Source organism: Tessaracoccus sp. ZS01 (genome assembly GCF_022342445.1).
Taxonomy (GTDB): domain Bacteria; phylum Actinomycetota; class Actinomycetes; order Propionibacteriales; family Propionibacteriaceae; genus Arachnia.
Genome location: NZ_PQFE01000011.1, coordinates 1 through 57,671, shown reverse-complemented (window position 1 = coordinate 57,671; position 57,671 = coordinate 1). Strand labels below are relative to the sequence as shown.

The window sequence follows — 57,671 nt, the reverse complement described above, 5'->3', positions numbered from 1 at the left end:
CCCGAGGGCTTGAGTTGGTGGAGCGAGCCGACCCCCAAGCCGCTTGGACCACCTCAGGCCCGTTGACCCCAGCCCCGGAATCTGTGATGGAGGATCTTCCCGCCACATACGCAGATAAATGCCAGTTGACATACGACGAGGTACAGCCCCGCACATCGTGCATCTACGGCGACACCGATTCAGATCACCGCGTGCTCCTCTTGGGCGACTCCAAGGCCAACCAGTGGTTCAGCCCATTCGAGGCGATCGCAGAGCGGGAAGGGTGGCGGCTGGAGGTCCACACCAAGTCCGCCTGCTCCATCGAAACCGGCGTGGTGTCGCTGGACGGGAAGCCCTACCAGGCATGCCGCGACTGGAGCATGAAGGTGTTGGAGGACATCGAGGCCAATCCTCCAGCATTGGTGATCTATTCGCAGGGTCGAGGGATCCCGGCTGTGGAGTCCCAGCGCCTTTCGTCCCAACTGGCCCGAGTAACGGCAGCGGGGAGCCGCCTGGTCATCGTCGATGACTCGATGACTTCCACACTCGACAATGGGCAGCGGCCGGACGTCTGCCTCCAACTCAACAGCGACGACTACTCAGCGTGCATGTTCAAGCGCGGGCCAGGGGGCGCTTCCGCCGTTCTTGAGGCGGTGGCGAAGGACCTCCGGGCGTCCTTCCTCCCTGCGATGGACTGGGTGTGCCCACGAGGAGTTGACCGATGCTCCGCAGCCGTCGGGCAGGTCCCTGTATTCAGGCAAGGTACCCACATCACCGACACCTATGCTGTATGGATGGCCCCGTGGTTCCATCGGGAACTCATCAAAATCGGGGCTGCCGACACCCAGCCGATGCCGATCAGCTGACAGGAGCCCCTTCGATTCTCGACTCGGCTGGCCGTACCCGCGCGTGGCCGGACAGCGCGGAATGCGGCGAACACCTACGGCTAAAGTGGTGCCGTGACTAAAGTACTCACCTCCCTGCCCGTCGGCGAGCGCGTCGGTATCGCGTTCTCCGGCGGCCTCGACACCTCCGTCGCCGTCGCGTGGATGCGCGAGGCGGGCGCCGTGCCCTGCACCTACACCGCAGACATCGGCCAGTACGACGAGCCGGACATCGACTCCGTTCCCGGGCGCGCGGTGGAGTACGGCGCCGAGATCTCGCGGCTGATCGACTGCAAGCCGCAGCTCGTCGAGGAGGGCCTGTCCGCCCTGGCGTGTGGCGCGTTCCACATCCGCTCCGCCGGCAAGGCGTACTTCAACACCACGCCGATCGGGCGCGCCGTCACAGGCACGCTCCTGGTGCGCGCCATGGCGGAGGACAACGTCTTCATCTGGGGCGACGGCTCCACCTACAAGGGCAACGACATCGAGCGGTTCTACCGCTACGGCCTCATGGCCAACCCGCAACTGCGCATCTACAAGCCGTGGCTCGATGAAGAGTTCGTGCGGCAGCTGGGCGGGCGCGCGGAGATGAGCGCCTGGCTCACGGAGCGCGACCTCCCGTACCGCGACTCCAAGGAGAAGGCCTACTCCACCGACGCCAACATCTGGGGCGCCACGCATGAGGCCAAGACCCTGGAGGACCTCAACGTCTCGCTCGAGACCGTCGAGCCGATCATGGGCGTGAAGTACTGGGACCCGTCGGTCGACATCGCCACCGAGGACGTCACGGTCCGCTTCGAGCTCGGCCGCCCCGTCGCCATCAACGGCGTCCGCTTCGACGACTCGGTGTCGCTGGTCATGGAGGCCAACGCCATCGGCGGTCGCCACGGACTCGGCATGAGCGACCAGATCGAGAACCGCATCATCGAGGCCAAGTCGCGCGGCATCTACGAGGCGCCGGGCATGGCGCTCCTCTGGATCGCCTACGAACGTCTCCTCTCGGCCATCCACAACGAGGACACCCTCGCGAACTACCAGGCGCAGGGCCTCAAGCTCGGCCGCCTGCTGTACGAGGGCCGCTGGCTGGACCCGCAGTCGCTGATGCTGCGCGAATCCATCCAGCGCTGGGTCGCCTCCGCCGTCACCGGCGAGGTGGATCTGCGCCTGCGTCGCGGCGACGACTACACCATCCTCGACACCCGCGGCCCGCACCTGAGCTACCAGCCGCACAAGCTCTCGATGGAGCGCGTGGAGGACGCGGCGTTCGGTCCCACGGACCGCATCGGCCAGCTGACCATGCGCAACCTCGACATCGCGGATTCCCGCGAGAAGCTCGAGCTGTACGCCCAGCAGGGCACCCTGCTGGCCGGGCACGCTGCCCTCATCGGGCAGTTGGAGCGCGGCGGGGCTGCGGCCATCGCCGAACTGGGCGCCACCGGGCCGTCGGATGTGGACGAGGCCGTCGAGCGCTCCTCGATGGACACCGGCACCGACTGACGGCAGGACAGATTCAATGCCGGAGCATTCTGCCGCCCCCCAGATCCTGGTTGTTGCTGACGATCTGGCCACACAGCCCGTGCTAGAACGCGCGGCCGCTTACCGTGCTGCGGGATTCGAGGTTACATGCACCCTGATCGACGACGTTGCGGGATCAACTGCTATCCCCGACGTAGACCTCGTGGTGGCATGGCTCCAGAGCGACACCTTCCGTGAATGGCACAGCAACTGGGCATCGCACCTCGAAAGCGCCGCGGACCTTGGGAACTGGCTTGAGGATTTCGGCGGGCAGAGGAACGCTCCCTGGCTCCCGTACGGGGAGCTCTTCTCGAGACACCGCAACGTCCATTACCTGACCGACGCCACCACAGACACCCACCATGCAGCGGTGCTCTTGCGAGTGCCGATCCACAGAGTGCATTCTATCCGGCGGTTCGTTGAGCCAACTGCAAACCGGTCCTCGCAGCGCTCGTCCGCACTGCAGGTTGTCGCGATACAGCCCTTCCACGGATGGGGAGATGCTCCCGATCTCCTCGTGGATTCCATCCTCGAACTGGCTAGGCGCGACTGCTTCGAGAGAACCACATTCCAGATCACGGGGTGGGGCAGACTTTTTGAGGAATCGGTCGCCCCCCTCCGGAGATTCCGCAACATCGCGCTGGAGGAACAGGAGGTCCCCCGCAGGGAGGCCATGCGGAGGATCGGTCAGGCTGATGTACTGCTCAGTCCCATGCGGGCACACTCACGCGAGGGCTACCTGCTTGAGGCCATGAGCGCCGGCGTGGTTCCTGTCACAACGGAGTTGGATGGGATCGACGAACTCGTGATCAACCGCTCAACCGCGATGCTGGGCCGTCCAGAGACGCCCGCCTCGCATGCTATTGCCTGCGAAGAACTCGTGAAGGATCCGGCCCTGCTGGTCCAACTGGCGAACTCGGCCTCCGCAGCCGTGGCCGTTGGCCGCGCCCGCACGGTTACCATCGAGCAGGAGATTTCCCTAGTCAGGTCACTCGCGACGGATCGGAGCTCATGATGGACAGCTACTGGGAGCCACGCTATCGAGCACTCGAGCGGCAGATGAGCGCGCTTCTGGTCTTCGTCCAGCGCAGGATGGCGACTCTTGAGCGAGCCGCCAGCGAGGCCATAGAGCCAAGCGACGAGCCGCGCGTGCGAGAGATGCTACTCGCTCCGGATCACAGTGTTGTCTGCATCGCGGATGGCAAGGACCTGGAGTACCGATTCATCATCTCGCTGGGAGACCGGACCATCTCCGATACAGGATTCGGTCGCCGCAACTCCGTATCACTGCGGCAGCCCGGCAACGTCAAGGTCAAGGCCCAGGTGCGATCACGTCTGCACCCGCCCAAGGTCGTCGAGGGCACCCTTCAGCGCCGGCGGTCGAACACCTCTTGATGGATATACTCGCAGCCATGCAAACAGAGGCAGACTGGCAGAAAAGGGCGGAAGACAACGACCGCCTCCGTCGCGGGATCCTCAGGGAACTTGACGCCGCCAAGGACCGGCTTGCGCAGGAGGGGGCAGCGAAAGCCGACCTGTTGGAGTTGAGCCACAAGCTCGCAGAGGACCTGCACACCGCCCACGAGACCATCGACGAACTCCGGGACGAGATCCAAGGGCTCAGAGCCGAAGCAGACGATCTGCGTGCCCAGACCGTGAGTCTTGCCGAAGCGAGGGCAGTGGCATCCATGACGAGCGGCCAGCCGATGCCTGCAAAGCTCCAGGCAGTGGTGAGTGCCTACCGCCGACTACCGAAGCCCCTACGCCGCGGCGTGAATGTCCTCTCGCGTCCGTTGATCCGGAGCCGCGGCAAGTGAGCGAGCTTTCTGCGCTGGCTGAGGTTCTGCGCGCATACCCCGACTTTGCACTGTTGACCCCGGTGTGGCCCGACGGAGCCAAGTTTGGTGGCGAATTCATCCAGGGGCGCGTGCAGGCCTATGAGATGGCGGGCTTGCGTGGTACTGTCATCGACTACTCTTCTCGTGTTCCGGACGAGCTCAGCCTGAGCCTGCACCCCGGCTTCGCGCACGTTCACATGCACCCGAAGCTACTCCGGCCCGCTGTCCGGCAGCTCAGCGCCGGCTCTGCGCCAGTACTCGCCCACTCCCCCACGTCAGACCTTCAGAATCTTCTGGTGGATTATCTCCCGGGGGAACGACTAGCCGTCTGGTACCACGGGTACGAGGTGCGGGACTACCGACGCCTCCACTACAACGACACCACAGTTCAGTTGGCCCAGGTCAAACAGTCACGCGACGCGCTCAACGCCTCGCGTTTCGCGGCCGCACGGAGAATCTTCAAGCATCCCGGTGCCACCGTCGTCTTCGTGTCACAGTTCCAACGTGGTGTGTCTGAGGTGGATGTCGGCGCCACCTGCTCGCGGGTCGAGATCATCCCCAACCACATTGACGGCGACATGTACCGCGGCCGGTTGCGTGAACCCAGCGAAAGCAAATCCATCCTGGTGATGCGCGCGTTCACCGCTCGGAATTACGGCAACGACATCGCTCTCAAGGCCATCCGGCTATTGTCGACCCGCAGAGGATTTGGGGAACTCAGCTTCACCATCTCAGGATTCGGTCCCCTCTTTCAGAAGAAGGTGGACATGGTCAGGCACCTGCCCAACGTTCATGCCCGCGAGGCGTATTCACGTCCGATCGAGATGGCCTCACTGCACTATGACCATGGCATCTTCCTATGCCCTAGCCGATTCGACACGCATGGGGTCATGCTGGGGGAGGCCATGTCCAGCGGAATGGCAACAGTGACAAATGCGGTGGCGGCCATCCCCGAGTTCACCGATTCGAGCGCTAGTGTATTGGTCAAGCCAGACGATCCGATCGCGTTTGCCGACGGCTTGTGGCACCTGATCGAGAACCCGGAACTGCTGCCCGTATTGTCACGCAACGCGATGGCCCGCGTCGCTGCGCAGTGTTCCCGTGAGCAGACAGTCGATCGCGAAATCGCGATCATCCGCCAGCTCGGCGCCTGAGCTGTTCACACTGTGGGCGGCTCGCTGGTGAAGGAGTACTGCATGAGCGGGAACGCTTCCGCAATTGCTTCTTGCGAAACGACCTCAAACTTGCGGAACTCCTCGATCATCTTCTGCAACTGAACCTCACGACTCATTTCCATGCGGTATAGGGCACCGTCCTGCGTGGTCGAGCGTACCCAGAGGTGGCTGAGCTTGCGTGAATCGAGAATGACCGGACCCACACGGTCCGACTTCGTGTGCGCTGCCTCCGGAGCCCGGACAAACTCGCCATCACGCCACCCACACACCGACAGATGCCCCTTGGAATGCAGGGGGAATACCGCGCCTCGCACGAGGAAGAACCGTCCTCTCTCGTAAATGGCCGTGATGCCCGACGCGAGGGTGACGACCCACCCGAGGTGCTCGGGGGTGATATGAGGCGTCATTTGGTCAAAGAAATCCACTGAGAGCACATCGTCATCGTCGAGACGGTACAGCCCCATCGGCTGATCGCCCCAGCCAACCCGCTCCACCTCCTGCTGGGCGAAAACGCCGATGTCCACAGGGGTCCCACCGACTGGAACCTCGTCGAGCACGACAAACGGATAGGACTCCGCCGCTGCCTGAACTTGCTCCTTATATCGGGTTGGAAGGTTGCTGGAGAAGGTGATGACGTGCCGGACGCGGTGATTCTCAACCGCGAGAGCCATCATCGGCAGCGTGAAGTTGAAAAACACGTCGCACCTCAAGCCCAGCCGTTCGTCGTCATACAAGTGCGCCAGGTACTCCTCCTCCGTTAACCGGGAACCGTTTGAAGCGACCCAGGCGCCGGAATTGGGCATGAAGAGACTGAATCGGGTGAGACCAACGAAGAGCATGTCTTTAGACTAGTGCGCCAAGAACGTGCTCCGGAGCTCAACGCTGCGCTGGTAGGCTCTTGTGCACTACGGAAATCGGGGCGATGCGTTCGGCTCAGCCCCGACAGGTCTCGGAGGACTCACCAGTGACGTTTCATACCCCAGTCGTGTTCACCGCCGGGAACGAAGGGATCGAGCGCTTGGCCCGAACCCGTAGCTGGCGAATCGTGACCGGCGAGGGCACGCTGCTGAAGCTCGACGGAGTCGCAGATAAGGTCACCATGCCGGCACCGTCAATGAACATCCTCGCAGGCGCGTTGGAGCCCGCGCCAGCGGCACGATGGAGCTCGGTTCTGTCCTGGATCAGGCAACATGTGCACAATCCGCTGCTCGTTGTCGGCCCCAACCATCCCGCTGCGGACCTGGCGCTCTGGGCCAACGCCGTGCTCAAGTGGCCGCACGCCGCTTGGGTCGAGGACAAGACACCGGCCTTGACCCCCAGCGCGCTGGCATTGATGACGTCGGCATCCGGCGTGGTTCACGTGAGCCAAGAGGCGGGCGCAGCCTTTCGCGCACAATGGCCGGCGTTCTACCAGGAGCTGCCCAGCACACCCGTGGTCGAACTGCCAGCGGCGCCTCCGTGCCCCGCCACTCTGCGGGAAGAGGACCACCTCAACGTCCTGATCGTGGCCTACTACGCCGGGCCAAGCCCGACGGTCGGCACTCAGCGTCCCAATTACTGGTTCGACCGACTTGAGGAATTGTCCGGTGGACGGGTGGTGGCGAATCTTGCCGTGGCCACACCGTGGCCGGACGCGCCCGCCGGTGTGCACTACGTCCCCGACCATGGACCGGCGCTCGTCGCGGAGAAGGCTGGCGGCCTCGGCCCCTGGGGTAGGGCTTACCTGGAGAACGTCAACGAGGCGGCCAAGACCGTGTCGCAGGACTCAGCGTTCTGGGAACTGGCATTGGAACGCTACTTCAATGCGCGCAACGACGAGTTCGACGTCGTCATCTGCTCCGGTAACCCGTTCAGCTACTTCGGCTTCGCTCGCTATGCGAAGCGTCGCTGGGGTGCCGCGACGATCCTGGACTACCGCGATCCGTTTGCCCTGAACCCGCGCATGGCAATCAGCGATGAACAACGTGAGCGCGCGGCCAACATCGAGGTGGGCTTCAACCTTGCAGCTGACCGAATCACCGTCGTCAACAGCGTCTGCAGCGACCTCGTGGTCAATCCCCATCCGGGACTGGATCCGGTCGTGATCAACAACGGGTGGGACGACCGTCTGCCCGTGCCGGACTTCGCCGCCCGGCACGAAAACGATGAGTCGCCCGCCAGACTCGTCCATGCGGGTCAGTTCTTCGCAATCACCCCGCCTGATGCGCTCATCTCAGCGCTCGACGGCTCGCACGCCACGTTGACGCACTTCGGTAAACCGCTCGACTCCGCATCGGCACGGACGACGGACAACTACCTGAACGGTGGGCGCGTCGCCAAAGACGAGATTTTGAATCAGTTTGTCAATGCGGACTGCGGGGTCGCCTACAGCTCTGTCAATGGGATCGAGACCCCAACAAAGGTGTATGACTACCTGGCGATGGGGCTGGATGTTCTCGTGCTGTACGAGGGAGCGAGGAGCGGACGTGCACTTGACGACCTGCTGGCCGACACCGCCGGGGTCTACTGGGTACCTAACAACGAACCCGCGATCCGCGAGTGGATGGCGTCCTACGAGCCGGTCCGGCACCTCAATCCGGAACGCGCTTTGAAGCTGAGTCGCCGAGCATCGACAGAAAGCCTCATTGCTCTCATCGAGGAGGTCGGCGCCCACAGGTTTGACGTCATCTCGCTCGAGCAGGCAGTGTGACCCCCGCCCGATAGCAGGCGTTGTCGCGGCAACGGCAACTGCGGGCTATCGCTGAGCGAGACAGCGGTCCGTGAGGCCGGCTCCGCTTCGTGGTGCCCACACCTCCACGGCATAGCCACCCGAACGCTCTGGGGAAGTCTCCCCCACTACCAGCCGGTAGTCATCAGGGAACATGAGGCCCACCTCACCGAGGACCTCGGGATCGATGCGGCGCACCCCGCCAGGGCTGACGAGCAACCACGAATCGCCGATAACCGAGCATTCAGTGTGAAGGTTCAGTTCGAGAGCAAGCCGGTCCCGGGACCCCGGATACCTGCCGATGACCCAGGAGTCGGCCGTCGCTGTCGCCTGCAAATGGTAGATAAGGCCTGGCGATTCTCCGGTGAGATCGAGTACAGGAGTGCCGGGCACGAATCCTTCCGCAGCCACTCCGACGGCCACCGCCTCGAGATAGCGGGACATGTCTGGGGACAAATAGATCTGACCGTGGCCAGCAAGATCAAGCGCTCTATCCTGCGCCTCCAGAGGCTCTTGTCTAGGTGGAGCCCCAGCAGCTGCGTTCAGGCACAATGCAGTGACCAGTAACCATAGTCCGCCAACTACGGGTAGCGCGGCCCGCCCATTCCTCGCCGAGCCGAGCGCCGCCACCGAAGCCCCGAGCCAGCAGAAGGCGGCAGAGCCGGCCAACGCGACCGTGCTGTAATGCGTGCCAAAGGCGTAGACGAACGGAAGCAGCCACAACGCACCGATGACTGCCCGACTCCCGCGGCCGAGGCGGCTCCGGCCTGTCAGCAGCGCGAGTGCAGGCCCCACCCATAGGAAGAAGGCCACCGTCACGGAGCGTCCGACTCTGCCGTGGAGAGGGTTGAACCCAACGGCCGTGACCAACGCCGCAGCGATGCCCGACAGCGCCGCGAGAGTCGCCAGCCCGTGAGGGGCGCCTCTGCCGGCTCGTCGAAGAAACACGGCCGCCGCTAGAGCCACTCCGATGAACACTCCCCACAGAATGTCCGACCGCTCCCAGCGCTGGTCGTAGGTGAAGGTATTGATCACAGCGTCCAGGGCACCGCGCTGCGTCTGGATGCTGTACAGCTCCAGCCCTTCCAGCACGCGCTCCAGGAACCGGACGGGGCCGCCGTCGATCAGGAGCGCCATGATCAGGAACGCGGTCAGGGCGACGCCTGCCGCCACGCCCAGCCCACGCCAGCTCCATCGGCCCGCCACGACGAGCGCGATGAGCACCAGCACCAGGAGGAGGGCCCCCGCCGTCGGACGGGAGGCGAAGCAAATCACACCCCCGACGCCCAGCACCACCCACGGCCAGAGGCCCAGTTTCGGACGCCGGGTTGCGGCGGGGGCGGGCAGCAGGATCCCGACCAGCGCCGCCCCGGACACGAGCAGACCGATGAGGCCCAGCAGGTTGTAGCTGGGGGTGAAGAATACGGACTGCGATCCGACCCCCAGCAGTACCGTCGGCGTCAGCAGCGCCCCCCACGCCAGACTCCTCCCACGCGGAAGCGCGAAGGAGCGCCGGAGTACGGCGGCGAAGAACACCACGCCCACCAGCAGGAGCAGCAGCACCGTATACCGACGAACCAGAACCAGGTCTTGGCCCGCGAGAATCCACAGCGGATGGAAGAAGAACGCGAACTGCGTGCTGGCCCAGGGCCAGTCCCACGGGGAGGTCATCCAATTGAGGTACATGCCCTCGTCGGTGAGGTCGAGGCCACGTCCCGTCATCCACCAGACCTTGGAGAGGATGGCGAGATCCGCCACGATCAGGCCCACTACTGCCACCCGGCGCCAAAGTGGACCGGGGCGGATGGCAGACTCTGTGGACACGGGCACATCCTAGTGAGTACTCACTCGGCCTTCACCGCCCCACCCGGCGCCTCTCCCCCGCGTCGTCCAGCCTCGAGGATGCGGCCGATACACATCCCTGAGCCCAGATACTCAAAGCAGCCTAGGTCCGGTACCCAGAGAAGTCGGGTAGATCTCCCCATGCCGTGAGCGCCCACGGCCCGCGTTTTCACGACAGTCTTGAACCAGCACTCCACAAGGGGATCTACGGAAGGGCTGACATGACTGAACCGACGACCGCCTGCGTCGCATACCCGAATGTGTTCCTGCACCCGCTCCTCGACGACGGCACGTCTCCGACGTCACGCGGCGAGCGCCGTGAGCAGCAGATGCTCCGTTCGCAGGCCGAGAAGATGTGTGCCGGTTGCCCACTCATGGCGCAGTGCCTGACAGACGCCGTCGCGAAGTTCGACGTCTCCGGCTTCGTGGCCGGCACCACGCGTCGCCAGCGCCAGGAGATCCGCGCCCGGCTCGGCATCACGGTCACCCCCGAAGACTTCGACACCTTCGCGGGCGTGAACTCCGGGCGCCAGTTCGACCGTTACGAGATCCACCGGATGCGTGCCGCCAACCCGGATCAGCCGCTGAGCGTCATCGCGGCCAAGGTGGGCTGCTCCGTCTCCACGGTGAAGCGGCACCTCCGCCGCATCGAGGCTGAGGGCGGCGTCGCCCGCCCCGTTCAGAGGACGGCCCCCACGCCGGCCCAGATCGTGGCCGTCGCCAACGACATCAAGCGCGGTACCCGTCGGGTCGCCGCCGCCTGAGACCCCCCACAAGCCGAAAGGGCCACCCTCTCCCCCAGGGGTGGCCCTTTCTCTCTGCCCCGGCGAAGTCAGGCGGCGCCTTCGGTCTCCAGCGCGGGGAACCACAGGTTGAGCTCCTCGACGACGCCGAGGTCGGCGAAGCTGCCCGTGACCGCGTCTGCGGCCGCCAGCACCTCGTTCGGGGCGTCGCCCATGGCCACGCCACGACCCGCCCACTCGAGCATCTCGATGTCATTTCGCCCGTCGCCGATGGCCAGCACGTCCTTCTGCTCGATGCCGAGTTCCCGGCACACCATCTCCAGACCGAACGCCTTGTCGATGCCCTTCGGGGCGATGTCGAGCCAGGCAGACCAGCCCACGAAGTAGGCCACCTCCTGGAGGCCGAGCCGCCCGACCATCTCGCTGAAGGCCTCTTCGGTGGTGTCCGGGTCGCGCACGATGACGCGGGACACCTCCTCCTTGGCCAAGTCCTCGACGGGGACGACCTCGACGTTGCCGAGCAGTTCTCCGGGCGGGAACTCCTGGCTGACGCGCCAGTGGAGCCCGTCCTGGACGGCGATGCGGGCATGGGGTGCGATCTCGGTGACCTGACGGATGACGTCCGTGGGGTCGAAGCGTGTCTCGTGCCGGATGTCGAGCTCGGGATAGGTGACAACCATCGCCCCGTTGGCCGACACGTGCCAGCCCTCCGGCAGTCCGAACTCGTCGGCGATGGGTTGCGTGGCCAGCCACGAGCGACCCGTCGAAAGAACGACGGTGGCCCCCGCGTCGACGGCCCTGCGCACCGCAGCGCGCACCTCGGCCGGCATGACGCCGAACGCATCGACGAGCGTGCCGTCGATGTCCAGCGCAACAAGTTGTGGTGTGAATTCCATGGCGTTGCCTCTCTTCCCTGCCCTCAGGGACGCCTGGTTGCTTGATCTGTTACCAGACCAAGCATGCCACCGTTGAGTCAACCAACGGTAAAGAGCAGGCAGACGACGCGCCTCATCCGCTTGTGAAGCGCGCATCCAGCCCATGATCCTCAGGAAACAGGCGGGGTGATCAGGTCACGGCCTCCGAGGTACGGCCGCAGCGCCTCCGGCACATGGATGGAGCCGTCGGCCTGCTGGTGGTTCTCGAGCAGCATGATGATGATGCGGGTCATGGCGCAGAGGGTCCCGTTGAGCGTGGCGACGGGGCGCACGCCGTCCTCGAACCGGCCACGGATGCCGAGCCGGCGGGCCTGAAACTCCGTGCAGTTGGAGGTGGAGGTGACCTCGCGGTACCGGTTCTGGGTGGGCAGCCAGGCGTAGCAGTCGAACTTCCTGGCCGCGCTCAGACCGAGGTCTCCCGAGGCGACATCGAGCACCTGGAACGGCACCTCGAGGGCGTTGAGGAAATCCTTCTCGTAGCCGAGCAGCTTCTGGTGCCATTCCTCCGCGTCAGCCGGGTCGCAGTGGACGAACATCTCGACCTTGTCGAACCAGTGCACGCGGAAGATGCCGCGGGTGTCCTTACCGTGCGAGCCGGCCTCGCGACGGAAGCACGGGGAGTAGGCGACGTAGCGGCGCGGCAGCGTGCCCGCGTCGAGGATCTCGTCGGAGTGGTAGGCGGCGAGCGCCACCTCGGAGGTGCCCACGAGGTACAGGTCGTCTGCGGGCAGGTGGTAGACGTCCTGGGCGGCCTGGCCCAGGAAACCGGTGCCCTCCATCGCCGACGGGCGCACCAACGCGGGCGGGATCATCGGCGTGAAGCCCCACTCTGCGGCCTTGCTCATCGCCAGGTTCAGCAGCGCGATCTCGAGCTGCGCGCCGAAGCCCGTCAGCACGTAGAAACGCGACCCCGAGATCTTGGTGCCGCGCTCCATGTCGATGGCGCCGTGCATTTCGCCGAGCTCCAGGTGATCACGGGCCTCGAAGCCTTCGGCCGCGAAGTCGCGCGGCGTGCCGACGGTCTCGATGATCACGCCCTCGTCCTCGCCGCCCTCGGGCACGCCGTCGATCACGAGGTTGCCCACCTGCTTCATCAGCTCGTCGAAGCGGTTGCCCGCCTCGTCGGCGTCGGCCTGGGCGCGCTTGACGTCTGCGGCCAACTGCTGGGTGCGCGCGATCAGCGCCGCCTTCTCCTCGCCCTTGGCCTTGGCGACGTCCTTGCCGATGGACTTCTGCTCAGCCCGCAGCGTCTCGAACGACGCGATCGAGGAGCGCCTGGACTCGTCTGCCGCGATGAGGTCGTCGACGAGCTCGACCGAGGCGCCGCGCAGGGCCTGGGAGCGTCGGACGCGATCGGGATCGACGCGAAGCCACTTGGGATCAATCATGCGCCCAACTCTAGCGAGCACCGGCCGCCTGCCGGGACGCGGGCGGTGTGCCCAACTCGGGTTCCTCTCCCAGCCCAGCAAGGCAGGGCGTGGCACTTCCCCCCGGGGATAGGGTGAACGTGGTCAGTTTCGTGGCCCCCATGGAGAGGCGAAGAGTGGCTAAGGCGACACGTAGGGAGCCCATCCCGACGGAGATCTGGGTGCTGGTGGCAGCCGCGTTCCTCATCGCGCTCGGGTTCGGCATCGTCGCGCCGATCCTGCCCCAGTTCGCCAAGTCCTTCGACGTGGGCGTGATGGCCGCCTCCGCGATCGTGTCGGTGTTCGCGTTCGTGCGCCTCATTTTCGCCCCTGCGGGCGGCGCCCTCATCGGCAAGTTCGGCGAACGCCGCATCTACCTGCTGGGCCTGAGCATCGTCGCGCTCTCCAGCGCCCTCAGCGGCCTGGCGCCCGACTACTGGACCCTGCTGTTGTTCCGCGGGCTGGGCGGCATCGGCTCGGTCATGTTCACGGTGTCGTCGATGGGCCTACTGGTGCGGCTGTCGCCCCCCGGGCAGCGCGGCCACACGTCGTCGCTGTACGGCTCGGCCTTCCTGCTGGGCAACATCTTCGGCCCCATCCTCGGCTCCGCCCTGTCCGGCCTGGGCCTCCGCGTGCCGTTCTTCCTCTACGCCGCTGCCGTCTTCGCCTCGGTGCTCGTGGTGATGGTGTTCCTGCGCCGCGACACCGGCGCGCCCGAGGTGCCGGGGCAGGCGCAGCCGAGGATGACGCTCAGCGAGGCCATGGCCCTGCCGTACTACCGGGCGCTGCTGGTGACCGGCTTCGCCCACGGTTGGGCCAACTTCGGCGTGAGAATCGCGCTGCTCCCCCTGATGGCGGCGGCGGTCCCCACCATCGGCGCGGCTGCCGCGGGCATCGCGCTGACGCTGTTCGCCGTCGGCAACGCGATCACCCAACAGGCCACGGGGCGGCTGATCGACAGGCTGGGCAGGCGCCCGTTCCTGGTCGTCGGCCTAGGCCTCTCCGCCCTTGTCACGCTCCCGTTCGGCTGGTTCGACACCCTCACCTGGTTCTTCATCCTCTCGGCAGCGGCCGGCGCCGGCGCGGCGTTCATCGCCCCCGCCTCCCAGGCGCTGCTGGCAGATCTCATCGGGTCGAACCGCAACGGCGGCCAGGCGCTCTCGACCTACTCCATGGCCACAGACCTCGGCTCCATCGCCGGCACCCTGCTGGCCGGGGCCATCGCCGACATCCTCGGCTTCGGCTGGGCCTGGGCCGTCACCGCGTTCGTCCTGGCGGTCGCCATGCTGCCCTGGTTCTTCGTCAAGCGGCCGCGGCGGGCGTAGATGAGGGTCGCGGTCGTCGTCAATCCCGCCTCGGTGCGCCGGGGTGAGCGTTTCCGCGCGATCGTCGACGGCGAACTCAGCGCCCGCGGCCTCCCTGCGGCCCGGTACCTGCTGACGACGCCTGAGGACCCGGGCGCCGGGCAAGCCAAGGCAGCCCTCGAGGCCGGCGTCGACCGGGTGCTCGTGGCCGGCGGCGACGGCACCGTGCGGATGGTGCTCGCTGCGCTGCGCCGCACAGACGTCCCCGTCGGGCTGTTGCCCTCCGGCACGGGGAACCTCCTGGCGCGTAACCTCCGGCTTCCGCTGCGGCTGCGCCCGGCGCTGGTGAAGGCGCTCGACGGCACGCCCCGCCCGTTCGACCTCTTGCGCTACACGAACCTGGACACCGACGCCCAGGGCTACGCCGCGGTGATGGCGGGGCTGGGCGCGGACGCAGCCGTCGTGACCGACGCCACGGCCCGGCTCAAGCGGCTGGGACAACTGGGCTACGTGCTCGCCGGGCTGCGCCACGTGAAGGCGCGGCCGGTGCCCAGCAGGATCGCCGTCGACGGCGAGGTGCTGCTGCGCGACGCCTCGCTCGTCCAGGTGGGGAACCTGGGCGAGCTCCGTGCCGGAGTGCGGCTGCTCCCCCACGCGGACGCCTCCGACGGGCTGCTCAACCTGCTGGTCGCCTCGCCGCGTCACTCACGCGACGTGCTGCGCATGATGGCGGGCGTGCTGCTGCGCACCAGGCGCGAGCCGTTCGTCGACCGACGGGTGGCGCGCGACGTGGTCGTCAACTGTGACCGCCCGGTGCCCTACCAGGTCGACGGCGACGTCATCGGCGCCGTCAGCGCCATCCGGTTCGAGGTCCTGCCCGGCGTTGCGCGGGTCGTGTCGGCCTAGGCCCCTTCGACCAGGCGCCGGGCGCCTGGCTCAGGGCAAGAACGGCAGGCCGAGGCTCTCCACCCAGGCCGCGGCCGCGTCGTACGAATCATCGGTGAACCCGTCGCCCACCTTCGGCCGCGACTCATCGGCCCGGGGGTAGGAACCCAGGAAGTGGACGCGGGGGCAGACGCGGTGCAGGCCTTCGAGGGCCTCGCCCACGCGCTTGTCGTGCAGGTGCCCCTCGACGTCGATCGAGAAGCAGTAGGACCCCAGCGTGGTCTTCGTCGGGCGCGACTCGATCCGGGTCAGGTTCACCCCGCGCACGGCGAACTGCTCGAGGATCTCCAGCAGGGCACCCGAGTGGTCCTCGCGCATGTAGGCGACCAGCGTGGTCTTGTCGGCGCCCGTGCGCCGGGCGACCGGCCCGGCCTTCCCCACCTCGACGAAGCGGGTCACCGCGCCCGGGTTGTCCTCGATGGCGTAGGCCAGTTCGGTCAGGCCGTAGGTGTCGCCGGCCACGCGCGCGCAGACGGCTGCGTCGTAGCGCGACTCCGGGCGCGCGACCTCCGCAGCCGCACCAGCCGTGGAGCCCGCCTCCGTGACCTGCGCCCGGGGCACTTTCTCCGCCAGCCACCGGCGACACTGCGCCGCCGCGTGTCCGTGGGTCAGCACCTGCCGCACGTCGGCGAGCTGGGTGCCTTCACGGGCATAGAGCCCGAACTCGACGGGGATCACGATCTCGGCACGGATGGCGAGCGGCTCGCCGGCGATCAGCTCGTCGAGCGTGGCCGACACCCCGCCCTCGACGGAGTTCTCGATGGGCACGACGGCGCCCCTGACCTCACCGTGGCGCACCGCATCCAGCGCCTCGCGCACGCTCGAGAAGGCCACCGCCTCTTCGTCGGTGATCATGCGCAACGCCTGATGGGTGAACGTCCCTGCGGGACCGAAGTATCCGAGCACGTCCCCATCCTCCCCCTTCCGCGCCCGCGCCCGCCAACCAGATCCGGAAATGGCGCCGCCAGATTCGCGCTGGCCCCGCCGGCGACTACCCTGACCCGCGTGAAGCGATACCTCGGGCGCGCCACCGCGGCCGCGATGACGGCGGGCATCCTGCTGTCCAACGCCGCCGTCGGGGCATCAGCCGAGGAGGCCGACGTCTTCCGACCCACCCGCTGCGAGATCAACCAGCCCACCCCCGAGGGACAACTGCTCGACGCCTGGCACCTGCAGCGCCTCAACATGGACGAGGTCTGGCGCCTCGCCACCGGCAAGGGCGTGACGGTGGCCGTGATCGACACCGGAGTGAGCACCGCCGGCAGCCTGTACTTCGATCCGGACCAGGTGCAGGGCTTCGACTTTGTCGGCGTCTCCGACGACGAGCGCGACAAGAAGGTGAAGGTGGACTGCCTGCACGGCACGTTCGTCACCTCCCTGCTGGCGGCGGGGCTGCGGCCGGACGGCAGCACGGTCCATCCACTGACGAACTTCGCCGGCATCGCCCCGGACGTGGAGGTGCTCGCGTACCGGGCCCTGGCCCATTCCGCGGTGCAACCCGACGAGGGGCAACAGGCACCGGCGCCGGAATCGCTGGAGCCCGCGGTGCGCGCCGTCAACGCCGCCGTCGACGCCCAGGTCGACATCATCAACCTCTCGCTCACCGTGCAGCGTGACGTGCCCTTCTTCGACGAGTTCGAGGCGGCCATCCACCGGGCGCTGAGCGCCGGCATCGTCGTGGTGGCCGCGGCGGGCAACGGTGACCAGAACGTCGGCCCGCTGTTCCCCGCGTCGTTCCCCGGCGTGATCTCCGTCGGGATGAGCACCGAGCAGGAGTCAGCCCACCCCCAGTCCTACGCCTGGTCCCGCGTCGAGATCGGCGCCCCCGGCGCCGGCATCGTCGGGCTGGCCCCGTCACAGGACGACCGCAACGCCACGACGGCGAACCAGGCCTTCCACCTGGATACGGGCACGTCGTTCGCCGCACCGATCGTCAGCGGCGTCATCGCGCTGATGCTCGAGTACGACGCGGCGACGGGTCGGGAACGGGCCTCGGCCGCGGAACTCCTCACCCGGCTGCAGCTGACGGCGGATCCGCCGCCGGCCACCGCGCCGGACGCCCAGCTGGGCTGGGGCATCGTCAACCCCCTGCGCGCGGTGCTGGACACCCGCCCCGCGCCGATGTCGAGCGAGGCCGCTGAGTTCGTCGCGCCGCCGGCACCGACGCCGGAGCCCGAGCCCGTCGACGCCCGCATGCCCGTGTTGGGCCTGGGGGTCGCCGTCGGGGCCGTGCTGATGGTGGGGCTGGGCGTGGTGGCCGCCATTGCGATCCCCGCTGCGTCTCGCCGCCGGTCCCGCTGACCCCCGTCGGGTGCCTCAGGACTCGGATCGGGGCAGGTGCGCCGTCTGGATGAGGCCCTTGAACGTACGGGTGACCAACGTGCCTCGGCCGGGAGGCATGGGCGAGCCCTGCACGTCGCCGTAGAGCTTGCCCTCCTCCTTGTTCCCGCTGAGGATCAGCGCCGGGTTGACGGCGTCCTTCATCTTCGTGATCAACGGGTCACCGAACACGGCACGGCTCGCGCCGCCGAAGGCCCTGGTCATGATGATGTGCAGGCCGATGTCGCCCGCCTGGTTGATCAGGTCCGAGAACACCGCCATCGGGTTGCCGGACTGGGTGGCGACCAGTTCGTAGTCGTCGACTATCAGGAACACCTCGGCGCCGGTCCACCAGGAGCGGTCGCGCAGCTGCTGTTGCGTCACGTCCGGCCCTGGGAGCCGCGCGCGGACCGCCTCCGCGGTCTGCTGCAGCATGGGCGTGGCGGCGGAGGCCGACGGGTAGTAGCCGATGAGGTGCGGCGTCTCCACCTCGCCCAGCAGGGAGCGGCGGTAGTCGACGATCATGATCTTGGCTTCCTGCGGCGTGAAGCGCGTGGTGATGCCCTTCAGAATGAGGCGCAGCAGGTTCGACTTGCCGGATTCCGGGGCGCCGAAGGCCACCAGGTGCGGCTCGGTCATCGTCTCCAGGAAGACCGGCGAGAGCTCCAGCTCGTCGATGGCGAACGGGATCCGGCGGTCCGCCGGGTCGTGACCGATCGCGGGCAGATCGTTGATCTCAAGGCTCTCCGGCAGCATCCGCACCTCGGCGGCGCGCGGCCCCTTCCAGGCCTGGTTCACCGCCTCGATGAACTGGCGCTGCCCGGCGGCGACGTCGTCGGCGTCCTCCACCGAATCGATCCGGGGCAGCCCGACGAGCGCGTGCAGCCCGCCCGCCGTGATGGAGCGGCCCGGCCGCCCTGTGGGGATCGCGCCCTGCAGCTTCCGGTCCACCTCGGAGTCGAAAGCGTCGCCGAGCTTGAGTTCGATCTTGGACTGCAGCGCGTCCTTGGTCGCCGCCCGCACCTCCATCCACTTCGTGGCGCTCACCCACAGGTGGATGCCGAAGCCGAGGCCGCTGTTGGCGAGCGTCTGGATCTGCGGTTCGAGGTTCTCGAACTCGGTCTTGAGCGTCGCCCAGCCGTCCACGACGAGGAACACATCCGTCGGGAACCTGTCTGCGGGGATGGAACCGTCGCGGCGGCCCTGGCGATAGGTGGTCATGGAGTCGATGCCCAGTTCGCCGAACTGCGCCTCGCGCGCCGAGCGCAGCGACATCAGTTCCGCGACGGTGCGCCGGACACGGTCCACGTCCAGCCGGCCGGTGACCGACCCGATGTGCGCGAGGTCACGCATCGAGGTGAGCGCGCCACCGCCGAAGTCGAGGATGTAGAACCCCACCTCCTGCGGGGTGTGCGTCAGCGACAGGCCCGCGATGGCGGCGCGCAGCGCCATCGACTTGCCGGACTGCGGCCCGCCGGCGACACCGAGGTTGCCACCCGAGCCCGAGAAGTCGATCCACCAGGGATCGCGCCGCTGCTGACGCGGCCGGTCGATGAGCCCGACGGGGGCCTGGAGCCTCGCGCGCCGCTGCGGGTCCGCCACCTGCAGGCCCCGGCCCTCGACCTCGGCCAGCCCGCCCAGCAGCTGGTCCATGGCTGGCGGCACGTCGAGCGGGGGCAGCCACACCTTGTGCGCGGGCCAGCCGTGGCCCTTCAACCGGCCCACCGCGATGCTGAGCAGCGTCTCGTCGTCGTCCTCGTCCTCGACGGGGTCCTCCGCCGGGGCCGCGGCACGAGCGGGCGCCACTGCCGGTTCCGGCGCGGGGGGCGTCACGGGCATCACGTAGTCGGCGGTGAACTCGAGCACGGGGGGCGTCCAGGAGCGCGGTTCGATCACGAGGTCGTCGAGGGGGCTGTGCTGCAGCGGCGTCACCACCGGGTCGGCGTTGCCGTGCCAGGGACCGGAGACATAGGCCGCCTTGAAGCGGGTCATGCCGGTGGTGTCGTACTTGAGGTAGCCGTTGCCGGGCGGCGTCGGGAGCTCGTAGGCATCCGGCACGCCGATGACGGTGCGCGACTCCGCGGGCGAGAACGTGCGCAGCGCGATGCGGTAGCTGAGGAAGGTGTCGAGACCGCGCAGCTTGTTCTCCTCGAGCCGCTGCGACGCGAGGAGCTGGTGCACCGCGATGGACCGGCCGACGCGGCCGATCTGGACGAACAGGTCGATGAACTCGGGGCGGGCCGACAGCAGCTCGGAGAACTCGTCCACGACGATGAAGAGGCTGGGCATCGGCGGCAGGTCCGCCCCGTTCTGCCGGGCGGCCTCGTAGTCTTCACGGTTCTTGAAGTTGCCCGCGGCCCGGAGCAGTTCCATGCGCCTGTCGAGTTCGCCGCTGATGGCGTCCTGCATGCGGTCCACCAGGCCGAGCTCGCCCTCCAGGTTGGTGATCACCGCGGAGACGTGGGGCAGGTGTTCGAGGCCGAGGAACGTCGCGCCGCCCTTGAAGTCGACCAGGATGAAGTTCAGTTGCTCGGTGGAGTGCGTCATCGCCAGGCCCAGCACCAGGGTGCGCAGGAATTCGGACTTGCCGGAGCCCGTGGCGCCGATGCAGATGCCGTGCGGCCCCATGCCGCCCTGCGCCGACTCCTTGATGTCGAGTTCGACGGCGGTGCCGTCGTCGGCGGTGCCGAACGGGATGCGCAGGTGCTGCCGCAGGGGCCGCGGGCGCCAGGAGACGCGGGGATCGAGCGTGAGCGGATCGCCGACCCCCAGCATTGCGGGGTAGTCCTTCGGCGGCGCGAAGACGACCTCGGCGGGCCCGTCGTCGGCGACCTGCCCGGCGGCGAGCTCCGGCATCCGGTAGGGCGCCATCGCGCGGGCGAGCATCTCGCAGTAGACGACGGGCACGTTGTCCGGCCGCCCGAACGGCGTCTGGGCGTGCGGCGTGCGGGTGGTGCGGCGGTGCAGCACGACGGTGTCGCCGCGCACCTCGAACACCGCGACGCCCAGTTCCAGGGACCGGGGAACTTCACGGTTGCCCGTCACCTCGATGGTGACGGCCTTCGTGTCCGGCGTGACGAACTGCTGCGAAGCCACGCCCTCCACGCCGTCGGAGACGATGACCGCCAGCGACGGTGGGTTGTCGCCGTTCTGCGCCGAGGTGGCCATCTGGGAGAGCTCGCCGGCCGCCGTGGCGAACATCCGGACGGGGCCCACGCCGTCGGCCTCGGTGGGGTGCTGGAGGTGCGGCAGCCACTTCACCCACTGCCAGGAGGTCTGGTGCGCCGGGTCGGCCGCCACCATGAGCGACACGTCGGAGGGCGCGTGCCAGGACACCAGCTGGGCCACCATGGCCCTGGCCAGCGCCCGGCAGTCCTCCTCGTCGCCCACGAGTTGGACCGCGCGGAAGCCGCGCAGGTCCACCGCGAGGGGCACGGACTGGATCACACGGTGCGTGCGGATGAACCGACGCAGCGCTCCGGTGGTGAGCGGCTCGAGGTCCTCGATGGGCTGCGACTCCGGCGGCGTGATCCGCTTGGCCGACTGCTGCCGGCCGACGGAGACCCGGACCGAGCCGAAGTCCTCCGCGTCCGGGCGCCGCTCCCACATGCGCATCCCGCCCACGATGGTCCACAGCGAGTCCGGCGACGGGTGGCGGTAGGCCACGGATTCCCGCTGCTCGTCGGCCGTCTTGGCGAAGTTCCTGCGCACCTGGGCCAGGTAGCGGAAGTAGTCGCGGCGGTTGGCATCGAGCTGGGCCGACTGGTCGTCGTTCTGCCGGCCCACCTGGGAGAGCATCATGCCCATCATCGAGACGGCGTAGAGGCCGCCGATGACGCCGCCGAGCGCGCCCCTGCCGCCGCCCACGCCGCCCATGTTGAACATCATCAGGCCCATCGCGAGGCCACCGGCGACCATCGGGAGCATGCGCAGGAGGTTGCCGAACGGCTTCGACGCCGCCGGAGGGGGGATCTCCGGCGGTGACTCCAGCAACAGGTCTCCGCGCGGCATCGCCGGGGGCGACACGCGCTTCGGCCGGTGGAACGTGATCTGGCCCATGAGCGCCTAACTTAATGGACTCCAGGGGCAAGCCGGCGCCCGTGCGCCCCCGGCCGGTTAAGGTATCCGACGTGAACACCACGGCCGAGGAAGATCTGTCGCGCGTCACGGTTATCTCCAGCAGCCGTCGCGTCGACCTTGCACTGCCCGGTTCCGTGTCCCTCAGCGAACTGCTCCCGAGCATCCTGCGGTTCTCCGGCCTGGAGTCGAACAACCCCACGGACGCGGTGCACGCCTGGGTGTTGCAGCGCTTCGGGTCAGACCCGTTCGACCTCTACACGCCGGTGCACAAGCTGGGGATCCGCGACGGGGAGACGCTCCACCTGCGCCAGCGCGAGAGCGCCATTCCCGACGCCGCGTTCGACGATGTCGTGGACGCCGTGGCCGGCGCCACCAACTCCCGCCCCTCCTGGCAGGCGAAGCACTCCCAGCGCATGGGCATCACGTTGATGTTGCTGGCCCTCATCGGCATCCCGCTGCTGGTCATCCTCGGCCAGAAGCCCATCGACCTGGCCGAGGCCCGCTTCGACCCGTCGCTCCGGCTGCCCATGGCACTGGCCGTCGGGGTCACCGGCTTCCTGAGCTTCGCCGCGGCGATCGGTGCCATCGCGTTGGCCCGTGCCGCCGGTGAACGGCGCACCGCCGCGGCCCTGGCCTGGGGCAGCGTGGCGCTGGCCGGCATCGCCGGCTGGTTCCTGCCGGACCCCATGTCCGGGATCGTGCCGCTCGCGGTGCGCATCATCCTGGCCGCGAGCCTCGTGCTGATCGCCTCCGCCGTCTGCGCGCTGGCCGCGAACGTGCAGCCCATGCCGCTGTTCAGCGCTGCACTGGCCGCGCTGCTCATCGTCGTCGGTTCGAGCTTCATGCTGCTGTTCCCAGGCCACGACGTGGAGGTGGCGGCCATCGTGGTGACCGTGTCCTCGTTCGTGACGGCCTACCTGCCGCCGTTGTCCTACCGGATCGCGGGCGTGGCCCTGCCGAACCTGCCCACCACCACGGAGGGCATCCTGGCGGACGAGACCCCCGTGCAGTCCGACATCGTCAAGCGGGCACTGTTCGCCGACAGGCTGCTGGGCGCGATGCTGGCCGCCATGTCGGTGGTCGCCGTCCTCGCCGCCTTCGTGGTGATCAGCCAGGGCACGATCTGGTCCACGCTGCTGATGCTGTGCATCGGGTTCGCCTACCTGCTGCGCGCCCGCGCGTTCGTCGGCTTCACCCAGCGGCTCGCGCTGCTGCTGGGCGGCGCGATCACCGTCGTCATCGGCCTGTACGCCATCGCCACCGGCCCGGTGGAGTCGCTGGGCGGCATGGTCACACTCTTCGCCGTCGCGCTGGCGCTCACCTACGTCTTCGCCCACTACTCGGCCTCGTGGTACCAGCGCATCATGGCCCCCACGTGGGGCCGGTGGGGCGACGTGCTGGAGTGGCTCGCGATCATCGGCATCGTGCCGGCCCTGCTGGGCGTGCTGAACCTGTACGCCTACTTCAACACGCTGCTCTGACGCCCGCCGGGGTCGGCTCAGGCGGGGCCGGACTGGAACAGCAGGCGGTACTCCGTCGGCGAGGGTGGCACGCGGACCTTCACGACGCGGCGCACCGACGCCAGCACCACCTCGGACTCGTCGAGGTCCGTCACGGCCTTCACCTGGCCGGACTGCAACGCATAGGCGCGGCGGAGGTTCTCCCCGCTCTTCGGGTCCAGTGGCGACACCATCGCCATCTCGCACACCCGCAGGTCTGCGATGGCCTTGGGCGACGACGGGTCGCCGACGATAGCGACGGCCTGCCAGGCGCCCAACCGCGCGGTGGTGCCCACGGCGCCCGTCTCGTCGATGATCAGGCTCGGCCGGAACGGGCGACCCTGTCCCGGCACGTTCTCCGGGGTGTTCAACACGTCGATCGTGCCCCCGCAGGCCCGGACGGTGTCCGCCAACGTGAGCCAGCGACGGTGGTCCGTCGCGATCACGGACAGGTGCGCGCCGATGCACATGGCGCGGAACGCCACGAGCCACCGCAGGTACTCCGGCACGGCCAGGTACAGGCGGGTGGGCTCCGGGCGGAACAGGCGCATGGTCACCGGCCCGCCGGGGCCGGAGCCGAGCAGCATCCCTGAGGGCCCCGTCGACATCGTGGGCAACTGCTGTTCGATGGCCTTCTCCGGCGCGAGCGCCTGGAACGTGATCTCGCTCACTCGTCGATCCGCCTTCCGAGGGGGACGGTGGCCAACAGCCCGGGGACCTGCACGCCGCCCAGCGGGGCGAGCTTCACCACGCCGTCGAGCTTGGCCACCATGAAGTCGTCTGCGGCGATGGCCTGTTCCAGGCTGGCCGTCACGAGGCGCACCGCGCCCTCCGGCGGGCGGCCGGGGCTGACGGTGAACGAGGTGACGGCCATCATGGCCGGCGCCTTCGCCACCACGTCCAGCACCCGCTGGTAGGCGGCGCTGGGCGAGGCGCCGAAGCCACCCAGGGCGCGGGTCTCATGCACGAGGCCGTCGCCGAACCAGGCCGACCACTCCTCGCGGCTGCGCGGCTCCGCGAGCGCGGGAGAGGCGCCGGAGGTGAGCGTCAGCACGTCGGAGATCCCGTGCGGATCCAGCGGAGCGGTGAGCATGCCCTGCCGCTTCAGGAGCGCCTGGGCGCGATGGAGCCCGAAGCGCAGGGTGGCGAACACGCCGGTCTGGCCGTCGCCCCGTCGGCCGACCGCCTCCAGGCAGAGCCGCGGGTCGAGGCGGAGCGCCACCCACGTGCGGCGCAGGGCCGGCGGCGGGGTGCCGGGGATGATCTCGCGGTAGGCCTCCAGTGCCGGGGATCCCTCCGGCAGCATGGCTCCCGACGGCGCGGGCACCGTCAGGGTGACGACCTGGACGCCGGCGAAGGCGACGTCGTCCTGCCGGGTGAGCGCGCCGAGCGCGTCGAGGTCGAGTTCGGCGCCGCGGTCCGTGAAGAGGGTGTGGTCTGCCGTGACCTCGAGGATGCCGGACCAGGATCCGCCGTCCGCGGTGACGCCGATGTCGCCGTCGTGGGCATCCTTGATCTGGGTGAGTTCGAGGCCGGGCAGCCACTGCGCGAGCGGGACCAGCCCGGACGCGTGCTCGGGGTGCTCCACCCACCGCCGCGCCCTCTGCCGGAACGCGGAGCGCAGCTTCAGCGTGGCCGGGATCGAACGCCCGTTGACGGGGAGGCTCATCAGGATGGCGACGAGCAGCACCGCACCGGCCGTGGCCAACGCCCACGCGGAACGTTGTACAACCAGCAGGGCCAGGATCACCAGCACGATCTGCCACGCGACGACCATGGGCAGGAATCGCGTCGAGCGCGCCCGCCGTTGCAGCGCATAGCCGTTGGTCCTCCGCAGCATCTGACCTCCTCCGAGCGCCCACTCTAGGACGTGCAGCGGTCCACGCCCGCCGCTGTACACGGCCGGCATGCGCCCGACGGCGGCTACAGTTGCCCCCGACCCCCGGCCCGGACACACGCAGGACATCGATGGCGACTCGCAAGGACCTTCTGAAGGCGCACGCCTTCACCTCGCGCCGCATGATCGCGGCCTTCGTGGACCGCGACCCCGATGACCCCACGCCACCGCTCAGGCGGGTGAGCACCGCGACGTTCGTCTCCGTCCTCCTGGGCGTGGTCCTGCTGGCCGGCACCGCGCTGATCGGGCTGTTGCGCGGTGGTGTGACCAACGAATCGTGGCGCGACCAGGACAACGTCATCCTCAACGACGTCCAGTCGGGCCAGCTCTTCGCGCACACGAACAAGCTCGTCATCCCCGTGACCGACGTGGCGACGGCCCGGCTGCTCGCGGCCGGCGACGACCCCGGCGGCCCGCCGCGGATCATCGACGTGAAGACCGAGGCGCTCGTCGGCACGGAGATGCAGCAGCGCCAGGGCATCCCCGGCGCTCCCCCGCAGCTACCCGCGGCCAAGGACCTGGCGTCGTTCCCGTTGCGCCTGTGTTCCACCGAACCCATGGGCCGCGGCCGCTACCTCACGCTCCAGTTCGGCGCGACTGAGCCCTCCAGCATGGATTACAGCTTCATCGCCAAGGCCAGCGAGGGCACCCGCTACCTCGTCTCGGGCGGCCAGAGCCACGAGTTGTACAGCGCGCGGGGCAGCGGGGGCGTCGTCTCCTTCGACGTGCCCGAGGTGGAGCCGGGCAACTCCTGGATCTATGCGCTGCCGATGGGGGCACCGATCAACCCGCCGCAGATCACGGGCTACGGCGACACCCCGGTGAAGGCCTACCAGGGCAAGACCATCGGCGACGTGGTGGCGGTCACCGGGAGCAACCCGGTGCGCTACTTCGTCCAGCTGAACGACGGCCTGGCCCAGATCTCCTACCTGGAGGCGAAGCTGCTGTTCCACGAGAAGAACCGGGACTTCACCCAGGAGGTGGGCGCCATCTCGGAGCGTGACCTGTCGGGTTACCTCATCGAGGACCTCGAGTCGATCACCGAGGGCGGCATCCCGATGTACCAGCCGAAGGCCCCGCCCGGCTACGAGAGCGGCCGGGACGCCTCGGTGTGCGCCACCTTCAGCGCGGAGACGCCGGACAGGGTGTCGGTGTCGATGGGCCAGACCACACCCGCGCTCGACCAACGCCAACTGGGGGCTCCCACCGGCAAGTACATCGACCACATCGACCTGCCGCCGCTGAAGGGCGCGCTGCTGCGCAACGGCGAGGCCGGCACCGACGAGGCCGCCGCCACCCTGCTGCTCAACGGCCGGGGCTACGGCATCCCGACGATGGGGGCACGCCAGGCACTGGGCTACGGCGAGGCCACGCCGCTGCCTGTGACCGGGGGCCTGCTGAACCTGATCCGCTCGGGGCTGCCCAGCGGGGTGGCGCTTGGGCGCGACCATGTTGAGCCCGCAGGATGAGGTCCCCCATCCCCCCACCCACCGGGAATAGGTATCCCTACTTGAATGTGTCTCGGGCCACGCTAAGTGACCCTCTCCGCCGCCTAGGGTTTCGGAAGACACCACCGCAGCCACGAGGAACTTCCCCAGTGGCTCTTACAGGGCCACAGTGGCTCGACGTCGAAGGGAATGAATCATGAGCGACAAGTCCGTAGACCGCGCTGCCATGCAGAAGGCGACGCAGCAGATTGAGGCCAAGCACCAGCAGATCCACAACCTGCAGAACCGCCTCCAGGGCCAGATGAGCGACCTCGCCTCGCGCTGGCACGGCAACGCGTCCACCGCTTTCCAGAACGGCTACCGCCAGTTCGACACGGAGTTCGAGAAGGTCAAGGCCGGTCTCGACAAGATCCACGGCCAACTGGTCGAAACGCTGCGCGAGTACGGCGTGCGTGAAGAAGAGAACCAGGCCACCGCCAACCAGATCGCCGGACTCATCGGCTGACGGCCGCTGACCAGAACTGACCAGGAGAGATTTTCATGAGCGACTCAACCATTTACTCTGTTGCCGGCCTGCAGGAAGGTATCAGCAACCTCTCGGCCGCGCACCGCGAACTCACCAGCCTCCTCGAGGACCTGAAGGGCGAGCTGTCGTCGTCCCTCGGCCAGTGGGATGACAACGCCCGCAACTCCTACCAGGAAGTGCAGATCCAGTGGGATCAGTCGGCCAAGCGCCAGCAGGACATCGTGCAGCGCATGCCTGTGCTCCTCGGCAACATCGCCGACGGCTACAACGCCACTGAGAAGCGCAACGCCGGGATCTGGGGCTGACCCCGATGGAAGAAGGGCCCGGCTCGCCGGGCCCTTCTTGCATGCCCGGAACCGCTCAGCCGCGGCGGCGGGTGTTGGCGAGGGCGCTGGCCCGGGCGAAGCAGAAGATGCCGTAGGCGATGACGCCCACGGCGATGACGATCAGTAGCGCTGAGCCATAGGGCAGTTCCGTGAGTTTCTTCAGCGCCCCGTCGAGCCCGCCCGCCTCATCGGCGTCGCGGCTCAGGACCGCCACCACGAACAGGATGCCCACGACGCCGACCGCCACCCCCTTGGCCAGGTATCCGGTCATCCCGAGCGCGGTGAACACGCGGCGGGTGCGCCCGGTGACGTCCACGTGCTCGAGGAAGGACTTGCGCAGGCCGCTGATGAACATGCCCACGCCGATGGCGAGGATCACCAGGCCGATGACGGCGAGCAGCCAGGAACCCCACGTCGACTGCATCATGGTGGCGCTGAACGAATCGGTGGATTCCTCGCCGTCGGCGCTGCCGCCCGTGGCGTAGACGACGGCGACGCTACCGACCGCGACGTGCGCGATGCCCCGGCCTGCGGCGCGAGCGGCAGGCCAGGGATCGCGCCGGACGGTGGTGGCCGCCTCCGCGAAGGAGTGGAGCGCCAGGGCGAACATGGCGACGCCGGCCACCCACAGCGCGATCGACCCCACCGGAGAGGAGTCGATGGCCCGCATGGCGCCGCTCTGGTCGGCGGACCCGCCGCTCCCGAGCGCGATCCCGACGGCGATCAGGCCGATGATGATGTGCACGATCCCGTTGACGACCTGCCCCACAGAGGCGGCGATCACGGCAGCGGGGTGCCGCTCGACCTCTGCTGCGGTGTCTTCGACCATCTGACGCTTACCCATCTGGTCATGGTAGGGCCACCGCTAGGCGTCGGAGGCGATGTGGAGGTGTTCGCCCTCTCCGGTGATCCGCACCTGTGGTGCCGCGAGGTCGAGGTCGACGGTGAGCGCGCGACCCCCGTCGTACACGCGGTAGGTGAGGTGCTCGTTGGACTTGTCCAGCACCTCGACGGAGGCGGTGGCCAGCCACGGATGCCTGCGGCGCAGCGCCACGGCCGCGCGGTAGTGGTGCCAGACGTGGGCGCCCAGGCTGGAGAGCCCGGCGGGGGTCTCCGGCAGTGGCGGGCGGATCTCATCGTCGCCGTGCCAGGTCTCGGTCTTGGTGCCCGTGAAACCCTGCTCGTCGCCGTAGTAGATGCTGGGCGCGCCGGGGAGCGTCATCAGCAGGTAGGGCACCACCGTCGTGGCCCTCGGCACCCGGGTGGCGATGCGGGTGACGTCGTGGTTGCCGAGGAAGGTGTTGGGGAGGAAGCGCTCGGCGAAGACCGCGTGCCGTTCGATGGCGTGCGCCAACTCCCACCCGTTCACATCCGTGAGGGAGCTCCAGATCCCCTTCCACAGCTCGTACTGCGTGAGCGTGGTGAGGGTGGACTCCCCGATGAAGCCGAGGTAGTCGCCGTGGATGACCTCGCCGATGAAGACGGCGTCCGGGAACTCCGCGCGGACCCGTTCGCCGGCCGCGCGCCAGAACGACGTGGGCACCGCATAGGCGACATCCAGTCGCCAGCCCGCAATGCCACGCCGCAGCCAGTGCAGCATGATGTCGACGACGAGGTCGAGCACTTCCGGGTTGCCGTGGTCCAGTTCGACGAGGGCGTCATGCCCCTCCCACCCCTTCGGCCGGTCGCCCTCCCACCTGACCAGTTCAGGGCGTTCGCCGACGAGGCGGTGCTCCCTGGCCACATGGTTGAACACGCCGTCGAGGATGATGTGCATCCCCCGGGCGCGGGACTGCTCGACGAGGTGGTCGAAGTCGGTGTCGTCGCCCAGCCGGGCGTCGATCCGGTAGTGGTCCAGCGTGTCGTAGCCGTGCGACACGGAATGGAAGACCGGCCCGAGCAGCAGCCCGTTGCAGCCGAGTTCGACGGCGTAGTCCAGCCACGCGTCAAGCTTGCGGAGCCTGGGCGAGGGCGCCCCGTGCTCCGTGCGGATGGGGGCGCCGGTGGCGCCCAGGGGATAGACGTGCCACCAGATGGCGTGTTCGAGCATTCGGCTCCTACTTCAGCAGCCGCGACAGGCGTCGATCGGCCAGGGGTTTGCCGCCTGTTTGGCAGCCGGGACAGTACTGCAGGGACGAGTCTGCGAAGGAGATCTCCGCGATGGTGCTGCCGCAGACCTCACACGCCTCGCCGGTGCGTCCGTGGACGCGCATGCCGGCGCGTTTGGCGTCCTTGAGTTCGGCGATGGGGGTGCCCACCGCAGAGGCGAGCGCCTCCCGGAGCACCTCGTGGACGTGGGCGAAGAGGTCGTCGGCCTCCTCGGACGAGAGGGAGTTGGCGGCCTTGAACGGGCTCAGTTTCGCGGCGTGCAGGATCTCGTCGGAGTACGCGTTGCCGATTCCGGCCAGCACCTTCTGGTCGCGCAACACCCCCTTCAACTGGGAGCGGCCGGCGCGGGTGAGCACCGCACGGAAGTCCTCGGCCGTGAACTCCGGCGCGAGCGGATCCGGGCCCAGCGCGGCGATACCGGGCACCTCAGCCGGGTCCTCCACCACGTAGATGGCCAGTCCCTTCTGCGTGCCGGCCTCCGTGATGCTGAAGCCGGACCCGTCGTCCACCACCATCCGCAGCGCGAGCCCGGACTTGCCGCGGCGGGCGGGGAGGGTGGGGGCCACGTCGTGCCAGGTGAGCCAGCCGGCGCGGGCCAGGTGGAAGATGAGGTGGACGCCCTGCGCGTCGATGTCGACGAACTTGCCGTGCCGCGTCACCCCGGTGACCTCGAGGCCGGCCAGCGCGTCGAGGCCGATGCGGAAGGTCTTCAGCGCGGAGAAGCTCACGAGGTGGCCCTCGGTGATGATGCGTTCCCGCAGCTTCTCGTCGAGCGCGGTGGCCAGGGCCGCCACCTCTGGTAGTTCAGGCACGACGCTCCCCTCTCAGTTGCAGTGCCGCCCGTGCGCCGTCGTCGAAGGCACGGAGCAGGTCTTCGCCGGCGACAGGGCCCAGGTTGTCCCATTCGAGGCTGGGATAGGCCATGGCGGGTGCGAGCTTGCGCAGGTAGTCGTTGCGGGGGATCTCGTAGGCCCCCAGCGAGCCGAGGTGCTCGGTGAGCCACTGTACGTCGAGGATCCCGACGCCGACGTCGCGCAGCTGGGTGATCAGTCGGATCAGGGCCACCTTCGAAGCGTCCCGGCCCCGCACGGGGTCGTGGAACATCGACTCACCCGCGAACATCGCGCCCACGTGCACGCCGTAGAGGCCGCCGACGAGGGCGCCGTCGTCGGTCCACACCTCGACGGTATGCACCCACCCGGCGTCGAACAGTTCGCGGTAGGCGGTGCTGATCCGGCTGTCGATCCAGCCGTGCGGCCGCGACGGGTCCGCGCACCGGGCGAGCACCGCGTCGGGATCCGAATCCACCGTGGTGACGTACCGCTTGGCGTTCTTCCGCAGGGAGCGCGTGACGTGCAGGCCCTCCACCGGCAGGATGCCGCGGCGCATCGGCGACCACCAGCCCATTTCCTCGTCGCCGGTGCCCAACGGCATGGGGAAGACGCCGCAGCGGTAGGCCTCCAGCGCCAGGGCAGCACTGAACTCCTCGGACCAGCCGATGAGATCCTGGCTCGGCCACTCATCTGGCCGGCCGAACGTGACGCCCAACATCACTCCAGTCTTGCAGGTGCCGGTCCAGATTGCGCCCCCTCCGGTGCACCCCCGGTTCGTCCCTGGTTCGTCCGGCGGGCTCTCGACTCGGCTTGGCACGCATGGCAAGCTGAATGCCCTAAGGAGGCCTCCATGATGCAACCAAGCGATGCCGTGGCCGTGGCTGAGGGCCTGACCGCCGATGTCTTCCATCAACTGCTCGACCTCGCCATCCGGGGCAAGGGCAAACTGCCCGGCGCCAAGCACTCCGCCAAGCAGACCCTCCTGCGGCAGGGCGACTCCGAGGCGGCGATCCGCAGCCTCGTCAACACCCATATCGCCATGGCCGGCGGCCAGGGGTTCGCCACCAACTGGGGCGGCTTCTTCGTGTCGCTGGTGACGATCCCGGCCAACATCGCGGCGGCCTCGTTCCTGCAGGCGCGCCTCGTGGCGGCCATCGCGCACCTGCGCGGCTACGAACTCGACGACCCCCGGGTGCGCACCGCCATCCTGATGGTCATGCTGGGCCCCGGCGGGAACGCAGACCTGCTGGAGAAGGGCATCATCCCGTCCTCCCCCGCCACGGTGGCCACCGCCCCCGTCTTCGACGCGAAACTCGACAACCAGATCTCCAAGGCCCTCCTCGACCGTGCGATGAACCAGATGACCGGCAAGCGCCTGGGCGTCTGGGTGGGCAAGCGCATCCCGCTCGTGGGAGGTGGCGTCGGTGCCGCCGTCGACGGGTGGTCCACCCGCACGATCGCGATGCACGCCCTCACCGAACTCCCCAGCCGGCGCCGGAAGCTCAGCGGCGGCATCGTCGAAACGGGTTAGCCGAAGTACTGCCTGGGCACGCGCGCCGCGATCAGGCACGTCACCTCGTAGGTGATGGTGTCCATGAGTTCGGCGACCTCCTCGACGCCCAGCCGCTCGGTGCGGCTGGTGCCCATGAGCACGACCTCGTCGCCGACGCGCACGCGGGGATCCTCTGGGCCGAGGTCGAGCATCGTCTGATCCATGCACACCCGCCCGACGACCGGGTAGGAACGACCGTCGATGAGCATCCGTCCGCGGGAGGACAAGAGGCGCGAGTAGCCGTCTCCGTACCCGACGGCGACGGTGGCGATCCACGTGTCGCGCGGCGCCGTCCACGTGCGGCCGTACCCCACCGATTCCCCGGCAGCGACACGCTTGATGAAGTTCACCCGGGAGACCCAGGTGCCCACGTCGCGCAGCGCGCGGCTGGGCGGAGTCTGGGCGTCCGGGTACGAGCCGTAGATCATGATGCCGGGCCGCACCATCGTCGTGCGGCCGAGGTCGTGCCCGAGCACCGCGCCGGAGTTCGCCGCGTGCACCCACTCGACGAGACCCACCGCCCCCTCGATCTGGGCGACCACCTCGTCGAAGAGGGCCAGTTCTGAGCGGGTGAAGTCGTCACCCGCGGACACGTCGCTGACGGGCAGGTGCGTGAAGACGCCGCCCAGGTGCAGGCTCCCGGAATCCGCGATGCGGCGCGCCAGCTCGACGGCGTCCCGCGGCTCGGCGCCGACCCTGCGCATGCCTGTGTCGATCTTGAGGTGCACGTCTGCCACCAGCCCGCCGGCCTTGGCGGCCGCGGCCGCCTCGTCGATGCCTTCAACCGTGCCCACGGACAAGGTGACGGCGGCGCGCAGCGCAGCCGGCAGCTCGTCGGCGAAGGTGGGGGTGAACTTCAGGATGGGCAGCGTCACACCGGCCGCCCGGAGCTCCTCGGCCTCCGCCGTCAGGGCCACGCCCAGCCACCCCGCCGAGCCGCGTTCCTGGATGCTGCGCGCCACCGGCACCAGCCCGTGCCCGTAGGCGTTGGCCTTGACCGCGGCGAGGATCGCGCGGTCGCCGCTCAGTTCGCGCACGGTGGCCAGGTTTGCGTGGATCGCGTCGAGGTCGACCCGGAATGTGGTGGGAGACGCCATGGGTCAACTATTGCGCACGCCGGTGACGGCGCGCGCACAGGCACGGGTGACGTCCGCGACGCTGATCCGGGGTCGTGGCAGACTTCATTGCATGTCTAACCAACAGTGGAACACCGGCCAGGGCGGCGACTACCCGCCCCAGAAGCCGGAAGGTGGCGCAGCAGAACAGCCCACCACCCAGCATGACTGGGCGCAGCAGCAGGCTGACTGGACACAGCAGGGCCAGACCTCCGCCACCGAGTGGGGGCAGCCGCAGCAGCCCGCCGCCGGGCAGGACTGGCAGCAGGCCCAGCCGCAGCAGGGCGCGGGAGACTGGCACCAGGCCCAGCCGCAGCCCAGCGCGGGAGACTGGCACCAGACCCAGCCGCAGCAGCAGCCGGTCCAGGACTGGAACCAGCAGGAGTGGAACCAGCAGCAGGGCTGGGACCAGCAGCAGGCCTGGCAGCAGCAGCAGACCCAGCAGCAGAACTGGGACCAGCAGGCCCAGCAGAACTGGGACCAGCAGCAGGGCAACTACCCTGCCGGCACCGGCTACACCGGCCAGTGGCAGGGTGGGCCGGCGCCCGTCCCCGCGGAGAAGAAGCCCAGCCCGTTCGATTTCGGGTTCAAGCGCGCGTCGCTGCCCGGCTCCGCCGGACTGATCTTCCTGGTGGGCACCATCGGCATCGCCGTGTGGTGGCTGTTCCAGCTGATCGAGTCCTTCAGCTACGTCGTGGAGTACCCGCTGGACCTCTTCATCACCCTCTTCGGCACGGCCGGCCTGGCGGTGTTCGGCATCATGATGCTGCGCGCCGTGCTCGAGGTCGGCGTCGCGGCCGCCGGCCTGCTGACCAGGCAGGACACCACGGAAGCCGCCCCGGCGGAGGACACCCCCCTGGTCTGAATACCAGCACAGAGAAGGGGCGGAAGCGTTACGCTTCCGCCCCTTCTGCGTGCCCGCTGCCAGGTGTCAGTAGAGCAGCGCCAGGGCCGGTTCGGCGAGGATCGACGCCACGTCGTGCAGGAACCGCGAGCCCTGCTCACCGTCGATGATCCGGTGGTCGAAGGCGACGGCCAGGGTGGTGACCCACCGCGGCTCCACGCGCTCGTTGTGGCCCTCGCCCACCACCCACGGGCGGCGCTGGATGGCCCCCATGCAGAAGATGGCCGATTCGTTGCCGTTGATGATGGGCGTGCCCGCGTCGATGCCGAAGACGCCGACGTTGGTGATGGTGAAGGTGCCGCGGGCGTAGTCGCCGGGCTGGAGTTTGCCCTCGCGGGAGACCTGCACCAGTTGGTTGATGGCCTGGCACAGCTGCAGCAGGCCCAGCCGCTGCGCACCCTTGATGTTGGGCACCATCAGACCGCGCGGCGTGGCCGCGGCGATGCCGAGGTTCACGTCGGCGTGGTAGACGATCTCGTGGGTGTCGGCGTCCCAGCTCGTGTTGAGGTCCGGGTTGCGGCCCAGCGCCAGGCAGATGGCCTTGGCGTAGACCAACAGCGGCGACACCCTCAGCCCGGCGAACTCGCGCCGCTCCTTGAGCGTCTCGACGAAATCCATCATGCCGGTGACGTCGACGGTGATCCATTCGGTGACGTGCACCTTGGTGCTCACCGAGCGGACCATGTTCTCCGCCGTGACCTTGCGCACGCCCTTGATGGGCACCCGCCGCTCCGAGCGGCCCTGGAACGGGTCGAAGCCGCCCAGCCCCTCCGACGGCCCGAAGCCGCCGCCGTTGGCGGTGTGGGAGTCGCGCGGCGCACCCTGGAAGGTGGCCTGGTCATTGATGATCCGGCCCTGCCTGGGCTGTTCGTCGAGGAAACTGAATGCGGCGGCTGCCTCCACGTCGCGACGCGTCACCGTGCCATCGGGCCCGGTGCCGACGACGCTGCTGAGGTCGACGCCCAGCTCCTTGGCGTACTTGCGCACCGGGGGCTTGGCCTTCGAGTCGCCGGGGTCCGACGCCAGCACCAGAGTGGACTCCGACGGGGCGGTGCCGGGTGTGGGCAACGGATCGCCGGTGGCCTGGGCGTGCACGGCCTCGGCCGGGTGCACCTCGTCGGGGCGACGGCCGGGCTCGTGCTGCCCGTAGGCGGCCGACAGCGCCTCACTGGTCTGATTGACCTCGGAAGGGCTGCTCTGGTGGCGACGACGACGGCGCGTCGACGGAGTGTCGGAGGCGCCGTATCCCACCAGATTGGGGCCGGGCGCCTCGTCGGCATCGTCCTGCGTCGGAGTGGGCGGCGTGGCCTCAGCGGGCGCGCCGTCCTCGATCTCGACGACCGGGGTGCCGACGTCCACCGTCGTACCCTCCGCCACGAGCAACGCGGTGACGGTGCCCGCGTACGGGGACGGCAGTTCCACGAGCGACTTGGCGGTCTCGATCTCGACGAGGACGTCGTTGACCTCGATCACGTCACCGACGGCGACGCGCCAGGCGACGATCTCGGCCTCGAGCAGGCCCTCGCCCGGATCGGGAAGCAGATACTGGCGCAACATGGGTGCTCCTTCAAGCTCAGAATGCGAGGGACTGGTCGACGGCGTCAAGGATGCGGTCCACGGAGGGGAGGAACTCCTCCTCGACCCGCGACGGCGGGTAGGGCGTGTCGTAGCCGGTCACCCGCAGTACGGGCGATTCCATCACGTAGAACAGGTCCTGGTGGAGGCGGGCTGCGATCTCCGCGCCCAGGCCCAAGCTGAGCGGGGCCTCGTGTACCACGATGGCACGCTTGGTGCGACGCACCGACGACATGATCGTCACCCAGTCCACGGGGCTCAGGCTGCGCAGGTCCACCACCTCCAGCGAGGTGCCCTCCTCGGCGGCGACTGCCGCCGCGTCGAGGCAGGTCTTGACCATGGGGCCGTAGCAGAGCAGCGTCGCGTCGGTGCCGTAGCGGGTGATGGACGCCTGGTGCATGGGCTCCGGGCGCGACGCGAAGTTGACGACGCTCTTGGTGTGGTAGCGGCGCTTCGGTTCGAAGAAGACCACCGGGTCGTCTGACTGGATGGCCTGCTGGATCATCCAGTAGGCGTCGTTCGAGTTCGAACAGGTGACCACCTTGAGGCCAGGCGTGTGCGCGAAGTACGCCTCGGGTGACTCCGAGTGGTGCTCGATGGCGCCCACCCCGCCGCCGTAGGGCATCCGGATCACCATCGGCATCCGGGTCTGACCGCCCGTGCGGGCGTGCAGCCTGGCCACCTGGGTGACGATCTGGGCGAACGCGGGGAACACGAAACCCTCGAACTGCATCTCGACGACGGGGCGGTAGCCGCGCATCGCCAGCCCGACGGCAGTGCCGACGATGCCGGATTCGGCGAGCGGGGAGTCGATCACCCGGTTCTCGCCGAACTCTGCCTGCAGGTTCTCCGTGATGCGGAACACGCCGCCGAGCTTGCCGATGTCCTCACCCGCGAGCAGCACCTTGGGGTCTGCCTGAAGGGCGCGTCGGAGGCCCCGGTTGAGGGCCTTCGCCATGGTGAGTGTCTCGGTCATGCGTCCTCCCCGGCGGCGACGTAGTTGTGGTACTCGCGGCGCTGCGCCTCGAGGGCGACGGAGGGCTCCGCGTAGACGTTGGCGAACACGCTGTCCATGGTCACCGACTCGAACGTGGTGATGCTGGCCCGGAGGTCGACGCCGAACTGCCTGGCCTCGTCGTCCATCTGCGCGAACCACTCGTCGTCGATGGCGCCCTCGTTGCGCAGGTGGGTGGTGAGGCGCGAGATGGGGTCGCGGCCCTTCCACTCCTCCTCCTCCGCGCCCGTGCGGTACTTCGTCGGGTCGTCGGAGGTGGTGTGGGCGCCCATGCGGTAGGTGAACGCCTCGATGAAGGTGGGGCCCTCGCCGTTGCGGGCGCGCTCCAGGGCCCAGTCCGTGACGGCCTTCACGGCGAGCACGTCGTTGCCGTCGACCTGCACGCCGGGGAAGCCGAAGCCGCGGGCGCGTTCGTACAGCGGGATCCGGCTCTGCAGCGCGATGGGCTCGGAGATGGCCCACTGGTTGTTCTGGCAGAAGAAGACCACCGGCGCGTTGTAGGACGCGGCGAAGACGTAGGCCTCGTTGACGTCGCCCTGGCTGGAGGCACCGTCGCCGTGGTAGGCGATGACGGCGGCCGGCTCGTCGGCGTCCGGGCCGACCGCGCCGTCGAACTGCAGGCCCATCGCGTAGCCGGTGGCGTGCAGCGTCTGGCAGCCGATGACGATCTGGTAGTTGCGGAACTTCTCGAGGTTGTCCCAGTTACCGTGGTCCGTGCCGCGGAAGAGGCGCAGGAAGTTGGTCATCGGTACGCCGAGCACCATCGCGACGGCGTGCTCGCGGTAGCTGGGGAACACCACGTCGGCGGGGCGCACCGCGTGTGCCGAGCCCACCTGCGCGGCCTCCTGGCCGAGGAGGGGCGGCCACATGCCCAGTTCGCCGTGGCGCTGGAGGGCCGTGGCCTCGGCGTCGAAGCGCCGGGCGAGGATCATGTCGCGGAGGTAGCCGACGAGGTCGTCGATGCTCCCGCTGAATTCGAAGTCGTCATTGTGTACCCGTTGCCCGTCGGGGGTGAGCAACTGCACCATGTCGTGGCTCTGACCGCGCACGCGGCCTCCTTCCGGTCTCAACCTACGTAACCGTAACTTACGCCAGCGTAGCTTAGGCTCCCGTCGCCCCTCCGTTGCCCCCGGCTCCACAGCTTCCCCCTATCTGTTGTGGGAACCTCACAAGCGACGCGCCACGACCCCTTACGGGTGACTTTGTAGTGAAGGGAACGTTAACAATCGGTTACGGGCTTGACCTTCCTGTGACAAGGCTCAAGAGTGACAACTAGCCACCCGGGGGGGGTGGCGGTCTTAATGCCCACAGCATCGGAGAGACATGACCAACACCTTCACACGAGCGACTGCGTCGTTCGCCGCCACCGCGTTGGTGGCGAGCGGGCTCGCATTCGCCACCTCCACACCCGCGAACGCCGCCATCAGCGCGTGCGTCGCGCCCACCGACACCGTCAGCGTGTTCGGGTTCAACGATTTCCACGGCCGTATCGGAGCAGCAGCGAAGCTGTTCACCCCGGTCGAGGAGGCGCGCGCCACCGCCGGCGTTGACAACGTGTTGCTCCTGAGCAGCGGCGACAACATCGGCGCCTCGCTCTTCGAGTCGATGATCGCCGACGACAAGCCCACCCTCGACATCCTCAACGCCATCGGCCTCGACGTGAGCACCGTCGGCAACCACGAGTTCGACAAGGGCTGGGCCGACCTGTCCGGCCGCGTCGCCGCCGGCTCCGACTTCAGCTACCTCGGCGCCAACGTCTACACCGCGGGCACGACCACCGTCGCCGCTCCGTTGAAGGCGTACGAGACCTTCGAGAAGGGCGGCGTCACCATCGCCGTCGTGGGCGCTGTCACCGCAGACACCCCGTCGCTGGTCGACCCGTCCGGCATCACCGGCCTCGAGTTCGGCGATCCGGTCGAGGCCGTCAACCGCGTCACCGCTGAGCTGCTCGACGGCGATGCTGCCAACGGCGAGGCCGACATCGTCATCGCATCCTTCCACGAGGGCGCGGCCAACGGTTCGCTGACCCCAGCTGAGAATGCGGCCAATTCGGAGGCCTTCGACTCCATCTACAACGACGTGGACCCGCGCGTCGCGGCCATCTTCAACGCCCACACCCACCAGCTGTACAACTGGGTGACCACCGGCGGCGTGCCCGTCATCCAGGCCGCCTCCTACGGCAGCCCGATCGCGCAGCTGGACCTCTCCGTCGACTCGAACGCCGATGCCCTGTGCGGCACCACGGTGACCATGGTGACGCCTCCGGCCACCGCCGGAACCACCCCGGCGATCACCGCAATCAACGCGATCGTGACCGCGGCCAACGCGTTCGCTGCGGAAGAGGGCCAGCAGGTCATTGGTTTCGCCGACGAGGCCATCTCGACGCCCACCGGCAACGCCGACAAGCGTGACACCGAGTCCCCCATGAACAACCTCGTGGCGCAGATGTTCTTCGAGGTCCTGGGCGATGCCGATGCCGACAACTTCATCGGCATCCAGAACCCCGGTGGCACGCGCGATTCGTTCAACGCAGGCGACATCACCTACCGCGAGGCCGCTCTGACGCTGCCCTTCGCCAACTCGCTGTTCACCACGCAGATCACCGGCGCGCAGTTCAAGACGGTGCTCGAGCAGCAGTGGCAGCGCAACACGGCCGGCGAGGTCCCGTCACGCCCGTTCCTGCAGCTCGGCCTCTCGGACAACGTGTCCTACACCTATGACGAGTCGCTGCCTGAGGGCGATCGCATCACCTCGATCAGCATCAACGGCCAGGCCATCGACATGGACAAGCTCTACACCGTCGGCGGCGCCTCGTTCCTCATCGCCGGTGGCGACAACTTCCGCGAGCTCGGCGAGGGCATCAATACCGCCGACACCGGCTGGGCCGACCTCGAGGCATGGGTCACCTGGGTGGGCACCCACGAGTCGCTGTCCCCCGACTACTCGAAGCGCGGCGTCTCCGCCAAGCTTCCGGCCACCAACACCCTCGTTGAGGGTGGCGCAGGCCTGACCTTCACCTTCGGCCTGCCGCTCGAGGGTGGCGTCGCGCAGCAGACGCTGGACATGTACCTCGAGGCCCTCGTGAAGGACGGCGTTGCCCTCCCGGTGTCGCCTGATCTGGCCAACACCGAGATCGTCGCCTTCATCGGCGACGTCGAGGTCGGCTCCGGAACCGTCACCGACGGCGTGGCCACCATCACGGTCACGCTCCCCGTCGGCACCGAGGCTCCGGCCGGTGCGCAGGTCCTCACGTTCGTCGTGCTCGACTCCGGGACGATCATCGATTTCCCGGTCACGGTGGAACTGAAGGCGAAGCCTGAACCGACGCCCACACCGACGCCGACTCCCACGCCGACGCCGGCCCCCGAGTTCAAGCGGACCGCCCCGTACACCCTCGCGGGCGAGCACAACCTCAACGGTCGCCTGTGGCGCACCACCTGCGAGCCCTACTCGCAGACCGAGCGTTGCCGCACCGAGATCTGGGCCAGCACCATCAAGATCGTCGACGGCAAGTTCGTCCAGACCAACGGCTGGGCGTTCAACAACCTGACCTACCTGCCGGCCAAGCGCTCGCTGTGGGGCAACAACCCGCTGGCGAACACAGGCTCGTGGACCGCCACCGACGGACGTCAGTGGAAGACTGAGTGCGGCACGGCCGCCACCGGTCGCGACGGTTGCCGCTCGTACGCCATGGCGACCGTCTACAAGGCCGTCGCCGGCGAGAAGAGCGGCTATGTCTTCTCGCAGAGCAACGAATGGGTGTTCAACAACATCGTGATGTTCGCCAAGAACTGATCGGTTGAAACCGGCAAGGGCCGGGCTTCCCCAGTGGAAGCCCGGCCCTTTGCCGTGCCGTGGCGCCGGTCAGCCCGCGAGCGTGGCGACCAGCACCGCCTTGATGGTGTGCATGCGGTTCTCGGCCTGGTCGAAGACGACGCTGGCCGGCGACTCGAACACCTCGTCGGTCACCTCGACACCCGTGAGGCCGAACTGGTTGAAGAGGTCCTGCCCCACCGTCGTGTTGAGGTCGTGGAACGCGGGGAGGCAGTGCATGAACTTCGCGCCGGGCCCGGCCTTGGCCATGAGCTCCGCGTTGATCTGGTAGCCGCGCAGCAGGTCGATGCGCTCGGCCCAGACCTCCTTGGGTTCACCGAGCGAGACCCACACGTCGGTGTAGAGGAAGTCGCAGCCCTCGACGGCGTCCGTGTCGTCGGTGATCGTGATGCGCCCCCCGCTGGCCTCCGCGAGGCGGCGCGCCTCGGCGACCACCCCGTCGTCGTTCTGCTGCTGCGTCGGGGCGATCATCCGCACGTCCATGCCCATGAGGGCGCCGCTGATCAGGAGCGAGTTGCCGACGTTGTTGCGCGCGTCGCCGAGGAAGGCGAACGAGATCTCGTTGAGTGGCCTTCCGGCGTGCTCCAACATGGTGAGCTGGTCGGCGAGCATCTGCGTGGGGTGCCAGTCGTCGGTGAGTCCGTTGTAGACCGGCACGCCGGCGTGCTCCGCCAGGGTCTCGACGACGGCCTGGCCGGAGCCCCGGTACTCGATGCCGTCGTACCATCGGCCCAGGACGCGGGCGGTGTCGGCGGCCGACTCCTTGTGGCCGATCTGGGACCCGGAGGGATCGAGGTAGGTGGTGGTGCCGCCCTGGTCCGCCATCGCCACCTCGAAGGCGCAGCGCGTGCGGGTGGAGGTCTTCTCGAACAGCAGCGCGACCTGCTTGCCCACCAGGCGTTGCTCCTCGCGGCGCTCACGACGGGCGGCCTTCAGCTCGCCGGAGAGCTCCAGGAGGGAGCGCCACTCGTCGGCGGTGAAATCGAGTTCCTTGAGGAAGGAGCGGCCGAGCAGGCTCATGGTGTCGCCTTTCGCTGAGTTCGGAAGCCCACAGAATATGCCCGGCCCATGCCCGGCGCGGACGCCGTCCGGCGATGTCGCCATCGCTGAACGGGCCAGACGACGACCTGGCAGGCGCGCGTCGCCGGTGCGTGGTTGAATCAGAGACGCAGGTAGGATGACATCTCGTCCGGCGAAGATGACAGGGTGGGGCTATGCAGATCTTGGTGGTTGACGACGATCAGGCCGTCCGTGATTCCCTGGCACGTTCCCTGACCTACTCCGGTGATGAGGTGCAGACGGCCGCTGACGGCGTCGAAGCCCTCGCGAGGCTCGTGAACTGGCAGCCAGACGCGATCATCATGGATGTCATGATGCCCCGGCTCGACGGGCTGGAAACCACCCGCATGCTGCGACAGGGCGGCAACGACATCCCCATCCTCATCCTGACGGCGCGCGACGCCGTGGGCGACCGCGTCGACGGCCTGGACGCCGGCGCCGACGACTACATGGTCAAGCCCTTCGCGCTCGACGAGCTCCTCGCCCGCCTCCGGGCGCTCACCCGGCGCTCGAAGCCCGTCACCGAGGCTGAATCAAAGGTCCTGACGTTCCAGGACGTCACGCTCGACACGCAGCACCGGGAGGTGACGCGCGACGGACAGAACATCTCGCTGACGCGCACCGAGTTCGCGCTGCTGCAGGTGTTCATGGAGAACCCCCGCCGGGTGATGGAGCGCAACACGCTGCTCAACGAGGTCTGGGGCTTCGAGTTCCCAACGACGGCGAACTCGCTCGAGGTGTATATCGGCTACCTGCGCCGTAAGACTGAGGCCGGCGGCAGGTCGCGCCTCATTCACACGGTGCGCGGGATCGGTTACGTCCTCCGTGAAACGCCCCCGTGATCTGGAGTTGGTGGATCCGTCTCCGACGCGGGATCGGTCGTCTCGTCAGCGGCCAGTCGCTCCAGTGGCGCCTGGCGCTGCTGACCGCCGTGTGCGTGGCCGCGTCGGTGCTCGTCGTGGGCGGCGCCTCCTTCGTCACCACCCGGTGGTCCCTGCTGGAACAGCTTGACGAGGAACTCGTGCAGGTGGCGCAGAACGCCTCCAGCACGGTGTCGCTCAACGTGGCGACCCTGGGCGGCCTGTCGCCCGATTCACTCGGTTCCTCCGGCGGCCTGCTGGGCGTGGTCTCCGCGAGGGGCACCATCAGCCAGGTGTCGGGCCAGCGCGAGACGCTGTACGCAGGCCCGGAAGAGATCGCGATCGCGCGCCTGAACTCCGGCTCATCGGCGCGCAACGTCGAGTTCGAGGGGCAGACCTACCGCATGGTGTCGGTGCCGATGCGGGTGGAGGGCGAGTATTACGCCGTCATGTACGCGCGCCCGCTGACGGCCCTCGAGGCCACCCTCGGCTCGCTGTGGGTGGTGCAGTTCGTCGCCGGCATGCTCGGCATCCTGACCACCACCGCCGCCGCGCTGTGGGCCGCCCGGGCTGTGTTGGCACCGGTTCGCCGGCTCTCGCGGGCGGTGAAATCCGTCACCCAGACCGATCAGCTCAACCCCATCCGCATCTACGGACGCGACGACCTGGGCGAACTCACCATCTCCTTCAACACCATGCTGCGTTCGCTCCAGCAGTCACGGGAGCAGCAGCGCCAGCTGATCGCCGACGCCGGGCACGAGCTGCGCACCCCGCTCACGTCGATGCGCACCAACGTCGAGCTACTCCTGGCCGACGACAACACCGGCATGTTGCCAGAGGGCGCCCGCTCCGAGGTGCTCGGCGACGTGGCCGCCCAGCTGGGCGAGTTCTCCGCCCTCGTCGGCGACCTCGTCGCGCTCACCCGCGACGACCACCTGCAGCGACACCACGAGCTGCTGGACATGGCAGAGGTCACGGAATCCGCGCTCGCGCGGGCGGCGCGACGGGGCCCCAACCTGCACTTCGACGTCGCGCTCGAATCCACCCCCGTGATGGGCGACGCCTCCACCCTGGAGCGCGCCATCACGAACCTGCTCGACAACGCCGTGAAGTTCTCCCCGTCGGAGGCCACCATCCGGGTGTTCCTGATGGACGGCACGCTGACGATCATCGACCAGGGGCCGGGCATCGAGGAAGAGGACCTGCCCAACATCTTCGACCGGTTCTACCGCTCGGACAAGGCGCGCAACACTCCCGGCACCGGCCTGGGCCTGTCCATCGTGGCCCACACCGTTGAGGCCCACGGCGGCACGGTGAAGGCCAGCAACGATCCCGACGGCGGCGCGCGCTTCACCATGCGCCTGCCCGTCGTCGAGCTGAGCGAGCAATACGAGTGAAGGCACTGACTCCCGCGCAGAAGCGCGGGCTGTCCGTTGGGCTGGCCACCGGGCTGTACGGCATCTCCTTCGGCGCCCTGGCGGTGGTGGCCGGCCTGTCGGTGTGGCAGGCCTGCGCGCTGAGCCTGCTGATGTTCACCGGTGGCTCCCAGTTCGCCTTCATCGGGGTGCTGGGCGGCGGCGGCTCACTCGGCGCGGCCACCACTGCGGCGTCGCTGGTGGGGGTGCGCAACGCGGTCTACGGCGTGACGGCCAACGCCATGCTGCGGCCCCACGGCTGGCGGAAGCTTGCCGCGGCCCAGGTGACCATCGACGAGTCCATCGCGGTGGCGTCCGGCACCGAGGACGGCGACGAGGAGCGGCGCGGCTTCTGGGCCGCGGGCCTCGGGGTGTTCGTGCTGTGGAACCTCTTCACGCTCGTGGGCGCGCTGGCAGGTAACGCGTTGGGCGACCCCAAAGTGTGGGGGCTGGACGGCGCCGCCGTCGCCGCGTTCCTGGGGCTGTTGTGGCCCCGGCTGAAGGGCCGCGACCCCATCGTGATCGCGGTGCTGGCCGCCGTGGTGACCGTCCTGGTGGCACCCGTGGTTCCCGGGGGTATTCCGATCATCCTCGCCGCAGTGGTGGCCATCGTGGTGACGGTGCTGCAGACCAGGAGGGTCAACGCGCAATGAGCTTGTGGATCTGGATTCTGGTGGCCTGCCTCATCGCGTTCGGCACGAAGTTCGTGGGCTACCTCGTGCCCGAGCGGTGGTTGGAGAACCCGTGGGTGCTGCCGCTCAGCCACGGCGTCACGGTCGGGCTGTTGGCCAGCCTGGTGGCCGCGAATACGTTCGTCACGGGCCAGGAGGTGCGGCTCGACGCGCGGGTCGTGGCCCTGCTGGCGGCCGCCGTCGCACTGCGGCTGAAGGCCCCGTACCTGGTGGTGGTGGTCGTCGGCGCCGTCGCGGCCGGTGTCGCCCGCCTGCTGGGGGGTTAGCAGGCGGGCGACGCGGGTCAGCCCTCAGTGCGCATGGTGGAGAGAACCTCGAGGAGCTGGGCGCGCTCCGCCTCGGTCGGCGTCCAGACGCCCTGCTCGTCCGTGACCTCGTTGATGAACGTCACCGCGGCGGCGTTCGGCCCGACGTTGCCGCTGAGCGGGTCACCGAACTGGTTCAGCATGATGAGCACCGGGAGCCCCGTGGGCCAGCCCGCGTGCTGGGGCTGGAGCGGGTCGATGGGGTCCAGCCGGCTCTGCCCCATGGCCAACACCAGCTCGGGCGGCAACGCCACCTCGCGGGGCGCCACGTCGAAGCCCCCTGTGCCCTTGGGGAGGCCGCACGCCACGCCCCTGGTCAGCTCGGCCCGCTGCACGGGCAGCACCGAATCCAGCCGCGGCGCGTAGCCGTTCCCGTCGTAGGGCGAGCAGAGGGCCACCTCGTCGGTGAAGGGCTGCGGGGTGGCCTCGCGCTGCGCCTGCCACAGGGCCAGGACGTCGTCGACCAGTTGGCCCCCGCCCTCGCGGGTGCCCGCCACGAACTGGCAGTTGACGGTCTCCATGGCGATGACGCGACGCTCGCCGTCGGCGTAGTCGAGCACCACGTGGTAGGTGGGGCCGCCCACCTCTGTGCAGGCGTCGGCGGTCGAGACCGGCAGCCCGTTGATCGCCTCAACGATCCGGTCGGGCTGCGTCGTCAGCGGCTCGACGGGGCCAACGCCGCCGAAGCCCCGGGGGTCGCCGCAGAACCAGGCCCGCTGCACGCCGTCGGGCAGGATGTCGGTGGGTGCGAGCGTGTCGGGCGACAGGACGCCGCCCACGACGTCGGCGCACACCTGCGGCATCAGACCCTCCAGGGGCTCCTCGGGGAGGGGCGCGGAGGTGGGGTCGACGGTGGGCTGGGCGGTTGGCGCCGGCAGCTGGGCGAGGAAGTCGTCGATGCGCTGGCGCAGGGTTTCCGGCATGGTCCAGGTGCGGTAGGCGGAGTCGTGGTGCCACGCCAACCCGTCGCCCCACCGGAGCAGGGCGACGGGGTCGCCGGCGGCGGTCAGCAGCACGAACTCCGGGGCCCCGAAGATCAGCGGCTGCCGACCGTCGGAGGTGAAGTCAGTCGCGACGGAGGCGAGCATGTCGTCGGTGAGGTCCGCGGGGAGTTCCACGGGTTTCCCGTCGACGCAGGCCAACGCGCGGGTCAGGCGTGCCGGGTCCACTTCGGACCACAGCGACTGGCTTGTCCCGGTGCATGAGACGTCGATGCCGTTCCACGCCGTGGCCTTGTCGTCGCGCTGGGCCGCCCAGAGCTTCTCGAGCGTAGCGAGGTACGCGTCGCCACCCTCGCGGAACCCGCCCGTGTAGTCGACGGCGTCCACCAGTTCGCCGCAGCCACCCATACGGACTCCCCTGAGGGTGCCGTCGGGATACTCGGCCACCGCGGTGAACGGCACATGGAAGCCACCCATGCAGTCGAGGACGCCCTCGGAGCGCGCCAGGGCGTTGAAGCTGTCCAGCGCCTCGGCCACGCGCTCCCCCTCGAGGGGTTCACTGGCGCCGACGAAGGCGACCGGGTAGCTGTCGCTGGCGGGGGCGCCGCACAGCCAGAGGCGGGCCGCGTCGGCCGGGAGGTCGCCGTCGACGAGCGGTTCGGCGCCGGTCAGGCGACAGGCCTCCGGGATCCATGCCGCGGCGGGCTCGGGCGGCGCGGTGGTGGGGGCCGGCGAGGCGACGATGTCGCGGGGGTCGCCCGACAGCTGCGTCACCAGCGGGACGGCGAGAGCCGTCACGGCCACCACAGCCGCGGCTGCGACGGTGACGCGGCGGGTGCGCGCCTTGCGGCGGGCGCCGTCGGCCCAGCCCTTCGCGTTGGGGCGGGGCGGTAGCGAGCGGCGCATCGCGTCGGAGAGTTCGTTCTCGTTCATGTCTCAGTCCTTCAGGTGCGGCGACCGGCGCAGGGCGGAGAGGCCGCGCGAGGCGTGGGAGGCGACGGTGCCCTCGGGGAGACGCAGCACTTCGGCCACCTGGCGGATGGGCAGGTCGTCGAAGTAGCGCAGCACGAGCACCGTTCGTTGGAGGCGCGGGAGGTTCGCCAGGGCGCGATGCAGATCCGGGTCGGCGATCTCGTCGGGCGCACCCCGTTCCGGAGCCTCCTCGGTGGGCAGTTCGGACCGCCAACTCCGCCGTCGCCACCATGACACGAACGTGCGATACATGGTGGTGCGGACGTAGCTCTCGAAGTGGCGGTTGCTATCGAAGGTGGCATAGCGCTGGTAGGTCTTCGACAGCGCGGTCTGCACGAGGTCCTCGGCGTGCTGGTGGTCACCGGTCAGCAGCCAGGCAGACCAGTAGAGCTCGCCAGCACGTTGCTCGACGTACTGATCGAATCCCGCCGTCGCGGACTCGAACCGGGTCATCACTGCCTCCATGTCCATCTATACGCCACAGGCCCACGGTTTCCATGCAGCCAGTGATGAATCGGCTCCCGTAGGCTGCGCGCATGTCCCTGACCGTCGGCGAGACCACCATCCGGGTCGCTCACGGGGCTGGCGATGCCCACGACCTGCTCATCAAGGCGGTGGCGGAGGCCCGTCGCCTCGATCCGGCCGATCTCCGCGTGAGCCACCGGTGCCATCATTGCGGGAGTACTGCCCACGGCGTTCCCACGCTGACCCTTCACGGCGACACCCTTCCGCTCGCCGTCAGCCTCTCCAGGGCCGACGGTGTGGTACTCGTCGCCTTCGGCCGCGCCGCTGCGCTCGGGGTGGACATCGAGGCAGCTGAGGCCGCCGCGGACCCGGCGTTGGACCGCGTGCTGCGCCACCGCATCGAAGCCCCCTACCCGGATGCCGCGGCCCGCACGGCTGCCTGGGTGCGGAAGGAAGCCGCGCTCAAGGCCTGGGGCTGCGGGCTCCACGTGGAGCCGTCATCCGTCCAGGATCTGGGTGGGGCCGCCGTCGCCCCTGGACGGCCGCCCGTGACCCTGACCGACCTGCCGGTCGAGGGCTACCAGGCGGCGCTGGCCGTCATTGCGGGGCCGGCAACTTCTTGCTGAACAGCCAGGCGTCGAAGAGCGCGGTCAGCTTCTGCTGGGCCACCTCTTCCGCCAGGGCGATGAAATCGTCCGTCGACACCACGCCGAACCGGTGTCGCACGTTCCACTGCCTCAACACGGTGAAGAACCGCTCCTCCCCCATCTCTGCCCGGAGGGCGTGCAGGGTGAGGGCGCCGCGCTTGTAGATCCAGTCGTCGAACATGCGCGCCGGCCCCGGGTCCACGAGCGGGCCGGGCACCGCCAGGGCCGCCAACCGCCGCCAGTGCTCCTGGGCGTGCGACGCCGCGTGCCGCCCGCCGGAAGCCTCGGACCACAGCCATTCGGCGTAGCAGGCGAAACCCTCGTGCAGCCAGATGTCGCTCCAGTTGCCGACGGTGACGCTGTTGCCGAACCACTGGTGCGCCAACTCGTGGGCGACGAGCCGCTCATTGGCCCAGCCGGCAGCCGCGTGATTGGCGCCGAAGATGCTCATGCCCTGCGCCTCGAGGGGGATCTCGAGCGCGTCCTCGGTGACCACGGCCCGGTACCCGCCGAACGGATAGGGACAGAACATCTCCTCGAACACCGTGACCATCTCGCCCTGCCGCTCGAAGGCGCTGCCCACGCCCACGTTGACGAGGGGCGGATGCACGATCTCCACGGGCACGCTCGCCCCGGACGCGACGGGCCGCGACACCCCAACGCCGATGTGCAGCGCCGCGAGGTAGGTGGGCATCGGCTCCGGCTGGTCGAAGACCCACTGGTGCTGACCGCCGCGCGCGACGTGCTCGACCACGGTGCCGTTACAGGAGGCCCAGTACGACCCGGCGTACTTCACGGCCACCCGGTAGCTGGCCTTGTTCGTCGGCCGGTCGTTGCACGGGAACCACGACGGCGCCCCGTACGGCTGCGACGACACCAGGATGCCGTCGGTCAGCTCCTCCCAGCCCGCGCCGCCGAACAGGCCGGGCACCGGCTTGGGTTTGCCCGAGTACTTCACCGAGACGGCGAACGGGCGCCCCGCCTTCACGGGCTTGGCCAGCTTCACCGTCAGCCGCGCGCCCTTGTGCGTCACCTTGGCCGGGGCGGCACCGTCGACCAGCACCTTGTCGGCCTTGAGCGAGTGGAGATCGAGCTGCACGTCCGTGAGGTCGGCCAGCGCCACACACGTCAGTTCGGCCTTCGCCGTGAGGCGGTTGGTGGTCACGTTGCAGGCGAGGTCCAGGCTGTAGTGGGTGACGTCGAAACGCTCATCCCCGTGCCCGAATGCGTAATCGGCGGGTTTCATCGGGGCCTATCCTGTCACGCTCGACGCGGCGACCGGCACGTCCTCGTCCTCGATCCACGGCGCGATCGGGTTGCCGATCCACCGCGTGCCGTCGGGGACGGACTCGCCGCGCATCACCAGGGAGCCGGGCCCGATCGTCGCGAACCGCCCGATCACGGCCGCCGGCAGGATCACCCCGTTGGGCCCCAGGGTGGATCCGGCCCGCATCGTGACGAGATCCAGGCTCAGCACCCGGTCGTGGAACAGGTGGGTCTGCACCACGCAGCCACGGTTGACGCTGACCCCGTCGCGGAGCTCGATGAGATCCGGCTCCGGCAGCCAGTAGGTCTCGCACCAGACACCGGACCCGATCCGGGCGCCCATGGCCCGGAACCACAGACCGAGCAGCGGGGTACCCGTGACCACGCGCGCGAACCACGGGGCGGCGATCTGCTCGACGAAGGCGTCGGCGAGTTCATTGCGCCACACGAACGAGCTCCACAGTGGGTACTCGGCCTTGGTGACCTTGCCGACGAGCGCCCACTTCACACCGGTGGCGATGGCCACACCGACGACACCGGTGGCCGCCAGCACGACACCCGACAGGGCAACGGCCAGCAGCCAGTGCGTCGACGCCAACGTGAGCAGGGCGGCAACGGCAAGGAGCCTCAACCCGGCGTCGAACCAGGAGGCTGTGAGCCGGCACAGCTCCACCAACGCGCGCTGAACCTTCACCGCGGTGGGCGGCTCGAAGGTGCGGCTCTCGTCACCGGCGCCGGTGTCGCGGCGCAGCTTCGACGGTGGGCTGCCGATGTAGGAGGTGCCGCGCTTGGCCAGTTGTCGCCGTGGCGCGGCGGACAACACGGCCACCAGCGACCCCTTGGGTACCCGGCGGCCCGGCGCGGCCATGCCGGAGTTGCCGAGGAAGGCCCGGCGGCCGATCTTCACGTTGTCGATGCGGAGCCAGCCGCCGCCCAGCTCGTAGCAGCCGAGCAGGGTGTCGTCGGCGAGGAAGGCGCCCTCGGCGACGGTGGTCAGCCTGGGCTGCAGCAGCACGGTGGACGCCTCGACGCCCGGCCCGATCTTCGCGCCGAGCGCGCGCAGCCAGGCAGGGGTCCAGGTGGAGGCGTAGAGACCGAACAGCCAGGTGCGGGCTTCGTCGAGGATGCGGAAGATGGCCCAGGCGCGCCAGGCCGGCCCGCTCTCGGTGGGGAAGTGGCCGGGGCGCTGGCCGCGACCGAGGAGGCGCACGAGGCCCAGGATGACCAGCGCCACCACGGCGAGGCCGGCGGTCACGGACAGCGGCAGCCAGGCGAGCGCCCGGCCCAGCGCCTGGGCCAGGGATTGGGCGCCCGACAGCGCGGGCCACACCACGGCCAACCCGACGAGCACACCGAGCACGGGGATGAGGGAGATGACGTGGCTCATGGCCGCGTACGCCGCCTGCCATGCAGGTCTGCGCGAGGGCAGCTTCTCGTCCCAGGGGCCTCGGTTGGCGCCGACGTGCTGTGCCGGCGCGCCGGACCAGAACTCGCCGTCGGGGACGTGCCCGGTGACGGTGGAGCCGGGCGCGACCTCCGCGCCTCGGCCGACGACGGCGCCCGCCACCAGGGTGCTGCGGGCGCGCACCACGGCCCTGGCCTCGACGACGACGGGGCCGAGGTGGAGGGTGTCGCCGTCCAGCCAGTGGCCGGTGAGGTCCACTTCCGGCTCCAACGAGCAGCCGTTGCCGAGCGTGAGCATGCCGGTGACGGGCGGGACGGTGTGCAGGTCCACGTCGCGGCCGATGTCGGCGCCCAGCAGGCGGGCGTACCACTTCATCAGCGGCGCTCCGGCCACGCTGGCGGCGCCCAACTCGTCCGCGATGCGCTCCGCGAGCCACAGGCGCAGGTGGGTCTTGCCGCCGCGGGGGTAGGCACCCGGGCCGATGCCGGCGAGCACCACCCGCACCGCTCCCGCGGCCAGCAGCATCCGCCCCGGCGCGAAGATGAACAGCAGCCAGCCGAGCACCACCAGAAGCCACGGGGCGGTGGGCACCCAGCCCAGCCAGAGGAGCGCGCCGATGTTGGCCCCCAGAGCGACATAGGTCAGCCAGCGCAGCCCGGCGAACGTCCGCAGCGGCAGCAGCGCGATGATCTGCCCAATCTGTGTCTTGCGCGGGACGGGGCGCACGTTGGCGTTGAGCCGGGAGCGCGGGGCCTCCATCGCGTCGAGGTAGGCGGCGAGGCCGGCCAGCGTGGGGTGGTCGTAGATGTCGGCCACCGTCACCTCGGGCTGCCGCTCGCGGACCCGGGCCACCATCTGGGCCGCGGTGAGGCTGCCACCGCCCAAGGTGAAGAAGTCGTCGTCGACGGAGGCGACAGCCGCCCCGAGCACGTCCTGCCAGAGGTCGCGCAGCCAGGCCTGGGTGCCGGCGAGGGCGAGTTGGTCGTCGGGCGAGCTGGGCAGGGGCCACGGGAGCGCGTCGCGGTCGATCTTGCCCGAGGTCCGCGTCGGCAGGTCGTCGACGACGGCGAGCCGCGGCACCATGGCGGCGGGCAGGCCGGCGCGTAGCTGTTCCATCGCGTCGCTGAGCGTGAAGGCGGGGGTGACCGTGACGTAGCCGACGAGCAGCGTGTTGCCCGATTCCGTCTTGCGGACCGCCGAGGCCGCAGCCGTGACATCCGGCAGGTCCAGGAGGGCCGAGTCGATCTCGCCCAGCTCGATGCGGCGGCCGCCGACCTTCACCTGGTCGTCGGCCCGGCCCTGGAAGAGGAGGCCTGCGGGGTCGAATCGGACGAGGTCGCCGCTGCGGTAGGCGCGGTCCCAGCCGAGCGTGGGCATGGGCGCATACTTCTCCGCGTCCTTGGCCGGGTCGAGGTAGCGGGCCAGGCCGATGCCGCCGATGATGAGCTCGCCCAGCTCCCCCTCCTCCACCTGGTGCCCGTCGGGGTCGACGACGGCCAGATCCCAACCGTCGAGGGGGAGGCCGATGCGGACCGGCTCGTTGGGGAGGACTTGTGCGGCGCACGCCACCACTGTCGCCTCGGTGGGACCGTAGGTGTTCCACACCTCGCGGGTGGGGGTGGCGAAGCGCAGCCCGATCTCCGGAGGGCAGGCTTCGCCGCCGAGGATGAGCAGGCGGACCCCGGCGAGCGCCTCCGCGGGCCAGAGCAACAGCAGCGTCGGCACGGTGGAGACGACGGTGAGCCGGTTGGCCTCGAGCCACGGCCCGAGGTCCATGCCGCTCTTGACGAGCGACCGCGGCGCGGGCACGAGGCAGGCGCCGTAGCGCCAGGCCAGCCACATCTCCTCGCACGAGGCGTCGAAGGCGACGGAGAGTCCGGCCATGACGCGGTCGCCGGCGTTGATGGGGTCGTCGACGAGGAACAGCCTGGATTCGGCGTCGACGAAACCGGCGGCGCTCCGGTGGGTGACCGCGACACCCTTGGGCTTGCCGGTGGAGCCTGAGGTGAAGATCACCCAGGCGTCGTCGGTGAGGCCGGGGTCGCCTGCTGATGGGGCTTCTGCGCGGGTGGCCAGCCAGGCGGCGGGTCGCACGACCAGGCCGTCGCTGAGGACGGCGGCCACGTGCGCCTCGTCGAAGACGGTGCGGGCCCGCTCGTCCGGGTCGTCGGCGTCGACCGGCACGTAGGCCGCGCCGGCGACGAGGATGCCCATGATGGCGATGTACAGATCGAGCGTGCCGGAGGCGATGCGCACACCCACTTTGTCGCCGATGCCGACGCCCCGGGCGGCGAGGTCGTCGGCCACGGCATTGGCGGCCTCGTCGAACTCGGCATAGGTCAGCGACGCGGCGCCGTTGTCCAGCGCGGGCTCGTCCGGGTACAGCGCCACCGTCTCGCGGAAGATCTCGACGAGGGTTCGGGGCGGTGGGGCGAGCTCGCTGCGCAACAGCATCCGGTGGGTCTCCTCAGTCAGGTGGGCGGGGTCACCCTACTGACCCGAGGTGTCCGCGAAGTGAACGTGCCCATGCTCAGCGCCAGCCCAGCTCTCGGGCCACGTCCAGCACCGACCCGACGACGTGGGCGCAGTAGTCAACGCCCAACTGGTTCGGCACCGCCAGCAGGACGGTGTCGGCCGCGGCGATCGCGGCGTCCTGCGCCAACTGCTCCACCAGCACCTCGGGTTCGGCCGCGTAGGTTTTGCCGAAGGTGGCGCGGCCACCGTCGATCATCCCGATCTGGTCTCGGCTGCGCCGTTCGAGCGCGAAGTAGTTCTGGTCCTCCTGGGTGACCAGCGGGAAGATGCTGCGGCTGACCGAAACGCGCCCCTCGCGCTCGTGGCCGGCTGCTGCCCACGCGTCGCGGAAGACCTGGATCTGCTCGGCCTGGAGTTCGTCGAACGGTTGGCCGGTGGCTTCGGTGACCAGCGTCGAGCTCATCAGGTTCATGCCGAGTTCCGCCGCCCACTCGGCGGTGGCGCGGGAGCCGGCGCCCCACCAGATGCGCTCGCGGAGCCCTTCCGAGTGCGGCTCGATCCGCAGCAGCCCCGGCGGGTTGGCGAACATGGGGCGCGGGTTGGGCTCGGCGAATCCCTCGCCGGAGAGGACCTCCAGGAGGCGCGTGGTGTGCCGGCGGGCCATGTCGGCGTCGGTTTCACCCTCGCGGGGGATGTGGTCGAAGAGGCGGTAGCCGTCGAGCACCTGCTCCGGCGATCCGCGGCTGATGCCGAGCTGGAGCCTGCCGCCTGAGATGAGGTCTGCGGCCCCCGCATCTTCCGCCATGTAGAGGGGGTTCTCGTAGCGCATGTCGATGACGCCGGTGCCGATCTCGATGCGGCTGGTCTTCGCGCCGATCGCGGCGAGCATGGGGAACGGCGAGGACAGCTGCCTGGCGAAGTGATGCACCCGGAAGTAGGCGCCGTCGGCGCCCAGTTCCTCGACGGCGACAGCGAGGTCGATGGACTGGAGCAGCACGTCGGAGGCCGACTGCGCGGCTGACTGCGGGTGCGGTGTCCAGTGGCCGAAGGAGAGGAACCCGATGCGCTTCATGGGGTAATCATGCCCCGTACCCGAACTGGGATGCTGCATGGGACGGAACCTGTAGTGGGCAACTTTGGTGCACCGGCCCGGCCCCGCTGCTATCGCGCGAGAAGGCCTACCGGTTCACCGCGGAGACCATTAGAGCGACTCGAAAACAAGAGTCGCCTGGATGCGGTCACCTCCAACGGACCTTTGTTGCCAGCGGATGCAGTCTCGCCGGGCCCGACTATCCACTGATTCGAGCGGTCGTCCACATCCTCTACACAGACTTATCCACAAGGTTGTCCCCAGCTGTCGATAAGTTACCCCCATGTAATTCGGCCACCAGCTGCTGGCCCGGCGGGAGCCCGCGGCATGACCGAATGTTCCTCGTTGAGCTACGGTCGAACTCATGGGACGCGAGAACAGCGACGAGGCCTACGTCTTGGCCCTTTGTGACTCTGTGTTGAACGAGGTAGGGCTACGTCAGCATAAGTTCGACTGGCTGCGAGGGGATGCCAGCGAGACCGGTCGGCAGGTCCGGTTGCCGGTCGACGGGTACTGGCCGAAAGCGAACCTGGTCGTGGAGTACCGAGAAATGCAGCACTTTCGCCCGGTGCGGCACTTCGACAAGCCTGAGCGCCTCACCGTCAGCGGAGTACATCGAGGACTCCAGCGAGCCCTATACGATGCCCGACGCGAAGAGCTGATCCCTCAGAACGGGCTCCGTCTGGTGATCATCACGCCGCAAGACCTCGCGTCTGATTCGCGTGGGCGTCTACAGCGGAAGCGAGACCAGGACCTGCACGCTGTTAAGCGACTCTTGGACGCACGAGCCATCGACTGACCCGGTTGCTCGCAGCAGCAGATGAGCGTGTTCCGCCTACGCATGACTTGGGCGAGTGCCCTCCGACCGGCGTTCCATGGAGCCGTACCTTGGTCGTCGACATGAAACTCGAAGGGCGCCCGTACTCGGTTCCCACGCTGAGACTCACCGCGATCTGTTAGTTCTTGTTGTGCCCCAACGAGCGCGCGTGAAGCACGTCTTTCCAGTATGACTCGCGCTGCAGTACGTGCCCGTCGTCGGTACGCATCGACCAATACTCGAGCAGCGCAAAGCGCATGCTGGTCCGGTAGCATTCCTCGCCCTTCTCGGCGAGGAGCGCCTCAAGGCCAACGTTCCCGCCGTGCAGAGTAGTCGCGTAATGCGACCAACGCTGCCAGATGCCCGTGTCGCCATATGCGGAGCCAACATACCGATGACCAGTCTCTTTATCGTGAATGACATATACGCCTTTCATGCTCTCCAGCGCGATCCGCCAGTCAGCCCGCGCCTGCCTGACGACAACTTGGAGGTCCGCCAAGCTGTGATTGATTTGATCATGCCCCGGGAACGGGTGTCCGGTGAATGGCTCTTCGAGGATCGACGAGACCGTCATCGTAGGAAGAACGGACTCCATCCTGAGTCGAATGTTGCGACCGGACCGCTTGTGGCGGATCCACAGGCGGCGGATGAACGGGCCCATCAGGTCCTCGCGTAATGCCACCGTGTACGAATGCGCGTGCTGTTCAGGCCGGCGCTCAAGCACCTCCCAGATTCCCCCGAAAAGCCAAAGTGTCGCGTCGTGCTTGTCCTGGGCCACCGAGAAAATGAACTCGCGATTGAAGTCGTTGTTGACACTCCGCCACGAGTTCCATCCTTGCCACTCCTCCTGATCAGCCGCCAGAACATCAATCGGATGCGTCATCTGGTTCCAGACGGCGAAGTGGACCTTGTACTGCTCCGAATCGAAGCCGGGTGGCAGCAGGCTGGTCAGTGGGATGGTGTCCATGGCAACACACTAGGGCGGTGCGACCTCGTGAGCATCGGGCACGGCTAGCGGCATGAGAGCGAATGTCTGGCGCCGCCGTTGGCCGTATGGGAATCGCAGATCGGCGAAGAGCAGCGGTTGGGCGGCGCCTCCGGTGGCCTGTCTTTGTGGCATTTGCCCCCCGTTCAGCGGGTGAGCAGCCGGAAGCACAGCGGTGTCCCCTGTCCGGCAGAATCGGACAGTCGGCAGAATGGGCTGTCACGATGCGGCGAGGAGCGGGAACTACTGAGCATGAGAGAGCTTCCCCCGCCGCGAGATCAGGAATGGCTTGAGAGCCTATTCAACCTCTACTCGAAACGAGTCAGGGCCTTTGCGATCCGACGCGTGGGCCCGGATGCGGCTGACGATGTGGTCTCAGAGGTGTTCGGCATCGCTTGGAAGCGTCGCCCCAATGTCCCCGAGCCTGCTCTTCCCTGGCTGCTACGCACTGCCCATCACGTGGTTTCCCACGAACGCCGGGGACTGGCACGGCGCCTCAATCTCCGAGACGCGATCGCCGGGGCGCTGGCAGACACGCCCAAGGCCGGAGCCGACGCCTCCAGCCGAGTCCTAGCCGAAAGCGTGCTCAGCCAACTCTCCTCCACAGATGCCGAAATCCTCCGGCTGACGGCCTGGGAGGGGCTGACTCCACAAGAGATAGCAGTGGTCCTCGACCTCAGCGATACAGCCGCTCGTACTCGACTCAAGCGTGCCAGGCAGCGCGCCCAACAGCTGCTCAATGACTCCGATCCAGCTCTCACACTCGCCGTCGTCACCCCCCACCTTCAAGGAGAACCGACATGACCGACATTGACACCCTGCTGAGGGCCGCTGACCCTGCTGCCGGCGTCCCTGACTACAGCGACGACGAACGCCGCCACATCCTGGTCACGGCGATCGCGCCCACGACGCCGGCCAAACGTCACGCGGGGTGGCGGATCGGCGCGGTGGCCGCGGCCGTGGTGATGGTGACCGCCTTCGGCGTGAGCAACCTGGTCGGAACAGGCGCCACAGCCCGCGCCGATCAGATTCTGACCGAAGCTGCCATCAACGCCGTCGACCCGCCGGCGACGGCGGACCAATACTGGAAGATGACCGCGACTGCCGACTACGGCACCGGAGAGGTGTGCGGTGAAAGCTTCACCGAAACGCACTACCTCGCGGTGGATGGGAACCGACCCAGCTGGTACGTCGAGAGCTACGACACCACACCTGGCTGCCCACCACTGGGCGAGGACCGGATCTGGACCCTGACCAAGAGCCCCAACGCCATGGTCGACAGCTGGCGTTGGCCGAGCCCCGCGTTCCTCGCTTCGCTCCCGCGCGACCCAGAGCAACTGCGCTCGCGGCTTTACGCAGACGCGGAGGGGATAGGGGCGCCCTCCACCGACGCCGGCGTGTTCGTCCTGATTGACTACGCGCTGACCTACGGAGCCCCCCCAGCCGACCTCCGCTCCGCCATGTTCGAGGTACTCAAGGACGTGCCAGGCATTTCGGTTGCCGACGAAATGGTCGTCGATGGCCGCGAGGTCGCTCTGTTCACCCTTGAAGGCGGTGAGGTCACTGAGATGCTGATGATCGACCCTGAAGCTGGGCAGCTGGTCGGCTTCCAAGGTGTGCAGAATGAGCGCAGGGTCACCTACGAGCGCTCAGTGGTCGACACGGTTCCCGAGGAGGTTCAGGACGCCGCGGACATGTTGGACTGCGAAGTCGGCTTCGACGACACGATCAACCCAGCGGGCGATCTCATTTGCCGCTGAGACGAGCCTCAAACTTGGTGAGGGCTACCCGTCGGGACGGCCCTCACCCTCACCCCCGGGGAGAATCAAACTCCCCGCCAGCGGCAGAGTCGGATGTCGGCCAGTCACGGCGCGAGGAGTCCGAGGGGGAGCACAGCGATGCCGTCGGGACGCCGGTAGGCGTTTGGCCCGGTGTTGATCACGATTGCGTCTAGCAGCTTGTCGCCCATGCG

General features: G+C 68.6%; 48 protein-coding genes (1 of these 48 running past the window's edge). 25 read left to right on the top strand and 23 right to left on the bottom strand.

Translation table 11 applies throughout. The features are described from left to right. From C3E87_RS14930 to C3E87_RS14925, 6 genes are all read left to right on the top strand, one after another. On the top strand, nucleotides 1–845 hold the end of the coding sequence (locus tag C3E87_RS14930; RefSeq protein ID WP_369819270.1) for an acyltransferase family protein. It extends 1,444 nt beyond the left edge of the window; only the last 845 of its 2,289 coding nucleotides appear in the window; its start codon lies off the left edge, out of view; the stop codon is at nucleotides 843–845. 93 nt (nucleotides 846–938) lie between these two features. Then, complete coding sequence (gene argG, locus C3E87_RS10580; RefSeq protein ID WP_076062526.1) at nucleotides 939–2,360, top strand: argininosuccinate synthase; 1,422 nt, start codon at nucleotides 939–941, stop codon at nucleotides 2,358–2,360. A gap of 16 nt (nucleotides 2,361–2,376) precedes the next feature. After that, nucleotides 2,377–3,393: a glycosyltransferase family 4 protein gene (locus C3E87_RS10575; RefSeq protein WP_076062524.1), complete on the top strand. Its 1,017-nt coding sequence runs from the start codon at nucleotides 2,377–2,379 to the stop codon at nucleotides 3,391–3,393. After that, nucleotides 3,390–3,773, top strand: a complete 384-nt coding sequence (locus C3E87_RS10570; protein WP_076062521.1) for a hypothetical protein — start codon at nucleotides 3,390–3,392, stop codon at nucleotides 3,771–3,773. The genes C3E87_RS10575 and C3E87_RS10570 overlap by 4 nt, the downstream gene beginning before the upstream one ends. Nucleotides 3,774–3,790: 17 nt before the next feature. Further along, complete coding sequence (locus C3E87_RS10565; protein WP_076062518.1) at nucleotides 3,791–4,195, top strand: hypothetical protein; 405 nt, start codon at nucleotides 3,791–3,793, stop codon at nucleotides 4,193–4,195. Then, nucleotides 4,192–5,370 (top strand): glycosyltransferase family 4 protein, encoded by a 1,179-nt coding sequence (locus C3E87_RS14925; protein ID WP_076062516.1) that lies wholly within the window; start codon nucleotides 4,192–4,194, stop codon nucleotides 5,368–5,370. The genes C3E87_RS10565 and C3E87_RS14925 overlap by 4 nt, the downstream gene beginning before the upstream one ends. 5 nt (nucleotides 5,371–5,375) lie before the next feature. On the opposite strand, the gene C3E87_RS10555 is transcribed toward C3E87_RS14925, so the two are convergent. After that, nucleotides 5,376–6,230 (bottom strand): glycosyltransferase, encoded by an 855-nt coding sequence (locus tag C3E87_RS10555; RefSeq protein WP_076062514.1) that lies wholly within the window; start codon nucleotides 6,228–6,230, stop codon nucleotides 5,376–5,378. A gap of 125 nt (nucleotides 6,231–6,355) precedes the next feature. Between C3E87_RS10555 and C3E87_RS10550 the strand changes: the two genes are divergently transcribed. After that, nucleotides 6,356–8,080, top strand: a complete 1,725-nt coding sequence (locus C3E87_RS10550; RefSeq protein WP_143570996.1) for a glycosyltransferase family 4 protein — start codon at nucleotides 6,356–6,358, stop codon at nucleotides 8,078–8,080. A 45-nt stretch (nucleotides 8,081–8,125) separates the two neighbouring features. Here C3E87_RS10550 and C3E87_RS10545 read toward each other — a convergent pair whose 3' ends face one another. Then, complete coding sequence (locus tag C3E87_RS10545; protein ID WP_143570995.1) at nucleotides 8,126–9,868, bottom strand: hypothetical protein; 1,743 nt, start codon at nucleotides 9,866–9,868, stop codon at nucleotides 8,126–8,128. A gap of 293 nt (nucleotides 9,869–10,161) precedes the next feature. Between C3E87_RS10545 and C3E87_RS10540 the strand changes: the two genes are divergently transcribed. Further along, the gene (locus tag C3E87_RS10540) at nucleotides 10,162–10,704 is read left to right on the top strand and encodes a WhiB family transcriptional regulator (RefSeq protein WP_076062507.1); all 543 of its coding nucleotides are present in this window, start codon (nucleotides 10,162–10,164) and stop codon (nucleotides 10,702–10,704) included. A 68-nt stretch (nucleotides 10,705–10,772) separates the two neighbouring features. Here C3E87_RS10540 and C3E87_RS10535 read toward each other — a convergent pair whose 3' ends face one another. Continuing rightward, the gene (locus C3E87_RS10535; protein WP_076062504.1) at nucleotides 10,773–11,579 is read right to left on the bottom strand and encodes an HAD family hydrolase; all 807 of its coding nucleotides are present in this window, start codon (nucleotides 11,577–11,579) and stop codon (nucleotides 10,773–10,775) included. Nucleotides 11,580–11,728: 149 nt separating this feature from the next. After that, nucleotides 11,729–13,006, bottom strand: coding sequence for a serine--tRNA ligase (serS, locus tag C3E87_RS10530; RefSeq protein WP_076062502.1), 1,278 nt, complete (start codon nucleotides 13,004–13,006; stop codon nucleotides 11,729–11,731). 155 nt (nucleotides 13,007–13,161) lie between these two features. Here serS and C3E87_RS10525 point away from each other — a divergent pair, with 155 nt between their 5' ends. Next, entirely contained in the window at nucleotides 13,162–14,349 is a 1,188-nt protein-coding gene (locus C3E87_RS10525) for an MFS transporter (protein ID WP_198928287.1), read from the top strand. After that, nucleotides 14,350–15,234 carry a diacylglycerol kinase family protein gene (locus C3E87_RS10520; protein WP_076062499.1) on the top strand — a complete coding sequence of 295 codons (885 nt, stop codon included), beginning with the start codon at nucleotides 14,350–14,352 and terminating at the stop codon, nucleotides 15,232–15,234. A 30-nt stretch (nucleotides 15,235–15,264) separates the two neighbouring features. Here the strand turns inward: C3E87_RS10520 and pheA are convergent, their stop codons facing one another. Next, nucleotides 15,265–16,179, bottom strand: a complete 915-nt coding sequence (pheA, locus tag C3E87_RS10515; RefSeq protein WP_076062496.1) for a prephenate dehydratase — start codon at nucleotides 16,177–16,179, stop codon at nucleotides 15,265–15,267. Between the two features lie 99 nt (nucleotides 16,180–16,278). Between pheA and C3E87_RS10510 the strand changes: the two genes are divergently transcribed. Further along, on the top strand, nucleotides 16,279–17,574 hold the full coding sequence (locus C3E87_RS10510) for a S8 family serine peptidase (protein WP_076062493.1): 1,296 nt from the start codon (nucleotides 16,279–16,281) through the stop codon (nucleotides 17,572–17,574). Nucleotides 17,575–17,589: 15 nt separating this feature from the next. Here C3E87_RS10510 and eccCa read toward each other — a convergent pair whose 3' ends face one another. After that, on the bottom strand, nucleotides 17,590–21,651 hold the full coding sequence (gene eccCa, locus C3E87_RS10505) for a type VII secretion protein EccCa (RefSeq protein WP_076062491.1): 4,062 nt from the start codon (nucleotides 21,649–21,651) through the stop codon (nucleotides 17,590–17,592). Between the two features lie 71 nt (nucleotides 21,652–21,722). Here eccCa and eccD point away from each other — a divergent pair, with 71 nt between their 5' ends. Beyond that, nucleotides 21,723–23,153, top strand: a complete 1,431-nt coding sequence (gene eccD / locus C3E87_RS10500; protein ID WP_076062488.1) for a type VII secretion integral membrane protein EccD — start codon at nucleotides 21,723–21,725, stop codon at nucleotides 23,151–23,153. Between the two features lie 17 nt (nucleotides 23,154–23,170). On the opposite strand, the gene C3E87_RS10495 is transcribed toward eccD, so the two are convergent. Both C3E87_RS10495 and eccE read right to left on the bottom strand, forming a co-directional pair. Next, on the bottom strand, nucleotides 23,171–23,842 hold the full coding sequence (locus C3E87_RS10495; protein ID WP_076062485.1) for a hypothetical protein: 672 nt from the start codon (nucleotides 23,840–23,842) through the stop codon (nucleotides 23,171–23,173). Further along, on the bottom strand, nucleotides 23,839–25,011 hold the full coding sequence (gene eccE / locus C3E87_RS10490; protein ID WP_076062483.1) for a type VII secretion protein EccE: 1,173 nt from the start codon (nucleotides 25,009–25,011) through the stop codon (nucleotides 23,839–23,841). Before eccE ends, C3E87_RS10495 begins: the two co-directional genes overlap by 4 nt. 128 nt (nucleotides 25,012–25,139) lie before the next feature. Between eccE and eccB the strand changes: the two genes are divergently transcribed. From eccB to C3E87_RS10475, 3 genes are all read left to right on the top strand, one after another. After that, on the top strand, nucleotides 25,140–26,537 hold the full coding sequence (eccB, locus tag C3E87_RS10485; protein WP_076062480.1) for a type VII secretion protein EccB: 1,398 nt from the start codon (nucleotides 25,140–25,142) through the stop codon (nucleotides 26,535–26,537). Nucleotides 26,538–26,712: 175 nt separating this feature from the next. Then, nucleotides 26,713–27,021 carry a WXG100 family type VII secretion target gene (locus C3E87_RS10480; protein ID WP_076062478.1) on the top strand — a complete coding sequence of 103 codons (309 nt, stop codon included), beginning with the start codon at nucleotides 26,713–26,715 and terminating at the stop codon, nucleotides 27,019–27,021. Between the two features lie 35 nt (nucleotides 27,022–27,056). Beyond that, complete coding sequence (locus tag C3E87_RS10475) at nucleotides 27,057–27,347, top strand: WXG100 family type VII secretion target (protein ID WP_076062476.1); 291 nt, start codon at nucleotides 27,057–27,059, stop codon at nucleotides 27,345–27,347. 55 nt (nucleotides 27,348–27,402) lie between these two features. On the opposite strand, the gene C3E87_RS10470 is transcribed toward C3E87_RS10475, so the two are convergent. The 4 genes from C3E87_RS10470 to aat are packed head-to-tail and all read right to left on the bottom strand — an operon-like array spanning nucleotide 27,403 to nucleotide 31,028. Continuing rightward, nucleotides 27,403–28,212, bottom strand: coding sequence for a DUF1206 domain-containing protein (locus tag C3E87_RS10470; RefSeq protein ID WP_083665572.1), 810 nt, complete (start codon nucleotides 28,210–28,212; stop codon nucleotides 27,403–27,405). A gap of 21 nt (nucleotides 28,213–28,233) precedes the next feature. Next, a complete protein-coding gene (locus C3E87_RS10465; RefSeq protein ID WP_076062471.1) occupies nucleotides 28,234–29,418 on the bottom strand; it encodes an alpha-amylase family glycosyl hydrolase in 1,185 nt (394 codons plus the stop codon). A gap of 7 nt (nucleotides 29,419–29,425) precedes the next feature. Further along, entirely contained in the window at nucleotides 29,426–30,289 is an 864-nt protein-coding gene (locus C3E87_RS10460; protein ID WP_076062469.1) for an Fpg/Nei family DNA glycosylase, read from the bottom strand. Next, nucleotides 30,282–31,028, bottom strand: coding sequence for a leucyl/phenylalanyl-tRNA--protein transferase (gene aat, locus C3E87_RS10455; RefSeq protein ID WP_076062466.1), 747 nt, complete (start codon nucleotides 31,026–31,028; stop codon nucleotides 30,282–30,284). Before aat ends, C3E87_RS10460 begins: the two co-directional genes overlap by 8 nt. A 132-nt stretch (nucleotides 31,029–31,160) precedes the next feature. On the opposite strand from aat, the gene C3E87_RS10450 reads away from it, so the two are divergent. Next, nucleotides 31,161–31,841 carry an EcsC family protein gene (locus C3E87_RS10450; protein ID WP_083665571.1) on the top strand — a complete coding sequence of 227 codons (681 nt, stop codon included), beginning with the start codon at nucleotides 31,161–31,163 and terminating at the stop codon, nucleotides 31,839–31,841. Here the strand turns inward: C3E87_RS10450 and alr are convergent. Further along, nucleotides 31,838–32,959 carry an alanine racemase gene (gene alr / locus C3E87_RS10445; RefSeq protein WP_076062464.1) on the bottom strand — a complete coding sequence of 374 codons (1,122 nt, stop codon included), beginning with the start codon at nucleotides 32,957–32,959 and terminating at the stop codon, nucleotides 31,838–31,840. The genes C3E87_RS10450 and alr overlap by 4 nt on opposite strands. Before the next feature lie 91 nt (nucleotides 32,960–33,050). Between alr and C3E87_RS10440 the strand changes: the two genes are divergently transcribed. After that, the gene (locus C3E87_RS10440) at nucleotides 33,051–33,842 is read left to right on the top strand and encodes a DUF4282 domain-containing protein (protein ID WP_076062461.1); all 792 of its coding nucleotides are present in this window, start codon (nucleotides 33,051–33,053) and stop codon (nucleotides 33,840–33,842) included. 66 nt (nucleotides 33,843–33,908) lie between these two features. On the opposite strand, the gene C3E87_RS10435 is transcribed toward C3E87_RS10440, so the two are convergent. Genes C3E87_RS10435 through pdhA form a run of 3 tightly spaced genes read right to left on the bottom strand, consistent with a single transcriptional unit; the run spans nucleotide 33,909 to nucleotide 37,520 of the window. Further along, nucleotides 33,909–35,438 (bottom strand): dihydrolipoamide acetyltransferase family protein, encoded by a 1,530-nt coding sequence (locus C3E87_RS10435; RefSeq protein WP_198928286.1) that lies wholly within the window; start codon nucleotides 35,436–35,438, stop codon nucleotides 33,909–33,911. 16 nt (nucleotides 35,439–35,454) lie between these two features. After that, complete coding sequence (locus C3E87_RS10430; RefSeq protein ID WP_076062458.1) at nucleotides 35,455–36,432, bottom strand: alpha-ketoacid dehydrogenase subunit beta; 978 nt, start codon at nucleotides 36,430–36,432, stop codon at nucleotides 35,455–35,457. Next, nucleotides 36,429–37,520, bottom strand: a complete 1,092-nt coding sequence (gene pdhA / locus C3E87_RS10425; RefSeq protein ID WP_369819269.1) for a pyruvate dehydrogenase (acetyl-transferring) E1 component subunit alpha — start codon at nucleotides 37,518–37,520, stop codon at nucleotides 36,429–36,431. Before pdhA ends, C3E87_RS10430 begins: the two co-directional genes overlap by 4 nt. A 274-nt stretch (nucleotides 37,521–37,794) precedes the next feature. Here pdhA and C3E87_RS10420 point away from each other — a divergent pair, with 274 nt between their 5' ends. After that, nucleotides 37,795–40,266 carry a bifunctional UDP-sugar hydrolase/5'-nucleotidase gene (locus C3E87_RS10420; protein ID WP_076062454.1) on the top strand — a complete coding sequence of 824 codons (2,472 nt, stop codon included), beginning with the start codon at nucleotides 37,795–37,797 and terminating at the stop codon, nucleotides 40,264–40,266. A 69-nt stretch (nucleotides 40,267–40,335) separates the two neighbouring features. Here C3E87_RS10420 and argF read toward each other — a convergent pair whose 3' ends face one another. Beyond that, complete coding sequence (argF, locus tag C3E87_RS10415; RefSeq protein WP_076062451.1) at nucleotides 40,336–41,325, bottom strand: ornithine carbamoyltransferase; 990 nt, start codon at nucleotides 41,323–41,325, stop codon at nucleotides 40,336–40,338. 194 nt (nucleotides 41,326–41,519) lie between these two features. Between argF and C3E87_RS10410 the strand changes: the two genes are divergently transcribed. Genes C3E87_RS10410 through C3E87_RS10395 form a run of 4 tightly spaced genes read left to right on the top strand, consistent with a single transcriptional unit; the run spans nucleotide 41,520 to nucleotide 44,597 of the window. Further along, on the top strand, nucleotides 41,520–42,206 hold the full coding sequence (locus C3E87_RS10410; RefSeq protein ID WP_076062449.1) for a response regulator transcription factor: 687 nt from the start codon (nucleotides 41,520–41,522) through the stop codon (nucleotides 42,204–42,206). A 32-nt stretch (nucleotides 42,207–42,238) separates the two neighbouring features. Beyond that, nucleotides 42,239–43,621, top strand: a complete 1,383-nt coding sequence (locus tag C3E87_RS10405; RefSeq protein WP_143570998.1) for a HAMP domain-containing sensor histidine kinase — start codon at nucleotides 42,239–42,241, stop codon at nucleotides 43,619–43,621. Next, the gene (locus C3E87_RS10400; RefSeq protein ID WP_198928285.1) at nucleotides 43,618–44,292 is read left to right on the top strand and encodes an AzlC family ABC transporter permease; all 675 of its coding nucleotides are present in this window, start codon (nucleotides 43,618–43,620) and stop codon (nucleotides 44,290–44,292) included. The genes C3E87_RS10405 and C3E87_RS10400 overlap by 4 nt, the downstream gene beginning before the upstream one ends. After that, complete coding sequence (locus C3E87_RS10395; RefSeq protein WP_076062443.1) at nucleotides 44,289–44,597, top strand: AzlD domain-containing protein; 309 nt, start codon at nucleotides 44,289–44,291, stop codon at nucleotides 44,595–44,597. Before C3E87_RS10400 ends, C3E87_RS10395 begins: the two co-directional genes overlap by 4 nt. Before the next feature lie 17 nt (nucleotides 44,598–44,614). On the opposite strand, the gene C3E87_RS10390 is transcribed toward C3E87_RS10395, so the two are convergent. After that, nucleotides 44,615–46,510, bottom strand: coding sequence for a hypothetical protein (locus C3E87_RS10390; RefSeq protein WP_076062441.1), 1,896 nt, complete (start codon nucleotides 46,508–46,510; stop codon nucleotides 44,615–44,617). Nucleotides 46,511–46,513: 3 nt separating this feature from the next. Beyond that, a complete protein-coding gene (locus C3E87_RS10385; protein WP_076062563.1) occupies nucleotides 46,514–47,002 on the bottom strand; it encodes a SigE family RNA polymerase sigma factor in 489 nt (162 codons plus the stop codon). A gap of 83 nt (nucleotides 47,003–47,085) precedes the next feature. Here C3E87_RS10385 and C3E87_RS10380 point away from each other — a divergent pair, with 83 nt between their 5' ends. After that, complete coding sequence (locus C3E87_RS10380; protein WP_076062438.1) at nucleotides 47,086–47,640, top strand: 4'-phosphopantetheinyl transferase superfamily protein; 555 nt, start codon at nucleotides 47,086–47,088, stop codon at nucleotides 47,638–47,640. Here C3E87_RS10380 and C3E87_RS10375 read toward each other — a convergent pair. The 4 genes from C3E87_RS10375 to C3E87_RS10360 form a co-directional block, all read right to left on the bottom strand. Further along, nucleotides 47,612–48,907, bottom strand: a complete 1,296-nt coding sequence (locus C3E87_RS10375; protein ID WP_076062435.1) for a M1 family metallopeptidase — start codon at nucleotides 48,905–48,907, stop codon at nucleotides 47,612–47,614. The genes C3E87_RS10380 and C3E87_RS10375 overlap by 29 nt on opposite strands. A 6-nt stretch (nucleotides 48,908–48,913) precedes the next feature. Then, nucleotides 48,914–52,786 carry a Pls/PosA family non-ribosomal peptide synthetase gene (locus tag C3E87_RS10370; RefSeq protein WP_076062433.1) on the bottom strand — a complete coding sequence of 1,291 codons (3,873 nt, stop codon included), beginning with the start codon at nucleotides 52,784–52,786 and terminating at the stop codon, nucleotides 48,914–48,916. 76 nt (nucleotides 52,787–52,862) lie between these two features. Beyond that, on the bottom strand, nucleotides 52,863–53,879 hold the full coding sequence (locus C3E87_RS10365) for an LLM class flavin-dependent oxidoreductase (protein WP_076062430.1): 1,017 nt from the start codon (nucleotides 53,877–53,879) through the stop codon (nucleotides 52,863–52,865). 974 nt (nucleotides 53,880–54,853) lie between these two features. Next, nucleotides 54,854–55,681, bottom strand: coding sequence for a GIY-YIG nuclease family protein (locus C3E87_RS10360; protein ID WP_076062425.1), 828 nt, complete (start codon nucleotides 55,679–55,681; stop codon nucleotides 54,854–54,856). Nucleotides 55,682–55,951: 270 nt separating this feature from the next. Between C3E87_RS10360 and C3E87_RS10355 the strand changes: the two genes are divergently transcribed. After that, on the top strand, nucleotides 55,952–56,503 hold the full coding sequence (locus C3E87_RS10355) for an RNA polymerase sigma factor (RefSeq protein ID WP_076062422.1): 552 nt from the start codon (nucleotides 55,952–55,954) through the stop codon (nucleotides 56,501–56,503). Beyond that, nucleotides 56,500–57,459, top strand: a complete 960-nt coding sequence (locus C3E87_RS10350; RefSeq protein WP_076062419.1) for a hypothetical protein — start codon at nucleotides 56,500–56,502, stop codon at nucleotides 57,457–57,459. Before C3E87_RS10355 ends, C3E87_RS10350 begins: the two co-directional genes overlap by 4 nt. Nucleotides 57,460–57,671 lie beyond the last annotated feature (212 nt).

Bases quoted from the DNA above. Each gene is read 5' to 3' on its own strand.
- C3E87_RS10520 (WP_076062499.1), top strand. From the start codon at position 14,350: ATGAGGGTCGCGGTCGTCGTCAATCCCGCCTCGGTGCGCCGGGGTGAG.
- C3E87_RS10420 (WP_076062454.1), top strand. From the start codon at position 37,795: ATGACCAACACCTTCACACGAGCGACTGCGTCGTTCGCCGCCACCGCG.
- C3E87_RS10535 (WP_076062504.1), bottom strand. From the start codon at position 11,579: ATGGAATTCACACCACAACTTGTTGCGCTGGACATCGACGGCACGCTC.
- C3E87_RS10570 (WP_076062521.1), top strand. From the start codon at position 3,390: ATGATGGACAGCTACTGGGAGCCACGCTATCGAGCACTCGAGCGGCAG.
- aat (WP_076062466.1), bottom strand. From the start codon at position 31,028: ATGTTGGGCGTCACGTTCGGCCGGCCAGATGAGTGGCCGAGCCAGGAT.
- eccE (WP_076062483.1), bottom strand. From the start codon at position 25,011: ATGCTGCGGAGGACCAACGGCTATGCGCTGCAACGGCGGGCGCGCTCG.
- C3E87_RS10435 (WP_198928286.1), bottom strand. From the start codon at position 35,438: ATGTTGCGCCAGTATCTGCTTCCCGATCCGGGCGAGGGCCTGCTCGAG.
- C3E87_RS10555 (WP_076062514.1), bottom strand. From the start codon at position 6,230: ATGCTCTTCGTTGGTCTCACCCGATTCAGTCTCTTCATGCCCAATTCC.
- C3E87_RS10350 (WP_076062419.1), top strand. From the start codon at position 56,500: ATGACCGACATTGACACCCTGCTGAGGGCCGCTGACCCTGCTGCCGGC.
- alr (WP_076062464.1), bottom strand. From the start codon at position 32,959: ATGGCGTCTCCCACCACATTCCGGGTCGACCTCGACGCGATCCACGCA.
- argF (WP_076062451.1), bottom strand. From the start codon at position 41,325: ATGAGCCTGCTCGGCCGCTCCTTCCTCAAGGAACTCGATTTCACCGCC.
- C3E87_RS10470 (WP_083665572.1), bottom strand. From the start codon at position 28,212: ATGGGTAAGCGTCAGATGGTCGAAGACACCGCAGCAGAGGTCGAGCGG.
- C3E87_RS10365 (WP_076062430.1), bottom strand. From the start codon at position 53,879: ATGAAGCGCATCGGGTTCCTCTCCTTCGGCCACTGGACACCGCACCCG.
- eccCa (WP_076062491.1), bottom strand. From the start codon at position 21,651: ATGGGCCAGATCACGTTCCACCGGCCGAAGCGCGTGTCGCCCCCGGCG.
- C3E87_RS10370 (WP_076062433.1), bottom strand. From the start codon at position 52,786: ATGCTGTTGCGCAGCGAGCTCGCCCCACCGCCCCGAACCCTCGTCGAG.
- C3E87_RS10355 (WP_076062422.1), top strand. From the start codon at position 55,952: ATGAGAGAGCTTCCCCCGCCGCGAGATCAGGAATGGCTTGAGAGCCTA.
- C3E87_RS10575 (WP_076062524.1), top strand. From the start codon at position 2,377: ATGCCGGAGCATTCTGCCGCCCCCCAGATCCTGGTTGTTGCTGACGAT.
- C3E87_RS10465 (WP_076062471.1), bottom strand. From the start codon at position 29,418: ATGCTCGAACACGCCATCTGGTGGCACGTCTATCCCCTGGGCGCCACC.
- C3E87_RS10450 (WP_083665571.1), top strand. From the start codon at position 31,161: ATGATGCAACCAAGCGATGCCGTGGCCGTGGCTGAGGGCCTGACCGCC.
- serS (WP_076062502.1), bottom strand. From the start codon at position 13,006: ATGATTGATCCCAAGTGGCTTCGCGTCGATCCCGATCGCGTCCGACGC.
- C3E87_RS10440 (WP_076062461.1), top strand. From the start codon at position 33,051: ATGTCTAACCAACAGTGGAACACCGGCCAGGGCGGCGACTACCCGCCC.
- C3E87_RS10410 (WP_076062449.1), top strand. From the start codon at position 41,520: ATGCAGATCTTGGTGGTTGACGACGATCAGGCCGTCCGTGATTCCCTG.
- C3E87_RS10385 (WP_076062563.1), bottom strand. From the start codon at position 47,002: ATGACCCGGTTCGAGTCCGCGACGGCGGGATTCGATCAGTACGTCGAG.
- C3E87_RS10480 (WP_076062478.1), top strand. From the start codon at position 26,713: ATGAGCGACAAGTCCGTAGACCGCGCTGCCATGCAGAAGGCGACGCAG.
- C3E87_RS10395 (WP_076062443.1), top strand. From the start codon at position 44,289: ATGAGCTTGTGGATCTGGATTCTGGTGGCCTGCCTCATCGCGTTCGGC.
- C3E87_RS10380 (WP_076062438.1), top strand. From the start codon at position 47,086: ATGTCCCTGACCGTCGGCGAGACCACCATCCGGGTCGCTCACGGGGCT.
- C3E87_RS10565 (WP_076062518.1), top strand. From the start codon at position 3,791: ATGCAAACAGAGGCAGACTGGCAGAAAAGGGCGGAAGACAACGACCGC.
- C3E87_RS10540 (WP_076062507.1), top strand. From the start codon at position 10,162: ATGACTGAACCGACGACCGCCTGCGTCGCATACCCGAATGTGTTCCTG.
- C3E87_RS10430 (WP_076062458.1), bottom strand. From the start codon at position 36,432: ATGACCGAGACACTCACCATGGCGAAGGCCCTCAACCGGGGCCTCCGA.
- C3E87_RS10375 (WP_076062435.1), bottom strand. From the start codon at position 48,907: ATGAAACCCGCCGATTACGCATTCGGGCACGGGGATGAGCGTTTCGAC.
- C3E87_RS10390 (WP_076062441.1), bottom strand. From the start codon at position 46,510: ATGAACGAGAACGAACTCTCCGACGCGATGCGCCGCTCGCTACCGCCC.
- C3E87_RS10475 (WP_076062476.1), top strand. From the start codon at position 27,057: ATGAGCGACTCAACCATTTACTCTGTTGCCGGCCTGCAGGAAGGTATC.
- eccB (WP_076062480.1), top strand. From the start codon at position 25,140: ATGGCGACTCGCAAGGACCTTCTGAAGGCGCACGCCTTCACCTCGCGC.
- C3E87_RS10360 (WP_076062425.1), bottom strand. From the start codon at position 55,681: ATGGACACCATCCCACTGACCAGCCTGCTGCCACCCGGCTTCGATTCG.